Origin of the sequence: Streptomyces sp. enrichment culture, assembly GCF_964272855.1 — a bacterium.
Lineage (GTDB): Bacteria > Actinomycetota > Actinomycetes > Streptomycetales > Streptomycetaceae > Streptomyces.
This window is the reverse complement of record NZ_OZ186847.1, coordinates 7,220,072-7,275,226: the sequence shown is the minus strand read 5'-3', so window position 1 is coordinate 7,275,226 and position 55,155 is coordinate 7,220,072. Positions and strand designations below refer to the sequence as shown.

Here is a 55,155-nt window from a genome sequence, read left to right as displayed (position 1 = left end):
CCGCCGCCGAACAGGCCAAGTCCGACGTGGAGCAGTTGGGCGGCTTCCTGGACGTCATCAAGTGGGTGATGGTCGGCTTCGCGGGGATCGCCGTGCTCGTCGGCGTGTTCCTGATCGTCAACACGTTCTCCATGCTCATCGCCCAGCGCACCCGCGAGCTGGGGCTGCTGCGCGCGCTCGGCGCCGACCGGCGGCAGGTGCGCCGATCGGTGCTGACCGAGGCGCTGCTGCTCGGGCTGGTCGGCGCCACCCTGGGGCTGGTCACGGGCATCGCCCTGGCCGCCGGGCTGATCGAGCTGATGGGCCTGCTCGGCATGAACATCAAGGCCACCGAGATGGTGATCGGCTGGGTGACCCCGGTGACGGCGTACGTCGTCGGCCTCGGCGTCACCTTCGTCGCGGCCTACCTGCCGGCCCGGCGGGCGGCGGCCGTGTCGCCGATGGCGGCCCTGTCGGACGCGGAGGTCGCCGGGGTGGGGCGGCCGCTGCGGACGCGGGCGGTGGTCGGCGCGGTCGTGGGCGCGGCCGGGGCGGCGGCGCTCGTGGGGTGCGTGGTGTCGTCCGAGACCGGGTCGGCGGCCTCGCTGCTGGGTCTCGGGGTGGTCCTGACCCTGATCGCGACCGTGATCGCCGGTCCGCTGCTGGTGCGGCCGGTGATCCGGGTGCTCGGCGCGGCCTTCCCGGCGCTGTTCGGCCCGGTGGGGCGGATGAGCCAGCGCAACGCCCTGCGCAATCCGCGCCGGACGGGGGCCACGGCGGCGGCCCTGATGGTGGGTCTGGCGCTGGTCGGCGGGATCTCGGTGTCCAGCGCCTCCATGACCGAGTCGTTCGACGGGCAGATCGACAAGACGCTGGGCGCCGACTTCGTCGTGCAGAACACCAACTTCTCGCCGTTCCCCCGGGAGATCACCGACGCGGTGCGCGGCACCGAGGGCGTCGGGCTGGTGGTGCGCTCCAAGCTGACCCCGCTGGCGGTGCGGCTGCCGGACGGCGACCGGGTGGAGACGACCGCCGCGGCCTTCGATCCGGGGCTCGACGAGGTCGCCAACATCACCTACGCGCGGGGCGGCACCGCGGCCGCGCTCGCCGACGGCGGGATCGCCATGGACGTGGACTTCGCGCGCGACCACGGGGTGCGGGTCGGCAGTGTGCTGCCGGCCGAGTTCCAGGGCGGGCGGACGACCGAGCTGACGGTGCGGGCGCTGACCGACCAGGACGCCGCCGAGGGGTTCGGCACCACGGGCGGGATGTACTTCGGCATGGGCACGGCCGGGCGGTACGCGCCGGGCGGCCAGGACTCCGCGGTCTACGTGAACGCCGCCGCGGGCACCGACGCCGGCGACCTGCGGGCGGCGCTGGAGCGGACCCTGGAGCCGTACCCGCAGGTCCAGGTGCGGGACGTGGCGGACTACAAGCAGCTGGTCCGGGACCAGATCGCCGTGCTGCTGTACCTCGTCTACGCCCTGCTCGGGCTCGCCATCGTCATCGCGGTGCTCGGCGTGGTCAACACCCTCGCCCTGTCGGTGGTGGAGCGGACCCGGGAGATCGGGCTGCTGCGCGCGATCGGGCTGGGGCGGCGGCAGCTGCGCCGGATGATCCGGCTGGAGTCGGTGGTGATCGCGGTGTTCGGGGCCGTTCTCGGGCTCGCACTGGGGCTGGTGTGGGGCCTGTGCATGCAGCAGGTGCTGGCGTTGCAGGGCATGACCGCGCTGGCGATCCCCTGGGGCACGATCGTCGCCGTCGTGATCGGCTCGGCGGTGGTGGGGGTCGTGGCGGCGCTGCTGCCGGCGTTGCGTGCCTCACGTATGAACGTACTGGCGGCCATCGCGCACGAGTGATGGAATCGTGGCCCTTGCACTCAAGTCGCCGTCCACCGAGGAGAGTTCATGCCGCACCCGTTCCGTTTCGGCGTCAACCTGCTGACCGCGGCGCCCGCCGCCGAGTGGCGGGCCAAGTGCCGCCGGGCCGAGGAACTGGGCTACGACGTGCTGCTCGTCCCCGACCATCTGGGGATGCCCGCGCCCTTCCCCGCCCTGGTCGCGGCGGCCGAGGCGACCGAGCGGCCGCGTGTGGGCACGTTCGTGCTCAACGCGGGTTTCTGGAACCCGGCGCTGCTCGCCCGCGAGGTGGCCACGACGGACGCGCTGACCGGCGGCCGCCTCGAACTGGGTCTCGGCACCGGCTATGTCCGCGCGGAGCACGAGACGGCCGGGCTGCCGTGGGGCTCGCCCGGCGAGCGGGTGGACCATCTGCGGCGCACGGTCGAGGAGCTGGACCGGCTGCTCGGCTCGGAGGAGTACCAGCCGCGGCCGGTGCAGCGGCCCCGCGTGCCGCTGCTGATCGGGGCGGGCGGCGACCGGATGCTGCGGCTGGCAGCCCGGCACGCGGACATCGCGGCGTTCACCGGGGCGCGCGCGGTGCCCGGGAGCACGTCCGGGGAACTGCTGCCGGTGACGGCGGACGAGCTGGACGAGCGGGTGGGCCTGTACAGGCGGCTCGCCGAGGGCCGGAAGGAGCCCGCCGAGCTGAACCTGCTGATCCAGCTGGTCGCCGTCACCGAGGACCGGGAGGCGGCGCTGAAGCCCTTCCTGCCGTACGTGCCGCATCTGAGCGCCGAGCAGGCGCTGGAGCTGCCCGTCGTGCTGGCGGGGAGCGTGGAGCACATCGTGGAGCAGGCGCTGGAGCGGCGCGAGCGGTACGGGTTCTCGTATCTGACGGTCCTGGAGCCGTCCATGGAGGCGTTCGCCCCGGTGATGGCGGCGCTGCGCGGCCGCTGACCGTCCGCATCCCGGAATCCGCCGTGCCGTGCGCCGGACCGTGGTGGGATCACGGCATGACCGACCTGCGGATTCGGGCCGCGACGCCCGACGATCTCGACACCGTCCTCGGCTTCTGGAAGACCGCCGCCGAGGGCACCAGCATCAGCGACGACCGGCAGGGGGTGGAGCGGTTGGTCGCCCGGGACCCGGAGGCGCTGCTGCTGGCCGAGCGGGCCGGGGAGCTGGTCGGCACGGTGATCGCCGGGTTCGACGGCTGGCGGTGCCATCTGTACCGGCTGGCGGTGCACCCCGAGCGGCGCCGGCAGGGCATCGGCTCGGCGCTGCTCGCCGCGGCGGAGGAGCGGTTCGTACGGCTCGGGGGGCGCCGCGGGGACGCGATGGTGCTGACCCGCAACGAGACCGCGCACCACGCCTGGCGGGCGGCGGGGTACGGACCCGAGGAGCAGTGGCGGCGCTGGACGAAGCCGCTGAGCGGGGACTGAGCGACCACCGACCCATTTTGCCCACCCTTTACCCTTGGAGGGTTACTCGGTCCTCGAAACCGCCGGATCCCCACCGGATCCCGCCGGGGCCGAACCTCCAAGGAAAGGTGTGAACGTCCGCCCATGGGCGAGCCTCCCAGTGCCCGACACCGCGCGATCCTCCCGGCCCTGCCCGACCATGGGACGGAGGTGAACCGATGATCGAAGTGCTCCTCCTGCTGGTGGCCGTCGTGCTGTCACTGATCTGCGGCGCCTTCGTCGCCGCGGAGTTCTCGCTGACCACGGTCGAGCGCGGCGAACTGGAGAGCGCCGTCGAGCGCGGCGAGCGCGGCGCGGCCGGCGCCCTGAAAGCCGTCCGCAACCTGACGTTCCAGCTCTCCGGCGCGCAGCTCGGCATCACCGTCACCAACCTGGTGGTCGGCATGCTCGCCGAGCCGTCGATCGCCCGGCTGATCGCGGGTCCGCTGCGGGCCCTCGGCGTCTCCGCGTCCGCGGCCTCCTCGATCGCCCTGGTGATCGGCACGGCGCTGTCGACGGTGTTCCTGATGGTCGTGGGCGAGCTGGTGCCGAAGAACTGGGCGATCTCCTCGCCGCTGGCCGTCGCCAAACGGGTGGGCAACGCGCAGCGCTGGTTCAGCGCGCTGTTCCGGCCGTTCATCACCCACCTCAACAACACCGCCAACCGCGTGGTGCGCCGCTTCGGCATCGAGCCCGCCGAGGAACTGGCCTCCGCGCGCGGTCCGCAGGAGCTGGCCGCGCTCGCCCGGCACTCCGCCCGCGAGGGCGCGCTGGAGCCGGACACCGCCGAGCTGTTCGTGCGGACCCTGAACCTGGCCGACCTCACCGCGGAGAACGTCATGACACCCCGCGTCCAGGTCATCGCCCTCGACGCCCAGGCGACCTGTGAGGACGTGGCCAACGTGACCCGGGCGACCGGTCTGTCCCGGTTCCCGGTCTTCCGCGGCAGCCTCGACTCCGTCGTGGGCACCGCGCACGTCAAGGACATCCTCGCCGTCCCCGCCGCGCGACGGCCCCGTGTGCCCGTCTCCGAGCTGATGCGCGAGCCGCTGCTGGTGCCGACGACGCTGACCGTGGACCGGCTGCTGGACCGGCTGTCCGGGCGGCGGACGATGGCCGTGGTCATCGACGAGTACGGCGGTACGGCGGGCGTCGCCACCCTGGAGGACATCGTCGAGGAGGTCGTCGGCGAGGTGCGGGACGAGCACGACCCGCACGAGACCCCGGACCTCGCCCCCGCCGGCACCGACGAGGACGGCCACGCGCTGTACTCGGCCGACGGGGCCGCCCGCACGGACCAGCTGGTGCGCGTGGGCCTGCGGACGCCGGAGGGACCGTACGAGACGCTGGCCGGGCTGGTCGCCACCGAGCTCGGCCGCATTCCCGCCGTGGGGGACACGCTGGAGGTCGCCGGCTGGCGGCTGGAGGTCGTGGACGCCTCCGGGCGCAGGGCCGCCCGGGTGCTGCTGCACGCGCCGCTCGACGACCAGGGGGCCCGGACATGACCGCCGTACAGCTGCTGATCGGTCTGGCGACGCTCGTCGTCAACGCGTTCTTCGTCGGCGCCGAGTTCGCGCTGATCTCCGTGCGCCGCTCGCAGATCGAACCGTACGCCGAACAGGGCGACCGGCGCGCCAAGGTCGTGCTGTGGGGGCTGCGGCACGTGTCCGCGCTGATGGCGGCCGCGCAGCTCGGGATCACCCTGTGCACGCTGGTGCTCGGTGTGGTCGCCGAGCCGGCGATCGCGCATCTGCTGGAACCCGTCTTCCACGCGATGGGCGTGCCGAGCGGGGCCGGGCACGCGGTGTCCTTCGTGATCGCGCTGACCCTGGCGACGTATCTGCACATGCTGCTCGGCGAGATGGTGCCGAAGAACATCGCGCTCGCGGAGCCGGTGCGCAGCGCGCTGCTGCTCGGGCCGCCGCTGGTCACGCTGTCGCGGACGCTGCGGCCGGTGATCTTCACGGTCAACGCCTTCGCGAACGCGCTGCTGAAGATGCTGCGCATCGAGACCCGGGACGAGGTGACGGCGACCTTCTCCGACGCCGAGCTGGCCCGGCTGGTCAAGGACTCCGGCGCGGCCGGCCTCATCGACGACCGGGCGCAGGAGCGGCTGCATGACGCCCTGGAGCTGGGCCGCCGCCCGGTGCGCGACGTCGTCCTGCCGCTGGAACGCGTGGTCTACGCGCGCGTGGGCGTCACCCCCGAGGAACTGGAGGGTCTCTCCGCCGAGTCCGGCTTCTCCCGCTTCCCCGTGGTCGACGAGGGCCGCCGGATCGTCGGCTACCTGCACGTGAAGGACGCCCTGGACGCCGCCTCGCGCGACCAGCCGTTCCGGCTGCGCGACATGCGCCGCATCGCCCGCGTCCGCGAGACGACCCCCCTCGACGACGTCCTCACCGCCATGCGCGGCAGCCGGACCCACCTGGCGGCCGTCCTGGGCTCCGACGGCCGCCTGGCCGGGCTGGTGACGATGGAGGACGTGCTGCGGGAGCTGTTCGGGCAGCGGGCGTGACAGGCGGCCGATCCGGGGGGACCGACCGACGGGTATGTGCTTCGGGATACCATCTGTGGCGTCATGCAGAAGAATGCCTCTCCCACGCACGCCAGCCTGGCCGCCGTCGGTGATTCCTTCACCGAGGGCATGTCGGATCTGCTGCCCGACGGTTCCTACCGGGGCTGGGCCGATGTGCTCGCGGCGCGGATGGCCGCGCGTACGCCCGGCTTCCGGTACGCCAACCTCGCCGTGCGCGGCAAGCTGATCGGGCAGATCGTCGACGAGCAGGTGGACGTGGCCGCCGCGATGGGCGCCGACGTCATCACCCTGGTCGGCGGCCTCAACGACACCCTGCGTCCCAAGTGCGACATGGGCCGGGTGCGGGGGCTGCTGGAGGAGGCCGTGGAGCGGCTGGCGCCGGCGTGCCGGCAACTGGTGCTGATGCGCAGCCCCGGCCGCCAGGGGCCCGTCCTGGAGCGGTTCCGGCCGCGCATGGAGGAGCTGTTCGCCTGCGTCGACGAGCTGGCCGCCCGGCACGGCGCGCTCGTCGTCGACCTGTACGGCGCGCCCTCCCTGGCCGACCCCCGGCTGTGGGACGTGGACCGGCTGCACCTGACGGCCGAGGGCCACCGCCGGGTCGCCGAGGCCGTCTGGCAGACCCTCGGCTACGAGCCCGAGGACCCGGACTGGCACGTCCCGCCGCCCCCCACCGCACCGCCCGGGTGGGTCGGCCGCCGCGTCGCCGACATCCGCTTCACCCGGCAGCATCTGCTGCCGTGGATCGGACGGCGGCTCACCGGGCGCTCCTCGGGGGACGGCCGCCCGGCGAAGCGGCCCGAGCTGCTGCCGTACGAGGCGGTCGCCGACGCCGGCGCGTGACGCCCGTCTCGTAGCTTCCGCCGAACGGTCCCGTGGCGCTGGCCTGCACGAACCGCCAGTAGAATCTGGACACGTGACTTCTGCGCCCGCCAAGCCCCGCATCCCCAACGTCCTCGCCGGACGCTACGCCTCCACCGAGCTCGCCACGCTCTGGTCGCCCGAGCAGAAGGTGAAGCTGGAGCGTCAGCTCTGGCTCGCCGTGCTGCGGGCCCAGAAGGACCTCGGCATCGAGGTGCCGGACGAGGCGATCGCCGACTACGAGCGTGTCCTCGACACCGTCGACCTGGCCTCCATCGCCGAGCGCGAGAAGGTCACCCGGCACGACGTGAAGGCACGGATCGAGGAGTTCAACGACCTCGCCGGGCACGAGCACGTGCACAAGGGCATGACCTCCCGCGACCTCACCGAGAACGTCGAGCAGCTGCAGATCCGGCTCTCGCTGGAGCTGATGCGCGACCGCACGGTCGCCGTGCTGGCCCGCCTCGGCAAGCTGTCCGCCGAGTACGGCGAGCTGGTCATGGCCGGCCGCTCCCACAACGTCGCCGCCCAGGCCACCACCCTCGGCAAGCGTTTCGCGACCGCCGCCGACGAGCTGCTGGTCGCCCACGCCCGCGTCGAGGAGCTGCTGGGCCGCTACCCGCTGCGCGGCATCAAGGGCCCGGTCGGCACCGCTCAGGACATGCTGGACCTGCTCGGCGGCGACGCCTCCAAGCTCGCCGACCTGGAGGGCCGGATCGCCGCCCACCTGGGCTTCTCGCAGGCCTTCACCTCGGTCGGCCAGGTCTACCCGCGCTCCCTCGACTACGAGGTCGTCACCGCGCTGGTGCAGCTCGCCGCCGCGCCGTCCTCGCTCGCCAAGACGATCCGGCTGATGGCCGGGCACGAGCTGGTCACCGAGGGCTTCAAGCCGGGCCAGGTCGGCTCGTCCGCGATGCCGCACAAGATGAACACCCGCTCCTGCGAGCGCGTCAACGGCCTCATGGTCATCCTGCGCGGCTACGCCTCGATGACCGGCGAGCTGGCCGGCGACCAGTGGAACGAGGGCGACGTGTCCTGCTCGGTGGTGCGCCGCGTCGCGCTGCCGGACGCGTTCTTCGCGCTGGACGGCCTGCTTGAGACGTTCCTGACCGTGCTGGACGAGTTCGGCGCCTTCCCGGCGGTCGTCGCCCGGGAGCTGGACCGCTACCTGCCGTTCCTCGCCACCACCAAGGTGCTGATGGGCGCGGTGCGCGCGGGCGTCGGCCGTGAGGTCGCCCACGAGGCCATCAAGGAGAACGCCGTCGCCTCCGCGCTCGCGATGCGCGAGCAGGGCGCCGAGCGCAACGAGCTCCTCGACAAGCTCGCCCTCGACGAGCGCATCCCGCTGGGCCGCGCCGAGCTGGACGCGCTGATGGCCGACAAGCTGTCCTTCACGGGCGCCGCCGCCGACCAGGTCGGTGTCGTGGTCGGCCGGATCGAGGAGATCGTGAAGCAGCGCCCGGAGGCCGCGGGCTACACGCCCGGGGCCATCCTCTGACGCCCGTCACGGGATGACCCGCTTCACCCCGGCGGAGCTGGAGGCCGCCCGCGACCGTCTGGTACCGGACGTCGTCGCGGACGGCCTCCACGTGCTGTTCTGCGGAATCAACCCGGGACTGACGACCGCCGCGACCGGCCACCACTTCGCCCGCCCCGGCAACCGGTTCTGGCCGGTGCTGCACCTGTCCGGTTTCACGCCCCGGCTGCTGAAGCCTGCCGAGCAGCGGGAGCTGCTGTCGTACGGGCTCGGCATCACCAACGTGGTGGCGCGGGCGACGGCCCGGGCGGACGAGCTGAGCGCGGAGGAGTACCGCGCGGGCGGGCGGCAGCTGGCGGTCAAGGTCGCGCGGCTGCGGCCGCGGTGGCTCGCCGTGGTCGGCGTGACCGCCTACCGGGCCGCGTTCGACGACCGGAAGGCCCAGGTGGGGCCGCAGGAGCGGACCATCGGGGACACGCGTGTGTGGGTGCTGCCCAATCCGAGCGGGCTGAACGCGCACTGGACCGCGCAGACGATGGCGGAGGAGTTCGCCCGGCTGCGGGCGGCCGCCGCCGAGGGCTGACCGGCGCCGGGTCAGGGCGGGTCCGTCTCGGTGACCACCGCCAGCAGCCGTATCGCGTCGGACGGGTCCCGGTCGGCCACGCCGAGGGCGACCCAGCGGCCGGTCCCGTCCGCCTCCCAGACGTACGCCTCGTCCACCAGGTGACTGAGGCTCCCCCACGGCTCGGGTATCTCCTCGCCGCGCAGGCCGCGCACCCGTAACGTCAGCGTGCCCCAGGGCCGCACCGGTCCCCACCGCCGGTGCAGCACCTGGGCCACGGCCTCCTTGTGCGCGTCCACGTCCTCGGCCGCCTGCTCCCGTGCCGCCGGCTCCCCCTCCCCCGCGAGCAGTTCCGCCATGAAGTAGCCCGGGCCCGCCCGGCCCACGTCCGACCAGCCGTGCTCCACGGGGAAGGGGCGCAGGCACAGCCGGTCGATCGTCTCCAGGCACCGTGCGATGTTCATGCCGCCCAGTAAACCCGCCCCCACTGACAATTGGCGTGGCGTCAGGCGTCCCGGCGCCGCACGCTCCACGCGCCCGCCGCCACGACGGCCGCCGTCCACAGCGCGGTCACGGCGAGCCCTGTCCACGGGCCGAGGGAGCCGTCCGGGTCGGCGTGGAAGACGACTTGGCCGGCGCGGTCCGGCAGGTACTCGGGCAGGCCGCCGGTGGCGGTCCCGATGACGAACGACACCACCAGCAGGAAGGGGACGAGGATGCTGAGCGCGCCGACGGCGCTGCGCAGCAGGGCCGTGAGTCCGGCCCCGAACAGGGCCATCAGCGCGAGGTAGACGCCGCAGCCGACGACGCCGCGTGCCTGGAGGCCCGCCGTGAGCCCGTCCACCGCGTCGCCCATGCCCGCGCGGGCGACGGCGAGCGAGGCTGCGCCGGTCACCAGTCCGACGAGGAACACCGGTACGGCGACGGCGGTCAGCTTGGCCGCGAACCAGCGTCCGCGCCGCGGCACCGCGGTGAACGCGAGGCGCAGTCCGCCGCCCTGGAACTCGGAGGAGACGGCGAGGGCGCCGAAGGCGATGGCCGCGATCTGGCCGGGCGCGGTGCCGAGGAACGCCGTGAACAGCGGGTCGAATCCGGGGTCCGTGGTGCTGCCGGTGGCGGCGATCGCGGAGAACGCGGTCGTCACGGCGAAGAGGGCGGCCAGTGCGCCGTACAGGGAGCGCAGGGTGCGGATCTTCAGCCACTCGGCGTGCAGGACGGGGGTGAACGCCACGGTCAGGCCTCCTGGGGCTGGGCGGTGAACTCGGTCTCGGCGGCGGTCAGGTCGAGGTAGGCCTGCTCCAAGGTGCCCTCCTGGGCGGCGAGTTCGAGGACGGGCAGCCGCGCCTCGGAGGCGAGGCGGCCGATGTCCTCCACGCGCGCGTGGTCCACGATCCAGCCGCCCGGCTCGCCCGGGGCGGCCTCGTAGCCGTGGCGGGCGAGCAGGTCCCGCAGCGCGTTGTCGTCGGTGGTGCGCACGCGGACGCGTGGCCGCACGCGCGCGTCGATGAAGTCGCGCATCGGCATGTCGGTGAGGAGCCGTCCCCGGCCGAGGACGACCAGGTGGTCGGCGAAGGACGCGGTCTCGTTCATCAGATGGCTGGAGACCAGGACCGTGCGGCCCTCGTCGGCGAGCCGGCGCAGCAGCCGGCGGATCCAGACGATGCCCTCCGGGTCCAGGCCGTTGGACGGCTCGTCCAGCATGATCACGGGCGGGTCGCCGAGCAGGGCCGCCGCGATGCCGAGGCGCTGGCGCATTCCGAGGGAGTACGTCCTCACCAGGCGGCGGGCGGCGCCGGCCAGGCCGGTCTCCGCCAGCACCGCGTCCACCCGCGACACCGGGATGCGGTTGCTCGCGGCGAGGGTGCGCAGATGGTCGCGTCCGGTGCGGGAGCCGTGCGCGGCCTGGGCGTCGAGCAGGGCGCCGACCTCGCGCAGCGGCTCGTGCAGCGTGGCGTAGGCGCGGCCGCCGACGGTCGCGGTGCCCGAGGCCGGCCGGTCGAGGCCGAGCACGAGCCGCATGGTGGTGGACTTCCCGGCGCCGTTGGGGCCTAGGAAGCCGGTGACCCGGCCGGGCTCGACGGTGAAGGTGAGGTGGTCGACGGCGCGCCTGCCGCCGTACTCCTTGGTGAGGTCTCGGACGTCGATGCTGGTCATGGCCCCAGACTGGCCGTCGTCCCGGCGGGTGCGCCTCCCCTGTGCGTGGAGGCCGTCTCCCCCGCTCGGGGGAGGCCGGTCGCCGGTGGCGGCTGGCACGATGAGGCGATGATCCGCTTGCTGCGCCCGCTGCTGCGCGGGACGACGTACACGCGCCTGCTGCATCTGTGGGTTCCGATGCTGCTGGTCGCCGTGTGGTTCTTCGTCGACATGGAGCGGTGGTGGATCCCCGCCCTGGCGCTGGTCCCGGTCGCGATGATTCCCGCCGTGCGGCGCGGCGAGGGACTCCAGGCGCGGTTCATGCTGCTGCAGGACGCGTCGGACTCGGGCATCTCCACCGCGCCGTCGGCGACTTGGGGCGACCGGTGGCGCACGGTGCTGTGGCTGCAGGCCCGGATCGTCCTGGGGTCGGCGACCGCGTTCACGACCGTCTGGATGCCGGTCTGCGCCATCGACCTGATCGAGGCGTCGCTCGGCCGGGAGCAGCACGACACCCCGGTCCTGCAGATCGACGAACCCCACTGGGCTTACGCCTTCCTGGCGCCCCTCCCCCTGATCGTCATGGCCGCGGTGGTGGTGGCACTCGGCGAGCTGATCACCGTGCTCGCGCGCGGGCTCCTCGGGCCGTCGGCGGCGGAGCGGCTGGCCGCGCTGGAGGAACGCACCGAGCAGCTGCTGGAACGCAACCGGATCGCGCGGGAGTTGCACGACACGATCGGGCACGCGCTGACGGTGGCGGTGGTGCAGGCGGGTGCCGCGCGGGCGGCGGGCGATCCGGCGTTCACGGACCGGGCGCTCGCCGCGATCGAGGACACCGGGAGGGCCGCGCTGGAGGACCTGGACCGGGTGCTGGGCATCCTGCGCGAGGCGGAGCGTCCGGTGAGCGGGCGTCCGACGCTCACGCAGGCGGACCGGCTGCTGGAGTCCGCGCGCGCCTCCGGGACGAAGGTCGACGCCGAGTTCGCGGGGCCGCTGGCGACGGTGCCCGGCCCGGTCTCGCGGGAGGGCTACCGCATGCTCCAGGAGGCGCTGACCAATGTGCTGCGGCACGGGGACGGGGCCACGGCACGCGTGCGGGTCGCGGTCGCGGACGGCCGGCTCGACCTGGAGGTCCGCAATCCGCTGCCGGCGTCGATAGCCGGGCCCGGCCGGGGCAGCGGGCTGCGCGGGATCCGGGAGCGGGCGGCGCTGCTCGGCGGCCGGGCGCACACGGGCCCCGACGACGGCGACTGGCAGGTGCGCGTCGAACTGCCGCTCGACTGATCTACGCTGGGCGGGTGCCGCCGATCACCGTTCTCCTCGTCGACGACGAACCCCTTGTCCGCGCGGGGCTGCGCGCGGTGCTGGAGGCGCAGCCCGACCTGGAGGTGGTCGGGGAGGCCGCCGACGGGGCCGCGGTGATCCCGCTGGTGCGGCGACTGCGGCCGGACGTGGTCGCCATGGACGTGCGGATGCCGCTGCTGGACGGGATCGAGGCCACCCGCGCGGTGCTGCGGACCGTGCCGGACCCGCCGAAGATCCTGGTGGTGACGACGTTCGAGAACGACGAGTACGTCTACGAGGCGCTGCGGGCGGGCGCCGACGGGTTCCTGCTGAAGCGGGCCCGGCCGGTGGAGATCGTGCACGCGGTGCGGCTGGTCGCCGAGGGCGAGTCGCTGCTGTTCCCGGCGTCGGTGCGGCAGTTGGCCGCCGAGTACGGCGGCGACGGCGGCGGGAACCCGGCGGCGCGGACGGTGATGGACCGGGCGCAGCTGACCGAGCGGGAGGCGGAGGTGCTGCGGCTGATGGCGCGGGGGCTGTCGAACGCGGAGATCGCCGGACAGCTGGTGGTCGGCACGGAGACGGTGAAGTCGCACGTCAGCGCGGTGCTGGCGAAGCTGGGCGCGCGGGACCGCACCCAGGCGGTGATCGCGGCGTACGAGTCGGGGTTCGTCTCCCCCGGCTGACCGGAAGCCGGGGGCGGCCGTCGGGGGCGGGCGCGCTCGCCGGGGTCGGCGGCGCCGAGTACGATCCGGCCAACACGCGCACGAGCTGGGAGGACGGGACGTTGGCGGGGCTGACCGGCGGGGATCCCTCGCTGCTGCGAAGGATCAATTCCGCGGTGGTGCTGCACGCGCTGCGTGCCACGGACTGCGCGACGCTGACCGAGATCACCCGGGTCACCGGACTGTCCCGGCCCACGGTCGAGGGCGTCGTGGAAGGGCTCATCGAGGCCGGGCTGGTCGTCGAGAAGGCCGCCGAGGAGGGCGCCGCCCGGCGTCAGGGGCGGCCCGCGCGACGGTTCCGGTTCCGCGCGGAGGCCGGTCATCTGCTGGGCCTGGAGATCGGCCCGCACCGGGTCGCCGCGCTCCTCGCCGACCTGGACGGCCGGGTGCTGGGCGCCCAGGCCAAGGACGTCTCCGAGACCGCGCCGGCGGACGAGCGCCTGGAGCGGCTGCGCACGGCGGTAGCCGAGCTGCTGCGCCGGGCCGGGGTCGCCCGGGGCTCGCTGCGCGCGGTGGGGGTGGCCACGCCGGGCATCGTCGAGGCGGACGGCACGGTACGGCTGGGCACGGCGCTGCCCGGGTGGACGGGGCTGCGGCTGGGCGAGCGGCTCGGCCGGTCCTTCAAGTGCCCGGTGCTGGTGGAGAACGACGCGAACGCGGCGGTCGTCGCCGAGCACTGGAAGGGCTCGGCGACCGAGTCCGACGACGTGGTGTTCGTGCTGGCCGGGCTGAGTCCGGGTGCCGGCGCGCTGATCGGCGGGCGACTGCACCGGGGGTACGGCGGGGCGGCCGGGGAGATCGGCGCGCTGCATCTGCTGGGCCGGGAGGCGAAGCCGGAGACGCTGCTGTCCACCACGGACGAGCCGCTGCACCCGCTGGACGAGCGGCAGGTCGCGGAGGTGTTCGCGCGGGCCCGCGAGGGCGACCGGCGGGCCCGCGCGGCCGTCGACCGGTTCATTCAGCGGCTGGTGCACGACGTGGCGGCGCTGGTGCTGGCGCTCGATCCCGAGCTGGTGGTGATCGGCGGCTGGGCTGCGGGCCTGGACGGGGTGCTGGAGCCGCTGCGCCGGGAACTGGCGCGCTACTGCCTGCGCCCGCCGAGGGTGGCTCTCTCCCTGCTCGGGGAGGCCGCCGTGGCGACGGGCGCGCTGCGGCTCGCCCTCGACCATGTGGAGGAGCAGCTCTTCGCGGTCGAGGGGACGGTGACGGCACGGCGCTGACGGCGACCCGCCGTCGGCGACCGTGCCGTCGTGTGCCGTGCCTTCGCTGACCGCGCCTCAGCGCCGCGGAACGGTGCGGCGGGCTCAGGAGGCGCGGCGCTCCGGGTCCTCGTGGATCTCGACGGCGCCGAAGTCCCCGAAGGTCAGCCGGCAGGTGTCCGCGCGGTAGGTGGCGACGGAGAGCGCGGCGGTGCGGCCCTCGGCGAAGAAGCGGGTGGTGACGACGAGGACGGGCGCGCCCGGCAGCCGGTCCAGTTCCTTGGCGTCGTCCGCGCGGGCCGAGCCCAGCTCGACCGCGCTGTCCCGCCCCTCCAGTTCCAGCCGCTGCAGCTCGCGCAGCACCGCACGCGCGCGTGCCGCTCCGGACGGGGCGTCGATGGCGGTCAGGTCGGGCACCGAGGACGCGGGGACGTAGAGCAGTTCCGCGGCGACCGGCTGGCCGTGGGTCATCCGGGTGCGGCGGACGGTGTGCACGGGTTCGTCACGGCCGGTCTCCAGAGCGGCGGCGACGGCGGCCGGCGGGGCGGCGGTGGTGCAGTCGGCGGCCTGCCAGGCGTCGTCGCCCGCGCCGGGCCAGGAGTGCCGCTCGGTGCCGACGGCCACTCCCACGCGGGGCGGCGCCACGGTCGTGCCGACGCCGCGGCGGCGCTGGAGCCTGCCTTCCAGTTCGAGCTGCTCCAGGGCCTGGCGCAGGGTCGCGCGGGCGACGCCGAAGCGGGCGGCGAGCTCGCGCTCGTTGGGCAGGATCTCGCCGACGGAGAACTCCGAGTCCAGTGCCTCGGTGAGCACGGTCTTGAGATGCCAGTACTTAGGTTCCGGCACCGATTCCAGCTGCGTGGTCCCCACCCTGTCCTCCGCAATCGCCGGTGATCCCGCGGCGTTTTAGCGCCCTTGTTTATTAAAGGTTGTTGCACTTGTCTGCGACCATAGGGCGGCCCTCACCCTTGGTCAAGACCAATCCTCGATCCCCGGCACGGCGTGCGGGAGCGCCGCGGTGGAGCGTTCATGAAGCGTTCGTATGGGCGCGTGTCCGTGACATGACGGCAAAGCCCCCGTCGCGGGACGGGGGCTTCGGCGGTGGTGCGGGAGCGGTCAGCCGGCGGCCACCGACCGGAGCTTGTCCGGGTTGCGGATGATGTAGACGGCCTGGACGCGTCCGTCGAGGACGTCGAGCTGGAGCACCGAGTCGGGTCGGCCGTCGTCCGTCACGAGGACCGCGGGGCCGCCGTTGACCTCCAGGAAGCGGAAGGACACGGAGCCGCGCTGCGCCGCCGCGCCGATGAGGAAGCGGCCCACCTTGTCGGCGGTCTCCAGCTCCCGCAGGGGCGCCCGGGACTTGCCGCCGCTGTCGCCGACGAGCCGGACGTCGGGGGCGAGCAGCGCCATCAGGCCCTCCAGGTCGCCCTCCGCGGCGGCGTTGAGGAACCGTTCGGTGAGGTCGCGGCGCTGGGCTGGGTCGACGTCGTAGCGCGGCCGGCGTTCGTCGACGTGCTTGCGGGCCCGGCCGGCCATCTGCCGTACGGCCGGTTCCCCGCGGTCGAGCAGGGCGGCGATCTCGGCGTAGGGGTAGCCGAAGGCCTCCCGGAGCACGAAGACCGCGCGTTCCAGCGGCGACAGCGACTCCAGGACGACGAGGACGGCGAGGGAGACGGAGTCGGCGAGCACGGCGCGTTCGGCGGTGTCCGGAACGGCTTCCTCGTGGGCGGTGATGTACGGCTCGGGCAGCCAGGGGCCGACGTAGGTCTCCCCGCGCGCCTTGATCTGGCGGAGGCGGTCGATGGCGAGGCGGGTGGTGATGCGCACCAGGTAGGCGCGGGCTTCGCGCACCTCGCTCCGGTCGGCGCCGGCCCAGCGCAGCCAGGCGTCCTGGACCACGTCCTCGGCGTCGGCCACGCGGCCGAGCATGCGGTAGGCGACTCCCAGGAGGAGCGGGCGGTGCTCTTCGAAGACGTCCGTGGCGGTGTCGGTGGTCACGGGCCCATCCCAGCCGACGCGCGCGGTGGTGTCCAGGCGAAATCCGGTGCGGACACGCGCCGTGCGCGCGGGGGCGCGCGATCGGGGGCATTCGGGGGCTACCCGTCGGTAGCAATTGCTGACAGGGTGTCTACGCAAAGTCCCCGGCGCAACCACGAGGAGCAGCATGTCCGCCTCCGTCTCCTTCACGGTCCCCACCCCCACCGGGTCGCGGCAGTTGACCGTCTCCTACGCGCGCGAGGGCGACGGCGAGCCGTTGCTCCTGCTGCACGGCATAGGCCACCACCGGCAGGCCTGGGACCCGGTGATACCCGTGCTGGCCAAGGAGCGTGACGTGATCGCCGTGGACCTGCCCGGGTTCGGCGAGTCGCCGGCGCTCCCGGACGGGCTGCCGCACGACCTGCCGACGATGACCACCGTGCTCACCGCGCTGTGCGAGGCGCTGGGCGTCGAACGGCCCCACGTGGCGGGCAACTCGCTGGGTGGGCTGCTGGCGCTGGAACTCGGCCGCGCGGGCCGGGTCCGCTCGGTCACGGCGCTGTCCCCGGCGGGCTTCTGGTCCGAGGCCGAGCGGCGCTACGCGTTCGGGGTGCTGCTGACGATGCGGCACATCGCCCGCCGCACCCCCTCGTCGGTGGTGGAGCGGCTGGCGCCGTCGGCGGTCGGCCGGACGCTGCTGACGAGCACCATCTACGCCCGCCCGGCCCGGCGCGCGCCGGAGGCCGTGATCGCCGAGACCCGGGCGCTCGCGCACGCCGAGGGGTTCTCCGAGACGCTGCGCTCGGGCCGGGGCGTGCGGTTCAGCGAGGACGTGCCCGGGCTGCCGGTCACCGTCGCCTGGGGCAGCCGGGACCGGCTGCTCGTGCCCCGGCAGGGCGTCCGCGCCAAGACCGTCATCCCGCGGGCCCGGCTGGTCCGGCTGCCCGGCTGCGGGCACGTCCCGATGAACGACGACCCGGCACTGGTCGCGCGCGTGCTGCTGGACGGCAGCCGGTAGCGGGCCCTAGGCGGTGTCTCGTCGATCAGGCCGGATCAGGGAGCGGCGCCTGGTGCCGTGCATCGCAAGGCGGAGAAGGGAGCCGATGCGATGGGGGGTCCCCCTGCTCGAGCGGAGCCGAGAGCTTGGGGGAATCGGGGACCGACGACAACGCGGCGAGGCGCGGTCCCAGGCGCCGCGAACCCGGCATGATCGGCGAGACAACCCCCCAGCGGCTCAGTCCGCCAGTGCCGTCAGCATCAGGTTCAGCACGGTGGGGTTGTACGGCATGCTCGCGTGCGGGGTGTGGTCCTCGGGGTCGAAGTCCTGGAGGACCAGGTTCCGCACGTAGTGCCCCGGTGTCTCCTTCAGGGCGCACGACTCGTACGGGGTGACGACGTCGTCGTACCGGGTGGCGATGACGGTGTAGCGGACGCTTTCGCTGGTCTCGCCGAGTTCGCCGAGTTCGCGGATGAACTCGCTGTCGGACTGGAGCTGCGGCCAGGCCGGCACGGTCAGGTGGACGGGGCCCTGCTCGACCAGTTCCCCGGCGCCGGGGATCTGGCGGGCCAGCCGCATCAGGCCCTGCGCGGTGACGCCGCGGGTGCCGGGCGCGATACCGACGAGGTGGTGCACCTTCGGGGCGCCGCCCAGGGCCTGGATGTAGTAGCGGGGCATCATCCCGCCCTGCGAGAAGCCGACCATGTCCACCTGCGCGGCGCCGGTGCGCCGCAGCACCTCGTCGACGAACTCGCTGAGCTGCTGGGCGGACTGCCTGATGTCGCCGAGTCCGAACAGCACGGGGTTGAGGTGCTGTCCGTAGTCGATGCGGAAGATCCGGTAGCCGTGCTGCCGCAGCAGCGGGGCGGCCTTGGTCCAGGTGTAGCCGCGGTTGCCGAAGGTGCCGTGCACGAGCACGACCGGACGCGGGTGCTCCGGCAGCAGTGGCAGGTCCCAGTCGTCCAGTCCGGCCTGCACGTCGACCGTGGCGATGATCCCGGCGGTGCCGGCCTGGCCCAGGGCGGACAGCCGCTCGGGCGTCTCGGTGATGTCCGTGAAGACGTTCTCCGAGTTCAGGCCGGGGATCCTGGGCAGCTCGGGGTTGGGGAACATGCTCATGGCGGTTCTCCTCTCAGACGGCCGGCCGGGGTACCAGCCGGGCGCTCGCGGTGCGCAGCAGTCGTACGTACGGCCCCCAGCGCACGGGACGCGCCACCCGCCCGGTCAGGGCGTGTTCGGCGCGGTCGAGGGTTCCTCGGAACGCGGCGTCGTGCAGCGGGCGGAAGAACAGCAGCCAGCCCAGCCAGCGCACTCCGCGCGGGCGCAGCACGAGGGTGCTGCGCAGCACGGTGCGGTGGTCGTCGAGGCGTTCGACGCTGAACTCGTGGAAGCCTTCGAAGCCCTTCGGACCCGTGAAGCGGAAGCGCACCCACTGCCCCGGAACGTAGTGGCTCACCACGTACCGCACGGGGCCGTGTCCGCCGGACACACCGACGGCGAGCGGCCCTTCGAACCGCACGGGCGGCCACTCCGGCGGCCACAGCCGGTCCTTTTCGCCGCCGAGGGAGTCGATCAGCGCGCCGACGGCCTCGGGCGGGGCGGGGAGCGGGCGTTCGTGGACGTTCAGGACAGTGAGCATGACTTCGTGCCTCGATGGTGCGGGGTCGGGGAGCGCGTGTGGCGCTGTCCCGAGGCTGCCAGCCTCCCTGGCGCCGGGGCACTCCCCCGATCGAAGCCTCTCGGAGCACTCGGATGTGCGCGGGACGGGTGGCGTGCCGCGCGTGCTCCGCGCGTTCGCGACAACGCGCTTGCGGGAAAGCGGAGTCGGTCGCGTATCGGCGGCCCGATGGCCTCCAACGGCCGGTAATGCTCACTCTTTTGTGGTCTGGGTGGGTGAATTCCCCTGGTTGCAGGGCGAGTTTGCGACCTGTTCGAAGACGAAGACCGGCCAAGGTGCGAACCCACCGCGGGACACGGGAGGGGAAGCGGAATCCGGAGCGTAAAGAGAGATGAGACAGGCGCAACCAGTACGCCGCATATGCGAGGGGGTGGGGTATGTCCACGTGGCTGCCCGACGCGGATGAGCCCGGGCCCGGTCAGGGCGACCGGTGCGACGATCCGGCCGGGCCGCTGCCGGACGCCTGGCGTCCGCTGATGGCCGAGCCGGGCCTGGCGGAGCTGTGGGGGGACCCGCTGGCGGACGCGACGCTGCGGGAGCTGCCCCGGCTGGTGCCGCCGCGCGGCGCGCTGCACTCGCTGCGGACGTTCCTGCTGGCCGACGCGTGGGCCCGGGCCCGCGGGACCGGCTACGACCAGGCCGGGCTGCTGGCCGCCGCGGCGTTCCACGACACCGGGCTGACCGACGGCGCACCCCGGGTGCGGGGCGGGTTCCCGTGCCGTTCGGCGGCCTCGCTGGACCGGTTCCTCGCCGGGCACGGGGTGGCCGAGGCGCGGCGTGCGGCGCTGACCCGCGCGGTGCGCGAGCACATGCGGCCGTTCCCGGCCCGGGACGCCGGTGCCGAGGCGCGGCTGCTGCACTTCGGCGCGTGGCTGGACGTCACCGGGCGCGGCTTCCGCCGGCTGCCCGGGGAGCGGGGCCGGCTGGCCGCGCTGGCGCCGACCCCCTGGTTCGCCGTCTCGTTCTCCGCCCGGGTGGCCGTCTGCGGGCTGCGCCGGGTCCTGCCGGACTCCTCGGCCCGTCGCGGGCTGAACTCCGGCTCGGCCACTCGCTCTTCCGTCGCGAAAGGACCGTAGACATGACCGTAGACACGACCGCCGGCATGACCGACGACAGGCAGGACGACCAGCGCGTGTTCGACGTCGCCATCATCGGGGGCGGCATCGGCGGGACCATGCTCGGGGCGATCCTCGCGCGCCACGGCGTGCGGGTGCTGCTGCTGGAGGGCAGTGGTCATCCCCGGTTCGCCATCGGGGAGTCCACCGTTCCGGAGACCACCTTCGGCCTGCGGGTACTGGCCCGCCGCTACGACGTCCCGGAGATCGAGCACCTGGCGACCAACGGGGCGCTGCGCCGCCATGTTTCGTCGAACTGCGGGGTGAAGCGGAACTTCGGCTTCGTCTACCACCGGGAGGGCGAGCCGACCCGGGCGAAGGAGTGCACCCAGTACCCGACGTGGGGGCCGCCGCTCGGTCCCGACTCGCACTACTTCCGGCAGGACGTGGACGCGTACATGTTCCACGTGGCCGTCTCCTACGGCGCGACCGCGTACACCCACACCCTCGTCGACGACGTGAAGTTCGAGGAGGACGGGGCGACCATCGTCACCCGGGAGAAGGGCACCTTCCAGGCCTCGTACGTGGTGGACGCCGGCGGGATGCGGGCGATCCTGCCCGAGCGGCTGGGGCTGCGGCAGGAGCCGCCGTACCGCACTCGGTCGCGCACGATCTTCACGCACATGGTGAACGTGCGCCCTTTCGACACCGTCGCGCCCCCGCGCGAGGAGCACAGGATGCCGAGCCCGTTCAGCCAGGGCACACTGCATCACCTCTTCGAGGGCGGCTGGTTCTGGGTCATCCCGTTCGACAACCACGCGAACGGGACCAGCGAGCTGTGCAGTGTCGGCGTCAACCTGGACCTGGAGCGGTACCCGCGGCCGGACGGGATGTCCGCGGAGGAGGAGTTCTGGAGCCACGTCCGGCGATTCCCCAGTGTGGCCCGGCAGTTCGAGCACGCGCGGTCGGTACGGCCGTACGTCTCCACCGACCGCACCCAGTTCTCCTCGCAGACGGTGGTCGGCGACCGGTGGTGCCTGCTGCCGCACGCCAGCGACTTCATCGATCCGCTGTTCTCCAGCGGCCTCGCGGTGACCGTCATGTCGCTCAACGCGCTCGGCCACCGGCTGATCGACGCGGTGCGGCAGGACGACTTCGCCACCGAGCGGTTCGCGTACCTGGAGACGTGGATCAAGCGGATGTTCCGGTTCTACGACGACCTGGTGTCGTGCAGCTACATCTCCTTCGACGACTTCGAGCTGTGGAACGCCTGGAACCGGGTGTGGACCATCACCACGCTGTACGGGACGAACGCGCAGAACCAGGTCGCGGTGAAGTTCGAGAAGACCCATGACCGGGCGGTGTTCGACGCCTTGGAGCAGCCTCCCTACCGGGGTCTGCAGGGCATCGACAACCCGTGGGTCGAGCGGCTCTTCAACCAGTCGCGGGACGCCGTACTCGCCTACCGTGACGGTCAGTTGACGAAGGATCAGACCGTCGCGCGGATCTTCGAACTGCTCCGCGAGAGCGAGTTGTGCCCGGACGTGTGGGGCACCCTCGACCCCGAGGACCGCTGCCCGGCGGGCGTGTTCACGCTCTGGCCGCTGATGCGGATCCTGCTGTGGGGCAAGTTCCGTTCCCCACGGCACGTGCGGGGCGCCTACTTCACCGGCGGGGCCCGGATGATCGGCCGGGAGGCCGTCGAGGCCGGCGCCACGGACCTGCGGCGCGGCACGTCGCTCGTGCAGCAGACGGTGCGGGACATGTGGGTCAACTGGAACCGGGACTGGACCCGGCGGCCGGCTCCGCGCACGGTGGAGCCCGAAGGGCGGCAAAGCAAATGAAAAATCATTCCTGCTGATTCGGAAACGCACCGTTCCGGTTTGCCGCCCCGGAGCCTCGGGTAGGAAAACCATACGGCCGAGAGAAAATGGAATCCGGCTGCCATTCCCCCTGCCTGATCGAGAGACAACGGGCTGCAATTCCCATGGTGCTACATTCCACCTGCCAATCGCCCGCAGCTTGCTCCTGGGAAGATATCTTCCAGCATCAGGACCGCCTCATGCGGCTGGTTCGACGCAGACTTCCGAGTTATCAGGACGCTGAGGACTGCGTTCAGGAAACGATGGCCCGGGCCGCGGCGCACACCGCCCTGGACCGTAATCGTCTGGGCCCCTTCCTGACCTCCGTGGCCCTCCGCCTCTGCATCGACTTCTACCGTGACATGGAGCGACGCAGGCGCCTGCTGCAGCGTACGGCCTTTCTGGACGATCCCGGCACGACCGAGGAAGACGTCTGCGACGAGGATTTCGGCCGGTGGTTACTGACCCAGGTCCACCAGCTGCGCGGCCGCGAACAGGAAGTGATACTCGCCCGCGCGGCGGGAATTTCGACCGCTGAATTCGCGCGGATGAACAACATCTCCGTAAAAGCCGCCGAATCCGCATTCACCCGAGGTCGGGCGCGATTGAAAATGGCCTGCGTAAAGGCCTTGGACGATCGCGTCGGATAGGACCGGCAGCGCCTGCTGCCGCATCGCACAGACAGCGAAAGGAAATCCTTCCATGGGCAGCAACAAGAACATCCAGGACATCATGAAGGACTTCGTCGGGTCGGTGACCGACGCCTGGAAAGACATGATCGACGACCTCATCAACAGGCCGGACAGTTCCACCTCGACCGCGGCCTTCAACCCGGTCCAGGCGCTGACCGGCCTGCCCGTGAACGCGCTGGGCACGCTCTCCCAGGCCCTCAACCCGGCCGCCGCGGCCCAGCTCCTGGGCGGCGTGGGCAATCCGCTCGCCGCCCTGGGCGCGCTCGGCGGGGGCGGTGCCGCCGCCAACCCGCTGGCCGTGCTCAACGCGCTCACCGGCGGTGCCGCCGCCTCCAACCCGCTCGCCGCCCTCCAGATGCTGGGCGGCGCGGCGGGCGGGCTCGGCGGTCTCGGCCAACTGGCGGGCGGCATGGGCCAGCTGGCCGGCGGCGTCGGACACGCGGCGGGCGGCATGGGCAACGTGCTCAACACGGCCGCCGCGCTGCCGGGTCAGCTCGGCCAACTGGCCGGGCTCCCGGCCCAGCTCGCCCACGCCGTCCCCGGCGTCGGCCAGGCGGCCTCCGGGCTCGCGGGGGCCGTCCCCGGCGTCGGCCAGGCGGTGTCCGGGATCGCGGGCGCCGTCCCCGGCGTCGGCGGGCTGCTCGGTGGCGGGGCCCCCGGCGGGGGCGGACCGGCCGAGCGGGGCGGGGAACCCCACAAGCCCTGACCGCACTTGGCCGGTCGTCCCGCTCGGAGCGGCCCCGGCGCCTGCCGCTCAGAGCCCACCCGATCCGTTCCGCTCCGAGCGCACCGGGCGTCCGCCGCTACGAGCCCGTCGGATCCGTTCCGCTCCGAGCGCGCCGGGCGCCCGCCGCTCGGAGCCTCCCGATCCGTTCCGCTCTGAGCGCGCCGGGCGCCCACCGCCTCCGAGCACACCCCAACCCGTCATGCTCTGAGCACACCCGGCGCCCACCGCTCCGAGCCCACCCGATCCGTTCCGCTCCGAGCGCGCCAGGCGTCCGCCGCTCGGAGCCCACCCCCACCCGTCACGCTCTGAGCACACCCGGCACCTGCCGCTCCGAGCACAGCCGTCCAGCACGCTCTGAGCACAGCCGGCGCCCGTCGCTCCGAGTTCACCCGATCCGTCCCGCTCCCCGGTCGCGGCCGCCCCTGGCGCCGACGGCGGTGGCCCGCGGTTTCCGACCGACCGTAAAGGATCCCTCGCGATGGCGTCTGTCGTAGGTGACCGCCTGCGTCTCGTGGTCAAGGTGCTGGGCAGTCTCGTCGCCGACGAGGTCGGTCAGGCCACCCGGTTGCGCAGGAGCACGAAGCGGGACGACTGGTCTCCGGCGGAGGCGGCCGACGCCTCCGCCGGGGCCGAACAGCGCCGCGCCAAGGCGGTGCGGCACGCGCTGGAGAGCCTCGGCCCCTTCTATGTGAAGCTCGGCCAGATGCTCTCGACCCGGCCCGACATGGTGCCCCAGTCGATCCGGGACGAGCTGCAGAACCTGCACGACGAGGTCGACGTCCAGCCGTTCTCGGCGTTCGAGCCGGTGCTGGCCCGCGATCTCGGACCCGACTGGAAGCTGCGCTTCGACGACATCGAGACCGTCGCCCCGCTCGGCGCGGCCTCCCTGGCCCAGGTGTACCGGGTGACCCTGCCCGGCGGGCGCCCGGCCGTGGTCAAGATCCAGCGGCCCGGCATCCGCGAGGGCGTGCTCGCCGACATGGCCCTGATGCGCCGGGCGTCGAAGATCGTGGCGAAGGTCGCGCCCCGGTTCAACGAGGTCATCGACATCGAGGCGATGCTGGGGTCGGTCTTCGACGCGATGGAGCCGGAGCTGGACTTCACCGGCGAGGCCCGCAACATGGACGAGGCCCGGGAGAACATCCGGTCCTTCCGCAGCCTCCAGGTGCCGCGGGTGCTGCACGCCAGCCCCCGGGTGCTGGTGCAGTCGATGGCCCCGGGCACCTCGGTGCGGCACATCGACCGGCGGCACTTCACCGACGACGAGCGCATGGAGGTCGGCCGGGACCTGCTGCGCTTCATGTACCACGGGTACTTCGTCCACCGGGTCTTCCACGCCGACCCCCACGCGGGCAACGTCTTCGCCGCCCCCGGCGGCCCCGCCACCCTCATCGACTGGGGCATGGTGGGCCGCCTGGACCGGCGCACCAGCCTGCAACTGCTGCCGCTGTTCATGACGTTGGCGCAGAACGACGGTACGGGGCTGGCGCATCACTGGGCCGAGATGGGCCGGCTGACGCCGTGGGCCAACATGCCGGCGTTCGCCGCCGACATGGCGGCGTTCGTACCGAAGGTCTCCCATCTGTCACTGGAGGACCTGAACTTCGGCGTCTCCCTCACCACCGTGCTGGCGAAGGCGACCAAGCGGGGCATCGGCTCCCCGCCGGCCGTCTCGCTGCTCGGCAAGTCGTTCGCCAACCTGGACGGCTCGGTGCGCTGCCTCGCCCCGGAGATCACCCTGCCCGAGGTCTTCCAGGGCGAGGTGCCGAAGATCCTCCTCGCCCTCGGCCGCGAGTACCTGGGCCGCAACCAGTTCGCCCGCAACTCCATGGAACTGCTGCTCGCCGCGGTCACCAGCCCCGAACAGATGCGCGGGGTGCTAGCCGATCTCGCCAACCGCCGCTTCGCCCTGCATCTGCACGAGCCCCGCACCCCCGCCGCGATGGGCGGGCAGCGCCCCACCCGCCCGTCCGGCGGTCTGCTGGCCCTGGGCGCGCTGGCCTATCTGCTGGGCCGCCGCCGCTGACCCCTGCCGTCCCGGATCAACGCGCTACGGAGGTTTCCATGCCGGACACCGCTCCACCCGACTCACCCGCCGCCCCGGCGCACGGCGTCTCACCCGCCGCCCCGGCGCACGGCATCTCGCCCGTCGCCCCGGCGCACGGCATCTCGCCCGTCGCCCTGTGGACGGCCGCCGCGCACGCCGCCGAGCAGAGCCGGCCCGTGCCCTACGTCCGCGATCCCTGGGCCGCCGACTTCCTGCACACCGCCGGGTTCCGTGGTGGTCCGCCCGGTGACGGCCCGCTGCAGCGGCTGCTGCCGGACTGGGCGGTGGTGCGCTCCCGGTTCTTCGACGAGCAGCTGCTGGGCGCCGCCCGGTCGGGCTGCCGCCAGGTGGTGCTGCTGGGCGCCGGGCTCGACACCCGCGCCTACCGGCTGGACTGGCCGACGGGGGTGCGGGTCCTCGAGGTCGAGGAGCCCGCCGTCCTGCGGTTCAAGGACCGGGTGCTGGACGGCTCGCGGCCCGCCTGCGGCCGCCGTACCCCGGTCGCCGCGGACCCGGCCGGAGCCGGCCTGCGGGATGCCCTGCTCGCCGCGGGCCTCGACCCCCGGCGGCCCACCGCCTGGCTCGCCGAGACGCTGCTGTACCACCTCCAGCCGGCGGCCGTGCTGGCGCTCGTCGGCACGATGACGGAGCTGTCGGCGCCCGGCAGCTTCCTCGCCGCGGAGTGCGTGAGCGCGCGGGAGGCGGCGTCGGCCTTCGTGGCGCCCTTCCTGGACGCCCTGTCGGCCACCGGCATCCACTGGCACTGGCAGCTCGCCGAACCGGAGGAGTGGTGGGCGGGGCAGGGCTGGGACGCACACGTCGCGGACCTGTTCACACTGCCGTACGTGATCGAGCGGCTCTCCCCCTATCTGCCGCTGCTCACCGAGGCGGCCGCCAAGTGCGTGTTCCTGACGACCGGGACGCTGCGCGGCTGACCGCGCGGCCCACGCGCGCGTGGAGCCCCGGACCGCGCGGTCCGGGGCTCCGGCACACGGGCGGGTGCCCGCGTTACCCCCGCTCCAGCTCCAGCAGCACGTCGAGCCACAGGTCGGGGAGTTCGTCGGCGGTGGCCAGCGCCTCGTCGTGGACGACGGTCAGACAGGTGGTCCCCTGCTGGCTGGTCAGCGTGATCAGGCAGCGGATGCCGGAGGCGAGCCCGGAGAAGACGACGGCGCGGCGCGAGGCGGTCCCCTGGTGGACGAGCGGGTCGCCGAAGTTGACGCTGCTCACCGGTCCGGCGACTGTCGCCCCGTTGACCAGCCGTGTGCCGACCCGGGCGCCCAGCTCGCGCGGGCCGGCGGCCAGCAGCAGCCGGAAGGCGTCGCGCTGCCGGCCGTCGCGCAGCCGCGCGGTGCGGTCCATGACCCGCGCGAGGGCGCGCTGGGGTGACGGCTCGTCACAGGGCAGGAGCACGCGTGCGACGACCATGTGGTTGCCGGGAGCGCACTCCTGTCCGGCGCCGCGCAGCGACATCGGCACCGCGACCGGCAGCGGCGGGTGGACGTCGCCGGTGGCCTTCAGATGCCAGCGGTGGACGGCGTGGGCGTACGAGGCGAGGAAGATGTCGTTGACCGTCCCGCCGTACGTCCGGCCGAGCGCCCGCAGGCGGACCAGCGGGACCTCCGCGTGACACACGCCCAGCCGTCCGCTGAGCGGTCCGTCGAACGCGGGCTTGGGCGTCGGGCGCAGGGAGGCCGCCACGTCGCCGAGGGCGCCGGTCAGGCCGCGCGGGGCCGGCCAGGCGGGGCGGTGCGGTGGCGGGCCGCCGACGGGGTGGTCGTCGAGCAGGGCGCGGGCGGTGTGCGCGGCGCCGACGCCGTCCTGGATGGTGTGGTCGTTGCGGTAGCAGAGGTGGTAGCGCCCCTCGGGGCCGTGGATCAGCCACACGTCCCAGGGCGGCCGGTCCCCGTCGGTCAGCGGCCGGTTCGCCATCAGCCGCCCGGCGCCGGTGCCGTCGTCGTCCGCGGGCAGCCGGGCCTCGTGCACATGCTGGTCCACCGCCATCCGGTCGACGCGCCGGAACACCTTGCGGTCGCGGACGATCCCGTAGCGCAGCACCGGGATGCGGTGGGCCCGTTCGGCCACACGCGCGCGGACCGCCTCCAGGGACGGCGCGCGGCCCGTGAAGTCGAACAGGAAGGCGGCCGTCAGCGGTCTGCCGCCCATGACCCGGTGGTAGGCGGCGTCCGCGGCGCCCATGGCGACGGTGGCGGGCAGCCCGTCGGAGCCGAGGTGGGGTAGCAGCATGGATTCTCCCTGTGACGTGTGACGAGAGGCCGGGCTCAGCAGGCGCGCCGGGTGACCCGGCCGAGCGTGTCCAGGTAGGCCCGCAGCAGCGGGCGGGCGGGTCCGCGGACGGGCAGCGGCGGGGCGGCCGAGCGGTGCCAGGGCAGCGGGTCGTCCTGGTGGCCGAGCAGGGCGCCGGCCACATGGGCGCCGTGGGCCACGGACAGCGCGAGGCCGTGCCCGCAGCAGCCTCCGATGTACCAGACGTCGGGGAGGCCGCGGACCGGGCCGACCACGGGCAGGCCGTCGCCGGTCATGCCGATGCGGCCGGACCAGCGGTGGGTGACCGGCACGTCGGACAGCTCCGGGTGCAGCCGGCGCAGCCACCGGCCCAGCCAGTCCCAGGCCCGCCCGCGCAGCGCCTGGAGCCGGGGCGCGGGGAGTCCGGCGGGGAGGGTGACGGTGCCGCCGCCCGCGACGAGGCTGCGGTCCGGGAGCAGCCGGAAGTACGGCGCCATCGGCAGCGCGTCCACCACGGCCCGCCCCTCGGGCCCGCCCAGCGCCCGGTAGGCCGCGAGGCTCAGCGGCGCGGTGGCGACGGCGTACACCTCCAGCGGCAGCACCGTGCCGACGGGCAGGTCCAGGTCCCGGGCGGCGGAGTTGACGGCGAGGACCGCCTGCCCGGCGTAGAGCCGGCCGTGCGGGAAGACGAGTTCCGGACCGATGAGGTCCCCGGGCCGTACCGCGCGCAGCGGGCTGTCGCCGTAGAACCGGACGCCCTTGGCGGCGCAGGCGCGGGCCAGGGCGCAGGTCAGCGCGGCGGGGTCGAGGGTGGCGGCGGTGCGGTACAGCAGGCCCCCGGTGTACGTCACCCCGACCCGGTCGCGGATGTCCGTCTCGGACAGCACCGGTACGTCCAGGCCGAGCGCGCGGTAGGCGCGGGCCTGCCGGGCGAGGGAGGACAGGCCGGCGGGGGCGCGGGTCGCCATGATCTGCTCGCCGCGCCGCAGTCCGACGGACGTGTCCAGCCGCCCGCACAGGTCGAGCACCGTGTCCACCGCCCGTACGCTCGCCAGGTGCATACGGCGGGCCTCACGCGGCCCGAACCGCCGGACCGCGCGGTCGACGGCCGGGCCGGCCCGCGGTCCGAGCAGGCCGGTGCCGCGGCCGCTGGCCCCGGCGGCGGGGTACCCGGCGTCGACGACGGCGATGTCGAGGCCGGGCACGTGTTCCGCGAGGTGGTAGGCGCAGGACAGGCCGGCGAGTCCGGCGCCGACCACGGCGACGTCCGCGGTGACCACGCCGTGCAGCTGGGGCTGCGGCGGCAGCTCCGCCGGCTCCCATGCGGGGCTGCCGGCCGCCGGCTGGGTCCTCATCCCGTGCCGTCCAGGGCGAGTTCGGTGAGGGAGCGGAACCGGCGGTCGTGCCACAGCAGGGGCCGCCCGCCGCCCACGTGCACGGCCGCGAGCTGGCCGACGACCAGCTGGTGGTCGCCGTACCGGCGGACGTCGGTGAGCAGGCACACCGACCAGGCGAGCGCGCCGGCGAGCACGGGGACGCCGAGGACCTGCCGGGTGCCGGTGCCCGCGAACCGCTGGCCGGCGGTGGTGGTGGGCCCGGCGAACCGGGTGGCCAGCTCGTGCTGGTCCTCGCGCAGCAGGTGGACCGCGAACGCCCCGTGGGCGCGGATCGCGGCCAGGGTGCGGGAGCCGTCGCGCAGGCAGGCGAGCAGCAGCGGCGGGCGGGCCGACAGGGAGGTGACGGCGGAGACGGTCATGCCGAGCGGGCCGTCCGCGCCGCGTGCGGTCACCACGCTGACCCCGGCGGCCAGCTTGGCGTACAGGCCCAGGCAACGGGCGGTGTCGGGGCCGGGTTCCGCGGACAGCGGGTCCGGGGCGGGCGTGTCCGTGCCGGGCCGGTCAGCCGCGAGCGGGGGCGACGGCGCGTTCATCGGTCACCTCCGTGCCGCGCGTACCGGATCCGTTCAGGGGCGCCGGAGGGGCGTCGACGACCTTGGCGTCGACCAGGCCGGCCAGGATCTGGGCGATGTTGGTGCGCAGGGTGGACTCGGCGACCGGGTCGAGGATGTCGGCGAGGGTGGGGATGCCGAGGTCGAAGGCGGCGGTGAAGGTGACGAGGGTGCCCTCGTCGTGCGGGGCGCAGCGCCAGCTGCCCTCGAAGGTCTGGAAGTCGCCGCTGAGCTGTTCGAAGGTGAGCGAGTCGGTCGCGGGCGACAGGGTGTCGCGTTCCCGCCAGCGCATCAGCCCGCCGCGGAACAGCACGGTCCAGTCCGACACCACCGAGCCGTCGGGCAGGGTCTCGACCTGCACGTCCTGGACGGTCCCGGTGAGTTCGGGATATCTGCGGAAGTCGCTGATGCGCTGGTAGACGGCGTGGGGGGTCATGCCCTGGGCGAGGGCGTGCAGGACTACGTGGCGCATGGTCGGTTCGGTTCCTTCCGTCTTGTGGCCAACGGTTCCGGGCGGTCGGGGGTCATCCGGCCATAGGGGTCACCCGGCCATCCGGGCCGTCACGGTGTTCAGCGCCTCGGCGAAGGTCGTGAGGAACCTCTCCAGCACGGCGTCGTCGACGACGGCGGGCGGGGTCAGGCGCAGCACCCGGGTGGAGTTCAGGGAGTGGTTGACGAGCACGTCGCGGGCGATGAGCTCCAGCAGCAGCTCGCCGACCGCCTGTTCGGCGGTGAACTCGATGCCGATCAGCAGCCCCCGGCCGCGCACCTCGTGGACGAGGCCGCCCGGGTGGGGCGCGCAGACGGCCCGGACTCCGGCGAGGATGCGCGGTCCGAGGGCGGCGGCCCGCGCCACGGTGTCCTCGCGCTCCATCGTCTCGACGGTGGCGAGGGCGGCGGCACAGGCGATCGGGGAGGCTCCGAAGGTGGAGGTGTGCAGGTAGGGGTCGCTGCTGAAGGGGGCGTACGCCTCCTTGGTGGCGGCGATCGCGGCGATCGGTACGACGCCGCCGCTGAGCCCCTTGCCGATGAGCATGATGTCGGGGCGCACGCCCTCCGCGTCCACGCCCCACCAGGTGCCCAGCCGGCCCATGCCGGTCTGGATCTCGTCGACGACGAGGAGGGCGCCGTACTCCCGGCACAGGGCGGCGACCCGGCCGAGGTAGCCCGGTTCCGGGATGCGCACCCCGGCCTCGCCCTGCACCGGCTCCAGGATGACGCAGGCCCGGTCCCGGCGGTCCGCGAGGACGCGTTCGAGGTCGTCCGCGTCGCCGTACTCGACCTGCGCGACGTCCGGGACGAGCGGCTCGAACGGGGCCTGGTAGAGGGGGTTGGCGGTGACGCTGAGGGCGCCGAGGGTCTTGCCGTGGAAGCCCTTGCGGGTGGTGACGACGGCGTTGCGGCCGTGGGCGCGGGCCAGCTTCAGGGCGGCTTCGGTGGCCTCGGCGCCGGAGTTGACGAAGTGGACGTAGTCGATGCCCGGCGGGGTGTGCCGGGCCACCGCCTGGGCGGCGCGCGCGGCGACCGGTTCCAGGAAGACGCGGCTGGCCAGCGGGTGGGTGTCGACCTGCCGGTGCACCGCCTCGACGACGGCCGGGTGGCGGTGGCCGAGCAGGAAGACGCCGTAGCCACCGAAGTCCAGGAAGCGGCGGCCGTCGTCGGTGTGGATCCAGGGGCCCTCGGAGAAGACCTCGGCCATGCCGCCCATGACCCGGCCCATGACGGCGCGGCCGGTGCCGATGTGGCGCTGGTAGAGGTCGACGACGTCGGTGCCGGGGTCGGTGGGCAGGGGCGGGGACATGGTCATGACGCGGCCTCCGTGGGCATCGTGGTGATCGGCCGCCTGCGGAGCCGGTTCAGCGTGCCGGCCTGGCCCTCGGCCCAGCTCTCCAGGTTGCGGACGAGGGCCGCGCGGATGTCGTCGTGGCTCGGCCGGACGCCGCAGTGCGGTTCGCCGAGGGAGGAGTCGAAGGGCAGCTCGCTCTGGAAGACCAGCAGCAGTTCGGCGTAGTAGCGCAGGCGCCGGCGCATCGAGCCGGGCAGAGCGGTGCCCTCCAGCATCGGCAGCAGCAGCCGGTGCACCGCCTCGACCGGGATCAGCCGGGGCCGGTCCGGTTCGGGCAGGCCGTGGCGCACGGCGAACTCGGCGCAGACGTCGGCGACCTCCCGCAGCAGGATGGCCTCCTTGCCGGCGGTGAGCCAGTACTCGCCGTTGCCGACGCCGCCGCGGATCAGGTCGCCGATGGCCTGGGTGACGTAGTCCTGCGGGACCATGTCGACGCGGGCGTCGGGGGCGCCGGGCAGCACGGGGACCTGGCCCAGCACCATGGAGCCGATCGCCTTGGTGAGGCCCTGCTCGTCGGCGATCCGTCCGGTGGCGGAGTCGCCCATCACCACGGAGGGCCGGACGAGGGCGCCGGGCAGGTCGGCGTCGCGCCACAGCTGCTCCGCCGCGGCCTTGGAGACCAGGTAGGCGGCGGCGCCCGGGAAGCGCTCCTCGTCCTCCGTGGTCGGGGTGTTCACCACGAACGCGGTGCTCACCAGGTACATCGGGGCGTCCGCGCGGGCGGCGAGGTCGAGCATGGTCTCGGTGCCGAGGGTGTTGGTGCGCACGATGTCCTCGGGCCGGGTGCGCCAGTTGGTCTCGGCGGCGGAGTGCAGCACCACGTCCACCTCCAGGGCGAGCTGGTGCCACTCCAGGTCGCTCAGCCCGAGGCGCGGCGCGAGCAGGTCGCCCTTCAGCTCCCGCACCCTGGGGTCCCGCAGCGGCCGGTTGCGGCGCAGGCAGAGCAGGTCGAAGTCGGGGTGCAGCTCGTCGATGAGGGCCCGGCCGAGGACTCCGGAGCCGCCGGTGAGCAGCACGGTGGGCCGGTCGCGCGGGGCGGGCGCGGGCGTCGGCGCCAGGACGGTCGATCGCAGGGTGTTGCGTGACATGGGTTGTTCCCCCAACGGGTGTCGACTGCCGTACGCGGTGGGCGCCCAGGGCAGGAACGTACGGCAGTGCGGGTCGGCAGGCGCCGGTGTTTCGGCGACGTACGGCGGATGAAGGTGCCGCGGGCCCGGACGTACGGCCGTGAAGAAGGCCGGCAGGCGCCGGTGGTCCGGCGGCGGTCGGCGGCGTACGGCGAGGTCAGGCGATCATGAGCGGCTGGTCGGCCAGGTACGCGGCGAGCGGGCCGGTCATCCGGGAGCGGGACGGCGGGTGCAGGGCGAGGCCGTTGGCGCAGGCGGCGAGGTGGCCGACCTCGTCGGACGTCATGAAGTTCAGCCCGCCGAGCAGTTCCACCGCGCGGGGCACGATCCGGGCGAGGGCGTCCTGGACGCCGTAGCGCACGTACAGCGACTGGGCGAGGGTGGACTCGTCGAGGTCGCCGTCGTCGACCCGGCGGGCGACGCCCTCCGCGGTGGCCATCGCGGCCTCGGTCTCCACGTGCAGCCGGACCCGCTCGTGCTCGGGGATGCGGTCGTTGAGCAGCACCCGCTCCACCAGGGCGCTCGCCGCGCCGAGGTAGCTGCCGGTCATCAGCACCTGGAACCAGATCAGCCCGGCGGTCTGGAGTTCGTCCAGCTGCTGTCCGGTGGGCGTCGCGGTGCGCAGCAGCAGCTCGGGCGGGACGAGGACGTCGGTGAGGGTGACCTGTTCGCTCTCCGCGCCGGCCAGGAAGGTGCTGGACCAGAAGCCGCTGACGCTGAGTCCCTCGCTCTCGGCGGGCACCAGCGCCACCGCCAGTTCCTCGCCCTGGCCGTCCTCGCGGGGCACCAGGACGCTGGCGGTGAGCAGGTCCATGGAGCGGGCGAGGCTGCATGGGCGCTTGACACCGTTGACGCGTACCCCGTCCTCGGTGACCGTGGCCGTCATCGACGGTTCCAGGATGCCCGCGCCGCTGCGGCCCTCGGCGAACCCGGAGGCGATGATGCGGTTGGCGGCGGCCACGCCCTCGATGAGCATCCACTCCAGTCCGTCCCCGAGGGCGCCGAGGCCGACCAGGGTGGCCATCGAGAAGTGGTGCATGGTCGTCGCCACGGCGAGGGACGGCGAGCGGCTGCCGATGGCCCGCTGCACCCGCAGCGCGTCCAGCGCGCCGGCCCCGCGGCCCTGGTGGGACTCGGGCACGAGCAGGCCGGGGCCCCCGCAGTCCCGGAAGAGGCGGATGCCGGGGCTGCCCGGCCGCTCCAGGTCCATCAGCGGGATCTCCCGCAGGGCGGGGTCCAGGTCGGGCAGCAGCTTGGCCAGCGTGGCGCGTTCACGCTCGAGGAATCTCATGGGCGTCCAGTCCTCCAGGAGTCGGGTCGGTCAGACGGAGTTGGTGGCGCGCAGCAGCTGCCAGACGGCACCGAGGCGCGGCCTGCCCTTGAAGGCGATGTACTCGGGGAGGACCGCGTGGGGGGCCCACTTCTCCTTGTATTCGAGCTGGGAGGCGGCGGGGTAGATCGCCTGGCCGTGGGTGGCGAGCAGCCGGGCGAATCGGGCGAAGGAGCGGCTGGCGCCGGGCACTTCGTGTTCCTCGGCGAGCGAGGTGAACGGGGTGAAGCCGAAGTGCAGCCACTGCGCGCCCTCGCCGGTGAGGCGTTCGATGACGGTGGCGTTGAGCGCCTCCATGACGCCCGGCGGCGCGTCGGGGCGGCGCCTGCTGAGGTCGTGCAGCCAGCCGGGGCGGCTGCCGTAGACCGGTGAGTAGTTGATGTAGCAGACGATCTCGCCCTCGATCCGCCCGACGAAGAGCCGGCGATGGGACTGCAGCGGTCCGGTGCGCTGTCCGACGAGGAACCTCAGTTCCTTGACGTGCCGGCCCTTGTCCCGCAGCCAGTCCTGGTCGAGCCGGTCCAGCGCGGCGCAGTCGGCGCCGGGTTCCGACTCGGTGATCTCCAGGCCGGCCCGCCGGGCCCGCGAGATCTTGTTGCGCAGCCGTACGAACCGGGAGCCGCGCAGGGTGAACCGGGCCAGGTCGATGGCGTACGAGGCGCCGAGCTGGTTCACGGTGAAGCCGTGCCGCGCGTACAACTCGGCGTCCTCGCGCTGGAGCTGGACGGCGACCAGGCGCCGCCCGGCGTGCTCGGCGAAGGCGTCGAGCAGTTGCTCGCGGTGGTCCGGCGCGGCGAACGGGCCGCCGAACTGGAGGGTGTAGCGGCCCGACCGGCGATAGGCGCAGGCGCCCGCGAACCGGTCGTCCCGGAAGAATTCGTTGCCGCTGTTGAGTGCGAGAAACGAGCTGGGGTTGTCACTGTATTCGGCGAGTGTGTCAAGCGCCGACTGCATGTGCGCCCTCCCTCGGCGTCCGGGAACCGCCCGCGGCCGTGGCCTCGTACTGCTTCTGGAACTCCCGGTAGGCCGGATCGGTCTCCGGCTCGAAGGCGACACCGAAGGGCTTCAGCGAGTTCCCGAAGAGCGCCCGGTCGCCCATGAGGTGGATGGGCAGCGCGAGCAGGGCCCACTCCGGTTCCACGAACCAGGCCCACGCTCCGGCCAGCACGAGGGCCGTGACGAGGCTGTGCATCACGTTGTAGGCCACGTAGTAGCCGCGCGCGACGCGCCGTTCGGGACTGCGCCGGAACGCGATCGCCCCAGGGACGTATCCGATGAGGTCGATCACCACGAAGAAGGCCGCGAACACGCCCCAGCGGATGTCGGAGAGGTGCTGGTAGGCGAGTACGAGTGAAATGACCAGAAAGGCCAGCCATTCGAGTCGGGAGAACGCGAAGGTGGTCTTGGTCTCGAACCGGTTCTTGGCATCCACGGTCGGCCTGCCCCCTCACTGTGGTCTGTCACTCCTGATTACGCGCGAGCGGGCGCGACCCCTCGTAAACAGGAAGCGACTGCCGCCGCGAGGCCCGCTTCAGTGCTCCGGAGCCCAGGGCGACTCCGGCGCCGACCAAGGCGCTGCCGACGGCCTGGGCGGGACCGTAGGAGCCGGTCCCGACGAGGGGGGCGGTGCAGGCGGCGGCGACGGGGATGAGCCCGGAGAAGAGGGTGGCGCGTTCGGCGCCGATCCGCTGCATGCCGATGTACCAGCAGACGAAGCCGACGACGGTGACGATCGCCGCCTGCCACAGCAGGGCCAGGGTCTCCGTGGTGTCGGGCCGGCGCAGCCAGGCGGTGCCGTCGAGGAGCAGACCGGCCGCCGCGGACTCCAGGGCGGCGACGCCGCACACGGTGGCGGACAGCAGCCGCGGGCCGAGCGGGAGCAGCACGGGTACGGCGAGGACCGCGAAGCCGACCTCACCGGCGAGCGCGCACACCGACCAGGCGAGACCGGCGCCGTCGGTGCGGCCCCAGCCCTGGACGGCGAAGGCGCCGACGGCGACGAGTGAGGCGCCGTACAGCACGGTGCGCCGGGGGCGCCTGCCCTCCAGCAGCGGGACGACGACGGCCACCACGACGGGCGCGCAGCCCACGAAGACGCCGGGCACGGCGGGTTCGGCGGTGCGTTCGGCGGCCAGGATCGCCAGGTTGAAGCCGACCATGCCCACGGCGGCGAGCAGCGCCAGCCGCGCCCACTGCCGGGCGTTGAGGCCGCGCAGCCGGGCGGCGGCTCCGGGTCCGGCCAGGGGTACGAGCAGCAGGCAGGCGAGGGCGTAGCGCAGGAACTGACCGCCCGCGTACGGGTAGTCGCCGAGGACGCTGTTGGCGGTGAAGGATCCTCCGACGAGGACGCAGGCGAGCGCGGCGAGCAGGGAGCCGCGGGTGGTGGTGGCGTTCATGGGAGTGACGCTAGGAACGGCGGCGGCCCGGATTAAGGTCCACTTCCATGACGGTGTCCCGGACCAATTCGACTTTTCCGCATGGCACGGACGGCGCAGACGGCACGCGCGGCATGGACAGCACGGGCGGCACGGACGACGGGGACGGCAAGGCCGGCTCGGTCGCCTGGGAGGTGCTGCTCCCGGCCGCGTCGGCGCCGGCCCGGTCGCGCGGCAGAGCGTTGCAGGCGGCGCTCAGGGAGGCGGTGCGGGCGGGGCGGCTGGTGCCGGGGACCCGGCTGCCGTCGAGCCGGGACCTCGCCGCCGACCTCGGGGTGTCGCGCGGGCTGGTCACGGAGGCGTACGAGCAGCTGACGGCGGAGGGCTATCTGCGCAGCGGACGTGGGGCGGGCACCTGGGTGGGCGACGCCGTACGGGCCGCCCCTCCCCGTGTGCACGACCGCGCCCCGCGCTCGCCCGGCGCGCGGGCCGACTTCGTGCCCGGCACCCCGGACCTGTCGCTGTTCCCGCGCGCGGCGTGGGCGGCGGCGCAGCGGCACGTGCTGGCGGAGCTGCCGCACCACGGGCTCGGCTATCCCGATCCGCGCGGCCTGCCCCGGCTGCGGACCGCGCTGGCCGAACTGCTGGCCCGCCGCCGGGGCGTGGTCGCGGACCCGGAGCGGATCGTGGTCGTCTCGGGGGTGACGCAGGCGACCGCCCTGCTCGGTTTCGCACTGCACGCGCGCGGGATACGCGAGGTCGGTGTCGAGGACCCGGGCAGCCCGCAGCACGATGACGTGTACGCCTCGGCCGGGGTGACCACGGTGCCGCTGCCGCTGGACGCCGACGGCCTCGCCCTCGGTCCGCTGCGGGCGTCGGGTGTGCGGGCGGTCGTGACGACCCCGGCCCACCAGTACCCCACCGGCATCGCGTACTCCGCGCGGCGCCGCGCCGGACTCCTCGACTGGGCGAGGTCGGTGGACGGCATCGTCCTGGAGGACGACTACGACGGCGACTTCCGCTACGACCGCGCGCCCGTCGGTGCCCTCCAGGGCCTGGACCCCGAACGGGTCGCCTACACCGGCTCGGTGAGCAAGGCCCTGGCGCCCGGGCTGCGGCTGGGCTGGCTGCTGGTCCCCGAGTGGCTGGCGGAGGAGGTCGTCACCCGCAAGCGGACCATGGACCTCGGCCATCCCACCGTCGACCAGGCGCTGTTCGCCCGCTTCCTGGAGCACGGCGACTACGACCGTCAGCTGCGCCGCTGCCAGCGCGCCTACCGGGAGCGGCGCGACGCGCTCGTCACCGCTCTGGCGGAGCACTTCCCCGGCGCCGAGGTGTCCGGCATCGCGGCGGGCCTGCACGTCATCGCCACCCTGCCGGCCCGCTACGGCCCCCAGGCGGGCTTCCTCACGCGGATGGCCGCGGCCGGTGTGGCGGTACGCCCGCTGTCGGACTGCACGCACACGCCCGCCGGCGCAGAGGAGGAGAAGGCGGTGCGGCTGGTGCTGGGCTACGCGCATCTGTCGCCGGGGCGGATCAGGGAGGGCGTCCGGTCGATGGCGGAGGCGGCGGCCGCGGGAGACCACGCTCGCCCCGCCTCGTCGTCGATGTGACCGGCACGGCGGTTCCCGCCGCGTGCGGTCAGTTGTTCACTTGTGGTTTCCGTGTGCGCTGCGACGCACCAGTAGTTGTGGCTTCACACACCGGCCGGATTCCGTCCAGGAGGCCCCTTCATGTCACACCGCCCGCTTCCCGACCGCCGTACCGTGCTGCGCGGCTCGCTCGCCGCGTCCGCGGCCCTGACCCTGCCCGTCGGTCTCGGCGCGGCCCCCGCCCTCGCCCTGTCGGGGCGCCCGCGGGCGGGCTGGGGCGTGCAGACGGGCGACGTGACGACGGACTCCGGGCTGGTGTGGGTGCGCTCCGACCGGCCCGCCCGGATGATCGTGGAGACGTCCGCGACCGAGTCCTTCCGCAATCCGCGCCGGTGGCACGGCCCGCTGCTGGGCGCGGACAGCGACTTCACCGGCACCACCCGGCTGCGCGGGCTGCCCCCGGGCGAGCAGATCCACTACCGGGTGCTGCTCGCCGACCCGGACGACCCGCGCCGCACCGGCGAGCCGGTCACCGGCACGTTCCGCACCGCGTCCGTGCGGCGGCGTGACGGTGTGCGGTTCGTCTGGTCCGGCGACCTGGCCGGGCAGGGCTGGGGCATCAACCCGGAGATCGGCGGCTACCGCATCTACGACGCGATGGCCGCCCTGGACCCGGACTTCTTCATCTGCTCCGGCGACAACGTCTACGCCGACGGCCCGATCACCGGGTCCGTGGCCCTGCCCGACGGGCGGATCTGGCGGAACGTCACCACCGAGGAGAAGTCCAAGGTGGCCGAGACGCTGGCCGAGTTCCGCGGGAACTTCCGCTACAACCTGCTCGACGAGAACCTGCGCGCGTTCAACGCCCGGGTGCCCTCCGTCATCCAGTGGGACGACCACGAGGTCACCAACAACTGGTACCCGGGCGAGATCCTGGCCGACAGCCGGTACACGGAGAAGAACGTCGACGTGCTCGCCGCCCGCGCCCGGCAGGCGTTCTCCGAGTACTTCCCGATCTCGACGCTGCGCCGCCCCGACGGCCGGGTCTACCGGGTGCAGCACCACGGTCCGCTGCTGGACGTCTTCGTGCTGGACATGCGCACCCATCGCAACGCGAACTCGGCCGACGACCAGACCCGCGACCCGCAGGGCATCCTCGGCCGCGAGCAGCTGGAGTGGCTGAAGAAGGAGCTGTCGCGGTCCCGCGCGGTGTGGAAGGTGATCGCCTCCGACATGCCGCTCGGCCTGGTCGTGCCGGACACCGGGGACGGCAAGCCGAACATCGAGGCCGTCGCCCAGGGCGACCCGGGCGCCCCGCTCGGCCGTGAGCTGCAGATCGCGGAGCTGCTGCGGTTCGTCAAGCACCGGCGGATCACCGGCACGGTCTGGCTGACGGCCGACGTGCACTACACCTCGGCCCAGCACTACCAGCCGTCGCGGGCCGCGTTCACCGACTTCGAGCCGTTCTGGGAGTTCGTCTCGGGTCCGCTCAACGCCGGGGCGTTCCCCGCGAACACGCTGGACGGCACGTTCGGCCCGGAGCGGGTGTTCCTCAAGGCGCCGGCCCGGGCGAACGTCTCCCCCGCCGAGGGCTACCAGTTCTTCGGCGAGGTCGACATCGACGGCGACACCGCGGAACTGACGGTCCGGCTGCGCGAGCAGGACGGCACAGTGCTGTTCACGAAGGTGCTCCAGCCGGGGCTGGTCGGGCAGTAGATCCCGTACCCTCGTTGCCGTGTCGCGCACCGCCGTCATCCCGCGGTGCGCGGCATGACCCGCGACGGCGGAGCATGACGTTCGACGACGGCCGTCCGACGGTCACATCGAACAGTCACATTGAACGGCCAATTGAACCGTAAATGGGGCAGAAGGCCACTTTACCCATCAGTCACACACCGTTTGTGATCACGCAACACCGTTCCTTCACAGTGGGTGCATGAAGCGGAAAATGACTGATGTGACGCGCGCGAAGCACGGGCGTCCCGTCCACCACTGGCGACGGGACGTCGTCGAACTCGCCGCGCTCTTCACCGCCGTCGCGGTGGCCGACGCCGTGGCCAACCTGATCGGGCACGGACCCGACGGCCCCGCACTGCTGGTGATCTCCGCGATCGCGCTGCTCGCGACCGCGGCCTTCCACACCTGGTGGGCACGCCGCCACGGCCACGCCCCGCCGGTCTCCGATACCGGCGCCCGGCCGAGCTCCACCGAGCGCCAGGCCGGGCCGTCCGAGACGGCGGAGCGGAACCCGGAGGCCGCCTCCGGGGGAAGCGTGCTGTGGCGGCTGCGGACGACGGTACGGGACGAGCCGGGATCGCTGGCGGCGCTGTGCACCGCCCTCGCCGGCCACCGGGTCGACATCCTCAGCCTGCAGACGCACCCGCTGGGCCACGGCACGGTGGACGAGTTCCTGCTGCGCGCCCCCGGGACCCTCGCGGCCGGTGAACTGACCCGGGTGGTGTCGCTGGCCGGCGGCACCGGCACCTGGATCGAGCGGGCCGACGCCCACGACCTGGTGGACGCCCCGACCCGGATCCTCGGCCTCGCCACCCGCACCGCCCTCGACGCCGCCGAACTCCCGCTCGCCCTGAGGCAGCTGCTGGGCCGCTGCACCATCCGCCAGCTGCCCGCCGCCCCGGCCGGCCCCTCGGGTGGCGGTGACGCCGTACCGGCGGAGGGCGTCCTGGAGGACACCGTGATGCGGCTGCGGGCCCCGGAGGGCGGCGTGATCACCGTCGAGCGGCCGTATCTGCCGTTCACCCCGACGGAGTTCGCGCGGGCCCGGGCCCTGGTGGAGCTGGACACCCGGCTCGGTCCCCGCGTCCCGCGCAGCCAGGACGTGCTGACCCTGCCGGAGGGCAAATCCATCACCGTGCACCGGGCGGACACCGGCGACCTGGAGGCGGCGAAGGAGATGCACGAGCGCTGCTCGAAGCGCACCCTCGCCCAGCGCTACCACGGCCCGGTCGCCGACGCGGACCGCTATCTCAACCACCTGCTCTCCCCGCGCTTCGGCCGCACGCTCGCCGTGCGGACCGCCTCGGGGCGGATCGTCGGACTCGGCCATCTGCTGTGGGACGGCGACGAGACCGAGGTCGCCCTGCTCGTCGAGGACACCTGGCAGCGGCGCGGCATCGGCGCCGAGCTGCTGCGGCGGCTGGTGGCGATGGCCGCCGAGGCGGGCTGCGAGAGCGTGTACGCCGTCACCCAGGCCTCGAACACCGGCATGGTCGCCGCGATGCGCGGGCTGGGCCTGCCCCTCGACTACCAGATCGAGGAGGGCACCCTGGTGATCACCGCCCGGCTGGCGGCGGCCCCGGTGGCCGGCCGGCTGCCCGTCCGCGACTGACCCGCGACTCCCTCGATGAACGGCCCGGCGGCGCCGGGCCGTTCGCGTGTCTCATCCCAGGGCGCGGTCCAGGTCGGCCCACAGGTCGTCGACGTCCTCCAGGCCCACCGACAGCCGCAGCAGGCGGTCGCTGACGCCGGCGCCCCGGCGGTCGTCGGCGGCCACGATGCGATGGCTGATGGACGCCGGGTGCTGGATGAGGGTGTCGACGCTGCCGAGGCTGACGGCCGGGGTGACCAGCCGGACGCCGCCGATCACCGCGTGCGGGTCGCCGTACACCTCGAAGGCGATCATCGCACCGCCGATGCGCGGGTAGTGCACCCGGGCGACCCGCGGATCGGCGGCGAGCCGGCGGGCGAGTTCGGCGGCGTTCTCCGACGCGGCCCGCACCCGCACCGGCAGGGTGGCGAGGCCGCGCAGCAGCAGATAGCCGGCCAGCGGGTGCAGGACGCCGCCGGTGGCGAACCTGACCTGCCGCAGCCGCCCCGCGAACTCCTCGTCGCAGGCGACCACTCCGGCCAGCACGTCGCCGTGGCCGCCGAGGTACTTGGTGGCGCTGTGCAGCACCAGCCGCGCCCCGTGTTCGACGGGGCGTTGCAGCACGGGGGTGGCGAAGGTGTTGTCCGCGAGCAGCGGCACCGAGCCGCAGGCGTGGGCGACCGCCGCCAGGTCCAGCTCGGCGAGGGTCGGGTTGGCCGGGGACTCGACGACGACCAGCCCGGTGTCCGGGCGCAGCGCGTCCGCGATCCCGGCCGGGTCGGTCCAGGTGACCTCGGAGCCGAGCAGCCCGGCGGTGAGCAGATGGTCGCTGCAGCCGTACAGCGGGCGCACGGCGACGACGTGGCGCAGTCCGAGGGAGGCCCGGACGAGGAGGACCGCGGTGAGGGCGGCCATGCCGCTGGCGAAGGCGACGGCGGCCTCGGTGCCCTCCAGCCGGGCGAGGGCGGTCTCGAAACGGGCGACGGTCGGGTTGCCGAGGCGGGCGTAGACGGGCGGGCCGTCCGGTTCGGCGCCGGTGGTGGCGAAGGCGTCGATACGGGCGGCCTCGCCCCGGCTGTCGGCTGAGGGGTAGGTGGTCGACAGGTCGATCGGCGGGACGTGCAGGCCCTGCTCGGCGAGGTCGTCGCGGCCGGCGTGCACGGCCTCGGTGGCCAGTGCTCTGGGACGGGTGGGTATCTGTGTGGGCGCTGACTCCATGGCGGAGAGGGTGAACACCGGCCGGGGCCGGATGCGGAAACCCCGTGTTACGTTCGGCCAGTGGCCGAATCTGTCGTACTGGATCCGGTGGACCTCCATTTGCTGCGGCTGTTGCAGAACGACGCCCGGACGACGTACCGGGACCTCGCCGCGCAGGTCGGGGTGGCACCGTCCACCTGCCTGGACCGGGTGACCCGGTTGCGCCGTGCCGGCGTGATCCTCGGGCATCAGCTGCGGCTGGATCCCGCCAAGCTGGGGCGCGGCCTGGAAGCGCTGCTGTCCGTGCAGGTCAGGCCGCACCGGCGAGAACTGGTCGGCCCGTTCGTGGAGCGGATCCGGGCGCTGCCGGAGTCCCGGACCGTCTTCCACCTCACCGGGCCGGACGACTACCTCGTCCACGTCGCGGTCGCCGACATGGCCGACCTGCAGCGCCTGGTCCTGGACGAGTTCACCGCCCGCCGCGAGGTGGCCCGCGTCGAGACCCGGCTGATCTTCCAGCAGTGGGACTGCGGTCCCCTGCTGCCTCCTTCGCCCTCGGCGCAATACGGGTGACGGCCCGCGGGCCGTCGTACGAGGATGGGCCGCATGTCAGAGACCAAGAGCCAGCTGCCTCGCGAAGTCGCCGACGCCTATGTCGACGAGCTCGTCGCCCTCGACCCGGTGACCGGTACCTACCTAGGTGTGAAGGAGAGTTCGAGCCGGCTGCCCGACACCTCGCCCGCGGGTCAGGAGGCGCTGGCGGAGCTGGCGCGCCGGACGCTGGCACGGCTCGACGAGGCCGAGCGCCGGCCGGGCGCGGACAGCGACATCGAGCGCCGCTGCGCCCGGCTGCTGCGGGAGCGGCTGACCGCCGAACTCGCCGTGCACGAGGCCGACGAGGGGCTGCGCGCGGTAGGCAACATGGGCACCGCCGCCCACCATGTGCGCGAGGTGTTCACCGTGACCCCGGCGGACACCGAGGAGGACTGGGCGGCGATCGCCGAGCGGCTGCGCGCGGTGCCGGCCGCGCTCGGGGGCTACCGGGAGTCCCTGGCCCTCGGCCTGGAGCGCAAGCTGTACGCGGGCCCGCGCCCGACCGCCGTCTTCATCGAGCAGCTCGGCGAATGGGCGGACACCGACGGCTCCGGCCGGGGCTGGTTCGAGGACTTCGCCGCCGCCGGCCCGGACGCCCTGCGCGCCGAACTGGACGAGGCCGCCCGGGCGGCGACGACGGCCGTCGCCGAGCTGCGGGACTGGGTGCGCGAGGTGTACGCGCCGGCCGTCGAGGGTGCCCCGGACACGGTGGGCCGCGAGCGCTACGCCCGCTGGTCGCGCTACTACAACGGCACCGACCTCGACCTGGACGAGGCGTACGCCTACGGCTGGTCGGAGTTCCACCGCCTTCTCGGCGAGATGCGGAAGGAGGCGGAGAAGATCCTGCCGGGCGCCGGGACGCCGTGGGTGGCGCTCGCGCACCTCGACGAGCACGGCCGGCACATCGAGGGCGTCGACGAGGTCCGGGACTGGCTGCAGGGCCTGATGGACCAGGCGATCGACGCGCTCGACGGCACCCACTTCGAACTCGCCGAGCGGGTGCGGAAGGTGGAGTCGCGGATCGCCCCGCCCGGCAGCGCGGCCGCGCCGTACTACACGGCTCCGTCGGAGGACTTCTCCCGTCCGGGCCGCACCTGGCTGCCGACCATGGGCCTGACCCGGTTCCCGGTCTACGACCTGGTCTCCACCTGGTACCACGAGGGCGTGCCCGGCCATCACCTCCAGCTGGCGCAGTGGGCGCACGTCGCGGAGAACCTGTCCCGCTACCAGGCCTCCGTCGGCATGGTCAGCGCCAACGCCGAGGGCTGGGCGCTGTACGCGGAGCGGCTGATGGACGAGCTGGGCTTCCTCACCGACGCGGAGGTGCGGCTCGGGTACCTCGACGCGCAGATGATGCGCGCCGCCCGGGTCATCGTCGACATCGGCATGCACCTGGAACTGGAGATCCCGGCGGACTCTCCGTTCCACCCGGGCGAGCGGTGGACGCTGGAGCTGGCCGAGGAGTTCTTCGGCGCGCACAGCAGCCGTCCGGCCGACTTCGTCTCCAGCGAGCTGACCCGCTATCTGACCATCCCCGGCCAGGCGATCGGCTACAAGCTGGGCGAGCGGGCCTGGCTGCTCGGCCGGGAGAAGGCGCGCGAGCGGCACGGCGACGCCTTCGACCTCAAGACCTGGCACATGGCCGCCCTGTCCCAGGGGTCGCTGGGCCTGGACGACCTGGTGGACGAGCTGGCCCGGCTCTGACCGTGCCTCAGCGCCGGAAGCCGCCCTCGGAGTCGATCACCTGACCGGTCACCCAGTCCGCCTCGTCCGTCGCCAGCCAGGCGATGAGGCGGGCCGGGTCGTCCGGCATGCCCCAGCGTCCGGCGGGGAAGCGCGCGGTGATCCGGTCGTAGGCGTCGCCCGTCAGGTAGCCGGTGTCGACGGGCCCCGGGTTGACGGTGTTCACGGTGACCGCCTGCTCGGCGAGGGTGGTGGCGAGGGAGCGGGTGATGGAGGCGAGGGCGCCCTTCTGGAGGGCGTACGCGATCTCGCCGGGCATACCGCCCGCGATGTCCTGGCCGGAGGTCATCATCACCACCCGTCCGCCCGGGGTACGCGGCGGCAGTCCGGCGCGCAGCCCGGCGTACGCCTGCGTCAGCAGCAGCACCGAGCGGGTGTCGACCGCCCAGTGCGCGTCGAGCATCGCGGCGTCGATGGTGTCGAGGGTGCCGTCGGAGCCGCTGAGGGCGTGGTTGGCGACGAGGATGTCCAGCCGCCCGCCGAGCGCGTCGGCGGCGCCGGCGATCAGCTTGGCGGGGGCCGCCGGGTCGGCCAGGTCGCCGGGGCCGTGCACGACGCGCGCCCCGGGGTCGCCCAGGGCCTCCCGGACGGAGGCGGCCACCTCCGCCGGCTGGTCGGCGCCCCACGGCTGGGCGGCGTCGTGCGGCACGTGATGGTGCAGGCAGACGCTCGCCCCGTAGGCCGCGAGACGCCGGGCGACGGCGTGCCCGATCCCACCACGCCTGCTGGCCCCGGTGACGAGCGCGGTCCGACCGCGCAGGGGCAGGGGGCCACGACGCAGTTCTTCGGGAGCGGGCTGCGGAAGTCGGGCCATACAGATCATGATGCGCGGCACACCAGGACCACGTCATCCCGGGCCTCCTGAACAACGGGGGCGCAGCGCAACCCCCCAAGGGGCGCGGGGAACTACGCGCCCGGCCCCCACGACCCGCACTCGCCGAACGACAGAACGACGCACCCCCGATGGCGGTCTTCCCCGACCATCCGCCGGAGGCCTCAGCAGCCGCAGTCCTCCGAGTCCACCGGCGCCGTCAGCGGATCCGCGACGCGCCGCTCACGCCCCTCCCAGGTCTCGAACTCGAACCCCTCACGCACCCAGTACTCGAACCCGCCCAGCATCTCCTTGACCTGGTAGCCGAGTTCGGCGAGCGCGAACGCGGCCCGCGTCGCGCCGTTGCAGCCGGGCCCCCAGCAGTACGTCACGACCGGCACGGACCGGTCGAGCAGCTGCTCGGCCTGCTCGGGGATGAGCGCGGTGGGCAGGTGGATCGCGCCGGGCACGTGTCCCTGGTCCCACGCCGCGGTGGAACGCGAGTCCAGCACCACGAACCCCGGATCACCGCCGGAGGCCAGCGCGGCGGCCACGTCCGAGACGTCGGCGTGGAAGACGAGGCTGGCCCGGAAGTAGGCGGCGGCCTCGGCGGGGGCGGCGGGCGCGACGCGCAGGACGGGGTTGGCGGCGGTGGCGGCGGTGGCGGCGGCGGTCATCGCGAACCTTTCTGGTGGTGTCCGATGACCGGAAATCTACGGTCGTTGATCATCATCCTGAAGGGCCGATCCCCGGCGTGAACCTTGATCGGCCGGGGATTCCCCTGCTATCCCTCGCACATGACCACGTTTTCCCCGGACGCCACCGACTGGCGCATCCTCGACGTCCTCCAGCGGGAGGGCCGGGCCAGCTTCGCCGAGCTCGCGCGGGCCGTCTCCATGTCCCCGAGCGCGGTGACCGAACGGGTCCGCCGTCTGGAGGAGGCGGGCGTCATCCAGGGGTACGCGGCCGTCGTGGACCCGGACCGGCTGGGCCTGCCGATCCTCGCGTTCGTCCGGCTCCGGTACCCGAACGGCAACTACCGGCCCTTCCACGACCTGGTCGCGGTGACCCCGGAGATCCTGGAGGCGCACCACGTCACCGGTGACGACTGCTTCGTCATCAAGGTCGCCGCCCGCTCGATGCGGCATCTGGAGGAGGTCTCGGGGCGGATCGGGGCGCTGGGGTCGGTGACGACGAGCGTGGTCTACTCGTCGCCACTGCCCCGGCGGCCGCTGGCTCAGTGACCCCGTTGCCGCAGGGTCGACCCGGATCTGCCCTTGACGACCTCCAGCTGTGCGTGGATCCGCCGCCGCAGGTCGGCGACGTGGCTGACGATCCCCACGCTGCGGTCGCGTTCGCGCAGTGAGTCCAGCACGTCCAGCACCTCGTCCAGCGTCTGGTCGTCGAGGCTGCCGAAGCCCTCGTCGATGAAGAGGGTGTCCAGGCGCACCCCGCCGGCCTCGTCGGTGACGACGTCGGCGAGGCCGAGGGCGAGCGCGAGGGAGGCGAAGAACGTCTCGCCGCCGGACAGCGTCGCCGTGTCCCGCTCCCGTCCGGTCCAGGCGTCGACGACGTGCAGCCCGAGCCCGCTGCGGCCGCGTCCGGCCCGGTCGTCGGAGTGCACCAGGGTGTAGCGGCCGGACGACATGCGCCGCAGCCGTACGGTCGCGGCGGCGGCGACCTGTTCCAGCCGGGCGGCGAGGACGTACGCCTCCAGGCGCATCCTGCGCTCGTTGTCCGCGGAGGTGCCGGCCGCGAGTCCGGCGAGCCGGGCCACCCGGTCGTACTCCTCGCGCAGTGGCGCCAGCCGGCGTACCCCGGTGGCCGCGCGGGCGGAGAGCCGGTCCAGTTCCGTGCAGCGGCGGGCGGCGGCGTCCCGCGCGGAGGCGGCCTCGCGCACCCGTCGTTCCGCCTCGGCGGCGGTCCGTTCGGCGGCGGCGAGGCCGGCGGGCGGCCGCTGCGCGGCGGCCGCGGTGTCGGCCTCGGCGAGCACCGCGCGGACCGCGGCCTCCTCGTGCTGCCAGGCGTCCAGGCGTCGTTGCAACTCGCGGTGGGCGGTGTCGTCCAGGAGGGCGGCGGCCGCGTCCCGCGGGGTGTCGAAACCGGCCCGGTAGGCGGCGTCGGCGAGCCGGGCGTCGGCCTCCTTCAGGCGCTGGGCGGTGTCCTCGGCGGCGCGCGCGGCGTCGGCCGCCTCGGTGAGCCGGGCGGCCCACCGCTCCAGCTGGGCGGCTCGCGCGGCCACGCTGTCCGCGCCGCCCCGCGCCTGCGCAAGCTCCTCCTCCAGGGTGGCCCGTTCGCTCTCCAGGCGCTCCCGGTGGCCCACGCGGGCGGCGGTGCGGACGGCGGCCTGCTGGCGGGCGGCGGTGCGCCGCTCGTGCTCCCGCTCGGCGTGGCGCAGCTCCTCGTTGGCGGAGTGCAGCGCGGAGGCGGCGTCGCGCGCCTGCTGGTACTGCCGCTCCAGCTCCTCGGCCTCGTGGGCCAGTCGTGCGGTCGGCAGGTCGCCGGCCTCGGCGGTGGCGGCGGCCAGCGCCTCCCGTACGGCGCCCAGGCGGCGCTCGTCCTCGGCACGCTGCTCGTCGGCGCGCTGGTAGGCGGCGAGGGCCCGTTCCTCGGTCTCGCGGCCGACGTGCCCGGCGACCTTGCGGGCGGGGGCGGGGTGGTCGGTGGCCCCGCAGACGGCGCAGGGGGCGCCGTCGACGAGGTTCGCGGCGAGTTCGGCGGCGATGCCGTCGAGGCGCTGTTCCTTGAGGTCCAGCCAGTGGGCGCGGGCGTCCACGGCGGCCGCGGCGGAGGCGAGGGCCTGCCGCTCGGCGTCGTCCGCCTCCCGGGTGAGCCGGTCCCGCTGCCGGGCCGCGTCGAGCCGCCGCCGGGCGGGCTCGCGCTGCGCGGCGAGCTGTTCGGCACGGCCGGCGGCCTCCTGCGCGGACTCGATACGGGCCCGCAGTTCCGCGCGGGTGGTCTCCCAGTCGGCGAGCCAGGACTCCGCCTCGTCGAGGATCTCCTCGTCTGCGCTCTCCTGGCGGTCCAGGTGGGCCCGTTCCGCGACGAGGTCGGCGAGCCGGCGTTCGGCGCGGCGGGCGGACTCCAGGCCGCCCAGCTCCTCGGCGGCCCGGCGGGCGTCGGCCGCGAGCCCGGCGGCACCGGCGTCGGCGTACCGCTCCGGCAGCTGCCCGCGCGCGTGGGTCTCGGCGGCGGCCGCGCGCCGGTGCTCGGCCTCGGCGGAGTCCCGCAGCTCCAGGGCGGGCGCGACGGCCTCGGCCTTGCGGGCCCGCTCCATCCGGGTCTGCGCCTCCCGGTGGGCGTCGGCCCGCTCCTCCAGCAGCACCGCCCGCTGCCGCGCCTCGGCGAACCGCCGCTGCAGCCGGGCCAGTTCCCGTACGTCGTCCAGGGTGCGGTAGGCCGCGGCCCGCGCGGACTCGGCGGCGGCGAGGCGGCACTGGGCGACGGTGAGCTGTTCGCGGGCGGTGCTCCGGGCGACGGCGGCGGCGGTGAGCACGGCGTCGGCCAGGCCGGGGTCGCCGGGGGCCAGCTCGGGCAGCTCCATGGCGCCGCCCGCCGCCTGCTGCATGCGGTGCGCGTCGGCGAGCAGGGCCGCGTCGCCCTCGCGGACGTCGGCCTCGGTGGCGCGGCGGCGCTCGGCGAGCCGCTTCTCGACCTCGGCGAAGCGGTGGGTGTCGAAGAGCCGGCCGAGGAGTCTGCCGCGGGCCTCGGCGTCGGCGCGCAGGAAGCGCGCGAAGTCGCCCTGCGGCAGCAGCACCACCTGGCAGAACTGTTCGCGGCTCATGCCGAGCAGCTGGGTGATCTCCTCGCCGATCTCCTGGTGGGAGCGGCTGCGGTCGGTCCAGGCGCCGGCCGCGGCGTCGTACTCGCGCAGCCAGGTCTGGGCCTTGTCCAGGGTGGTGCCCTTGCCGCGCTTCTTGGGACGCTCCCAGGGCGGCTGGCGGGTGATCTCCAGCCGGCGTCCGGCGACGGTCAGTTCCAGCGTGACCGAGGTGCGGGTGCCGGGCGCGGCGTGGTCGCTGCGCAGGCCGGTGCCCTGGCCGCTCTGCCGGGCGCCCGGCACGGAGCCGTAGAGGGCGTAGCAGACCGCGTCGAGCACGGAGGTCTTGCCGGCGCCGGTCGGTCCGTGCAGCAGGAACAGCCCGGCGGCGGACAGCGCGTCGAAGTCGACGCTCTGGGAGCCGCCGAAGGGACCGAAGGCGGTGATGTCGAGCCGGTGCAGCCTCATCGGGCGACCTCCGTGAAGTGGGCGCGCGCCGTCACCGGGCCACCTCGCGCACGGTCTCGTCCGCGCGGACCGCGTCGAACGCGTCCCGCAGCACGGCCCGCTCCCGTTCGTCGGGGCCGGCGCCGCGGACGTGGGCCACGAAGTCCTCGGCGATCTGCTGGTCGCTGCGGCCGGCCAGGCGGCGGGCGTAGGACACGTCGGGGTCGTCCTGGGCGCGGTCGGGGTCGAAGACGAGGCTGAGGGTGTGCGGGAAGCGCTCGGTGAGCCGGGCCATGGGCTCGGTGGGGCGGACCGCGTCGGTGAGGGTCGCCTCGACCCAGGCGTCCTCGTGCCGCGCGAGGTCCGGGTCGGCGAGCAGGTCCTCCAGGGTGCCGCGGACGCGGGCGAGCGGCCGGGGCACCGGGCAGTCGACGCGCTCGGCGGTCACCGCGCCGTCGGCGTCGAGGTCGACGAGCCACATGGTCTTGCGGTGCGCGGCCTCCGAGAAGGAGTACGGCAGCGGGGAGCCGGAGTAGCGCACGCGCTCGGTGATGGTCTGGCAGCCGTGCAGATGCCCCAGGGCGGCGTAGTCCACGCCCTCGAAGACGCCGGCCGGGACGGCGGCGACTCCGCCGACGGTGATGTCCCGTTCGCTGTCGCTGGGCTCGCCGCCGGTGACGAAGGCGTGGGCGAGGACGACGGACCGGGTGCCGGGCGGGCGGCCGGCGAGGTCGGCGCGGACCCGGTCCATGGCGGCGGCCAGCACGCTCTCGTGCCCGGGACTGTCCACCCCGAACTCGTCCTTCACCAGGGCGGGTTCGAGGTACGGCAGCCCGTAGAAGGCCACCTCGCCGTGCGCGTCCCGCAGTACGACGGGGGTGCCGCACGCGGCGGGCTCGGTCCGCAGGTGGATGCCCGCCCGCCCGATCAGTCCGGCGCCCACGCCGAGGCGGCGGGCCGAGTCGTGGTTGCCGGAGATCATCACCGTCGGCACACCGGCGTCGGCCAGGCGGTGCAGGGCGTCGTCGAACAGCTCGACCGCGGCGAGCGGCGGCACCGCGCGGTCGTACACGTCCCCCGACACGACCACCGCGTCCACCGCGCGCTCGCGCACGGTGGAGACGAGGTGACCGATGAACTCGGCCTGGGCCCCGAGCATGTTCACCCGGTGGAACGCCCGGCCGAGATGCCAGTCGGAAGTGTGCAGCAGTCGCATGAGCCCCGAGACTAACGGCCGGGTCTGACATCACGGCCGGTTACTCCTGTATCGCCCGTCATGCCCGCACGACTATCTACCGATTACGACCTCTTGGCCTGATTTGTACGCCGCGAATCACACATCTCCGTAGGCCTCTCCGCCCAGTTCGAACCCGGCGGTCCCGGCGGTGGCGTCGGCGAGCCAGGCACGGAAGGCGTCCACGTCGGCGTCGGGCAGGCCGATCTCGATCGTGACCTCCTCGCCGTAGCGCACGTCGCGGACCTCTCGGCCGGTGGCCCGCAGATCGTTCTGCACCTTGCCCGCGCGCTGGTGGTCGACGGTCACGGTGGCCAGCCGGAAACGCCGCCGGGTGATCGTGCCGAGCGCGTCCAGGGCCTCGCCGACCGCTCCGCCGTAGGCCCGGATGAGTCCGCCCGCGCCGAGCTTGACGCCGCCGTAGTAGCGCGTGACGACGGCGACGACATACCGCATGTCGCGGCGCAGCAGCATCTGGAGCATGGGAACGCCCGCGGTGCCGCCGGGCTCGCCGTCGTCGCTCGCTTTCTGGATCGCGGCGTCGGCGCCGATGACGTAGGCCCAGCAGTTGTGGGTGGCGTCGGCGTGTTCCTTGCGCACGGCGGCGAGGAAGTCCTGGGCCTCCTGCTCGGTGGCCGCCGGTGCAAGGGCGCACAGGAAGCGGGAGCGGTTGACCTCGGTTTCGTGCACGCCCGCGCGGGCGACCGTGCGGTACTCGTCCTGCATCCGGCCAGCCTATGCGGCGGCTACTCCTTCTTCCCCCTCGGTACCGTCACCCAGGTCAGCAGCGCCGCGCCCGCGCGGAGCGCCGTCCAGTCGGTGCCGTGCCAGGCGAGGGCGGCCAGCGCCGAGGTCGGGAACTTGGTCCGGACCCGGTCCAGGGTGTCGTCCAGGCCGTCCCCGGCGAGGGCGAGGACCAGCTCCTCCAGGCCCGGGTTGTGCCCGATCAGCAGCAGGGTCCGCACCTCGGCCGGCACCTCGCGCACGACGGCGATCAGCTCGGGCACCCCGGCGGCGTACAGCCGCGGCTCGAAGCGCACCGGCGGCGGGGTGCCCCACTGGGCGGCGGCCAGCTCCCAGGTCTGCCGGGCGCGCAGGGCGGTGGAGCACAGGGCGAGGTCCGGCAGGCAGTCGGCGGCGGCCAGCGCCTGCCCGGCGGCGGGGGCGTCGCGGCGGCCGCGCGGGGCGAGCGGCCGGTCGTGGTCGGGCACGTCGAGCGGCCAGGCGGACTTGGCGTGCCGCAGGACGACCAGGCGGCGCAGCGGGCCGGCCTTCGCGCGCCTGATCATGACGGGGCACCCAGGTCACCGGCGAGGTCGAGGCCGAGGAGCCGGTCCGCGTGGACGTACGTCTCGAAGCGGGCACCGTCGGGCAGCTCCGGCTCGGTCTCCACCCACCGCAGGACGCTCAGCACGCCGGGCACGTCCAGGTCGTCCTCCCACGCGGCGCGCAGCCGTCCGCGCACCTCGTCCGGGATCGGCCGGGACGGCTGCCGCGCCCACCGCGCGACGGTCCGCCGCCAGCCGGCCACCGCCTCCCGTGCCTCGGCCAGGGCGTCGGCGTCCAGCCGCACCGGCTCGCCGCGGCGCCGGGACAGCAGCGCCAGCCGCAGCGCGGCCGGGTCGGTGTCGTCCACGGGGAAGCCGCCGGGCGGCTCGACCGCCGCCACGGCCACCCGCACCCCGCCGTCCGGTTCCGGGGTTCCCTCCGCGGCGACGTGCAGCACCTGCCGCTCGCCCAGCCCCGGCCCGGCCGCCGCGCGGTCCTCCAGCGGCCGGACGCCGAGCGCGGCGGCCGCCGCCCGCAGCTCAGCCTGCTGCCGGCCGGCGCAGAGCAGGCCCCAGACCGGTGTCCCGCCTAGTTCGAGGGCGCGCACGAGGACGTCGGCGACGAGCAGGACCCGCAGGGCGGTGGTGTCGAGGGCCGGCGCGTGCGCCTCCACACGGGTGAGGCCCCGGCGGGCGGGGGCGGCCTCGACGGCTTCGCCGGTTCCGGCGTCGATGATGCGCAGCACGGTGCGAGCGTAGGCCGAGGCGCGCCCGTACGCAGGCCCGCGGCGCGGGAATCTTCGCCCGCCGCCCGCCGTTCTCATGATCGGACGGCAGTGCGAGGCGATCAGGCCCGAGGAGGCCCAGGGTGTACGGCGACGAAGCGACGGTCCGCAAGATCCTCACCGAGAGCGGCGACACCTGGGCGGTGGTGGGCCTGTCGACGAACCAGCGGCGCGCGGCCTACGGCGTGGCCGCGGTGCTGCAGCGCTTCGGCAAGCGGATCGTGCCCGTGCACCCCAAGGCGGAGACGGTGCACGGCGAGCAGGGCTACGCCTCGCTCGCCGACATCCCCTTCGACGTGGACGTCGTCGACGTCTTCGTCAACAGCGACCTGGCCGGGACGGTCGCCGACGAGGCGGTCGCGAAGGGCGCGAAGGCGGTCTGGTTCCAGCTGGACGTCGTCGACGAGGCGGCGTACGAGCGCACCCGCGCGGCCGGTCTCGACATGGTCATGGACCGGTGCCCCGCGATCGAGATACCGCGCCTGGGCTAGGGCCTGTCTGACAATTCCCGTCGTTCGCCCGAAGGGCGGGCCCCGCGGCGTCTGGTGCGTGTGATCGCAAGGCGCCGGAGCGCCCTCGTGGCGGCGCCACGTGGGTGCTCCGGCAACGCGGCGAGCACGCGTGGAGTGCGAGTTCCGCTTCGGCGGGGAGCGGTACCGGCTGCCGTACACCGAGCTGACGGGACATCACCACTTCGTCTATCCGCAGCCGTTGCTCGTGACGGACCTCGTGCGGGAGTACGCCGACGTGCGCGGCGGCGACATCCGGTTCGGGTGCGGGACGTCCGGCTGCACGATCTGGACACGGACCACCCGTCGGTGTCGTACGACTGCCCGGAGAGCGGCCGGCGGGAGGTGATCCGCTGCGACTTCGTCGCGGGCTGCGACGGGGCGCGCGGAGTGACGCGCGCCGCGGTGCCGGACGCCCGGACGGCCGCCACGACTACGGCGTCGGCTGGCTGGCCCTGCTCGCGGAGGCGCCGCCCCTGACGGAGGGGCGGCTGATCGAGAAGCGCGTGCTGGACATGCACAACTACGTCGTGGAGCCCATGACGTACGGGCGGCTGTTCCTGACCGGTGACGCCGCGCACCTCACCGCGCCGACAGCGGCGAAGGGCATGAACCTCGCGCTGCACGACGCGTTCCTGCTCGGCGACGCGCTCGTCGACCACCTCGTCCGGGGCGACCGTACGGGGCTGGACGGATACTCGGCGGCCGGCCTGGGGCGCGTGTGGGACTACCAGGAGTTCTCCCAGTGGCTGTCGGAGGTGTACCACGGGGCGGCCTCGGACGATCCGTACCGCGCGGGCACCACACTCACCCGGCTGCGCCGGCTGTTCGACTCCCCCGGTGCCGCGACGGTGTTCGCGGAGCGGTATCTCGGCAAGACCGCCCTCGCCTCGTGGTGACCGCCGAAACCGGCGCCTGATGCGCGGCTGCGCATCCTGCGCAGGTGATAGGTGCATGCGTGCGCTCTTACGCACATAATGGCGGCGGAGCATCACGCGCCACGCGCCCTCCGGCGCGCGCACCGGAAGGAGACCCCCGTGAGCGACCGGCACGGAAACACCCACCGGCACGGGCCCCGGCCCCGCGATGACCATCACCACGGCCATCACCACGACCACGGGTCCGACCATCACGAGCAGCCCGGTCACCACCAGGACGGTCACCACCACGAGCCCGGCCGCCTCCGCGGAACGCGGCACCGGCTCGCCCACATCCTCACCCCCCACTCCCACGACACCGCCGACAAGGTCGACTCCGCCCTGGAGTCCTCCGCGCGCGGCATGCGGGCCCTGTGGGTCTCGCTCGCGGTGCTCGGGGCGACGGCGATCGCCCAGGCGGTCGTCGTGGTGGCGTCCGGGTCGGTGGCGCTGCTCGGCGACACGGTGCACAACGCCGCGGACGCGCTGACCGCCGTACCGCTCGGCATCGCGTTCCTGCTCGGCCGCCGCGCGGCCACCCGGCGCTTCACCTACGGCTACGGCCGTGCCGAGGACCTCGCGGGGATCGTGATCGTGCTGACCATCGCCGCGTCGGCGGCCTTCGCCGGGTGGACGGCGATCGAGCGGCTGCTCGATCCGCGTCCGGTGGCCCACGTCCCGGCGGTGGCGGTGGCCGCGCTGGTCGGCTTCGCGGGGAACGAGTGGGTGGCCCGGTACCGGATCCGCGTCGGCCGGCAGATCGGCTCGGCGGCGCTGGTCGCCGACGGGCTGCACGCCCGCACCGACGGGTTCACCTCACTGGCGGTGCTGCTGGGCGCGGGCGGCTCCGCGATGGGCTGGCGGCCGGCCGACCCCGTCGTCGGGCTGGCGATCACGGCGGCGATCGTCCTGGTGCTGCGGGACGCGGCGCGCGAGGTGTTCCGGCGGGTGATGGACGCCGTGGACCCCGCGCTGGTGGACCGGGCCGAGCACGCGCTGCGGGCGGTGCCGGGC

The 55,155-nt window shown here is 73.9% G+C and carries 51 protein-coding genes and 1 pseudogene (2 of these 52 only partly in view); 27 read left to right on the top strand and 25 right to left on the bottom strand.

Annotation, left to right across the window (positions count from 1 at the left end; genetic code table 11):
• From ACSU6L_RS32360 to mug, 8 genes are all read left to right on the top strand, one after another.
• Positions 1 to 1,838, top strand: partial view of an ABC transporter permease gene (locus ACSU6L_RS32360; protein WP_437062541.1) — the 3' portion only. Its footprint begins 730 nt before the window's first position; the window shows 1,838 of its 2,568 coding nt (coding positions 731-2,568); its start codon lies off the left edge, out of view; the stop codon is at positions 1,836 to 1,838.
• A 48-nt stretch (positions 1,839 to 1,886) separates the two neighbouring features.
• Positions 1,887 to 2,777, top strand: a complete 891-nt coding sequence (locus ACSU6L_RS32355) for an LLM class F420-dependent oxidoreductase (RefSeq protein ID WP_437062539.1) — start codon at positions 1,887 to 1,889, stop codon at positions 2,775 to 2,777.
• Between the two features lie 56 nt (positions 2,778 to 2,833).
• Positions 2,834 to 3,262 (top strand): GNAT family N-acetyltransferase, encoded by a 429-nt coding sequence (locus tag ACSU6L_RS32350; protein ID WP_073943667.1) that lies wholly within the window; start codon positions 2,834 to 2,836, stop codon positions 3,260 to 3,262.
• A gap of 197 nt (positions 3,263 to 3,459) precedes the next feature.
• Positions 3,460 to 4,785, top strand: coding sequence for a hemolysin family protein (locus ACSU6L_RS32345; protein WP_437062537.1), 1,326 nt, complete (start codon positions 3,460 to 3,462; stop codon positions 4,783 to 4,785).
• Positions 4,782 to 5,795 (top strand): hemolysin family protein, encoded by a 1,014-nt coding sequence (locus ACSU6L_RS32340; RefSeq protein ID WP_437062535.1) that lies wholly within the window; start codon positions 4,782 to 4,784, stop codon positions 5,793 to 5,795. The genes ACSU6L_RS32345 and ACSU6L_RS32340 overlap by 4 nt, the downstream gene beginning before the upstream one ends.
• Before the next feature lie 63 nt (positions 5,796 to 5,858).
• A complete protein-coding gene (locus ACSU6L_RS32335; protein ID WP_437062533.1) occupies positions 5,859 to 6,656 on the top strand; it encodes an SGNH/GDSL hydrolase family protein in 798 nt (265 codons plus the stop codon).
• A gap of 73 nt (positions 6,657 to 6,729) precedes the next feature.
• Positions 6,730 to 8,172, top strand: a complete 1,443-nt coding sequence (purB, locus tag ACSU6L_RS32330; protein ID WP_073943488.1) for an adenylosuccinate lyase — start codon at positions 6,730 to 6,732, stop codon at positions 8,170 to 8,172.
• A gap of 13 nt (positions 8,173 to 8,185) precedes the next feature.
• Positions 8,186 to 8,734 (top strand): G/U mismatch-specific DNA glycosylase, encoded by a 549-nt coding sequence (mug, locus tag ACSU6L_RS32325; protein ID WP_437062531.1) that lies wholly within the window; start codon positions 8,186 to 8,188, stop codon positions 8,732 to 8,734.
• 11 nt (positions 8,735 to 8,745) lie between these two features.
• Here mug and ACSU6L_RS32320 read toward each other — a convergent pair whose 3' ends face one another.
• From ACSU6L_RS32320 to ACSU6L_RS32310, 3 genes are read right to left on the bottom strand one after another with little or no spacing between them, the layout of a single operon-like run.
• Positions 8,746 to 9,177: a hypothetical protein gene (locus ACSU6L_RS32320; RefSeq protein WP_437062529.1), complete on the bottom strand. Its 432-nt coding sequence runs from the start codon at positions 9,175 to 9,177 to the stop codon at positions 8,746 to 8,748.
• 41 nt (positions 9,178 to 9,218) lie between these two features.
• A complete protein-coding gene (locus tag ACSU6L_RS32315; protein WP_437062527.1) occupies positions 9,219 to 9,944 on the bottom strand; it encodes an ABC transporter permease in 726 nt (241 codons plus the stop codon).
• Positions 9,945 to 9,946: 2 nt separating this feature from the next.
• Positions 9,947 to 10,867, bottom strand: a complete 921-nt coding sequence (locus ACSU6L_RS32310; RefSeq protein WP_437062525.1) for an ATP-binding cassette domain-containing protein — start codon at positions 10,865 to 10,867, stop codon at positions 9,947 to 9,949.
• A gap of 108 nt (positions 10,868 to 10,975) precedes the next feature.
• Here ACSU6L_RS32310 and ACSU6L_RS32305 point away from each other — a divergent pair, with 108 nt between their 5' ends.
• The 3 genes from ACSU6L_RS32305 to ACSU6L_RS32295 all read left to right on the top strand — a co-directional run bounded on the left by ACSU6L_RS32305 (position 10,976) and on the right by ACSU6L_RS32295 (position 14,072).
• The gene (locus tag ACSU6L_RS32305; protein WP_437062523.1) at positions 10,976 to 12,130 is read left to right on the top strand and encodes a sensor histidine kinase; all 1,155 of its coding nucleotides are present in this window, start codon (positions 10,976 to 10,978) and stop codon (positions 12,128 to 12,130) included.
• A gap of 14 nt (positions 12,131 to 12,144) precedes the next feature.
• Complete coding sequence (locus tag ACSU6L_RS32300; protein WP_437062521.1) at positions 12,145 to 12,813, top strand: response regulator; 669 nt, start codon at positions 12,145 to 12,147, stop codon at positions 12,811 to 12,813.
• 101 nt (positions 12,814 to 12,914) lie between these two features.
• A complete protein-coding gene (locus ACSU6L_RS32295; protein ID WP_073943481.1) occupies positions 12,915 to 14,072 on the top strand; it encodes an ROK family transcriptional regulator in 1,158 nt (385 codons plus the stop codon).
• An 84-nt stretch (positions 14,073 to 14,156) separates the two neighbouring features.
• Here ACSU6L_RS32295 and ACSU6L_RS32290 read toward each other — a convergent pair whose 3' ends face one another.
• Both ACSU6L_RS32290 and ACSU6L_RS32285 read right to left on the bottom strand, forming a co-directional pair.
• Positions 14,157 to 14,918, bottom strand: a complete 762-nt coding sequence (locus ACSU6L_RS32290; RefSeq protein ID WP_437062518.1) for a GntR family transcriptional regulator — start codon at positions 14,916 to 14,918, stop codon at positions 14,157 to 14,159.
• 246 nt (positions 14,919 to 15,164) lie between these two features.
• A complete protein-coding gene (locus ACSU6L_RS32285) occupies positions 15,165 to 16,046 on the bottom strand; it encodes an RNA polymerase sigma-70 factor (RefSeq protein WP_437062516.1) in 882 nt (293 codons plus the stop codon).
• Between the two features lie 166 nt (positions 16,047 to 16,212).
• Between ACSU6L_RS32285 and ACSU6L_RS32280 the strand changes: the two genes are divergently transcribed.
• Positions 16,213 to 17,043, top strand: a complete 831-nt coding sequence (locus ACSU6L_RS32280) for an alpha/beta fold hydrolase (RefSeq protein ID WP_437062514.1) — start codon at positions 16,213 to 16,215, stop codon at positions 17,041 to 17,043.
• A gap of 216 nt (positions 17,044 to 17,259) precedes the next feature.
• Here the strand turns inward: ACSU6L_RS32280 and ACSU6L_RS32275 are convergent, their stop codons facing one another.
• The gene (locus tag ACSU6L_RS32275) at positions 17,260 to 18,141 is read right to left on the bottom strand and encodes an esterase/lipase family protein (RefSeq protein WP_437062512.1); all 882 of its coding nucleotides are present in this window, start codon (positions 18,139 to 18,141) and stop codon (positions 17,260 to 17,262) included.
• A gap of 13 nt (positions 18,142 to 18,154) precedes the next feature.
• A complete protein-coding gene (locus ACSU6L_RS32270; RefSeq protein WP_437062510.1) occupies positions 18,155 to 18,661 on the bottom strand; it encodes an SRPBCC family protein in 507 nt (168 codons plus the stop codon).
• A gap of 416 nt (positions 18,662 to 19,077) precedes the next feature.
• Here ACSU6L_RS32270 and ACSU6L_RS32265 point away from each other — a divergent pair, with 416 nt between their 5' ends.
• The 6 genes from ACSU6L_RS32265 (at position 19,078) to ACSU6L_RS32240 (ending at position 26,018) form a co-directional block, all read left to right on the top strand.
• Positions 19,078 to 19,776, top strand: a complete 699-nt coding sequence (locus ACSU6L_RS32265) for a hypothetical protein (RefSeq protein ID WP_437062508.1) — start codon at positions 19,078 to 19,080, stop codon at positions 19,774 to 19,776.
• Between the two features lie 2 nt (positions 19,777 to 19,778).
• Positions 19,779 to 21,599: an NAD(P)/FAD-dependent oxidoreductase gene (locus ACSU6L_RS32260; RefSeq protein WP_437062506.1), complete on the top strand. Its 1,821-nt coding sequence runs from the start codon at positions 19,779 to 19,781 to the stop codon at positions 21,597 to 21,599.
• Between the two features lie 218 nt (positions 21,600 to 21,817).
• Positions 21,818 to 22,267, top strand: coding sequence for an RNA polymerase sigma factor (locus ACSU6L_RS32255; protein WP_241842738.1), 450 nt, complete (start codon positions 21,818 to 21,820; stop codon positions 22,265 to 22,267).
• Between the two features lie 52 nt (positions 22,268 to 22,319).
• Positions 22,320 to 23,015, top strand: a complete 696-nt coding sequence (locus ACSU6L_RS32250) for a hypothetical protein (protein WP_437062504.1) — start codon at positions 22,320 to 22,322, stop codon at positions 23,013 to 23,015.
• Positions 23,016 to 23,514: 499 nt separating this feature from the next.
• On the top strand, positions 23,515 to 25,062 hold the full coding sequence (locus ACSU6L_RS32245) for an ABC1 kinase family protein (protein ID WP_437062502.1): 1,548 nt from the start codon (positions 23,515 to 23,517) through the stop codon (positions 25,060 to 25,062).
• A 38-nt stretch (positions 25,063 to 25,100) separates the two neighbouring features.
• Positions 25,101 to 26,018 carry an SAM-dependent methyltransferase gene (locus tag ACSU6L_RS32240; protein ID WP_437062500.1) on the top strand — a complete coding sequence of 306 codons (918 nt, stop codon included), beginning with the start codon at positions 25,101 to 25,103 and terminating at the stop codon, positions 26,016 to 26,018.
• Between the two features lie 73 nt (positions 26,019 to 26,091).
• Here ACSU6L_RS32240 and ACSU6L_RS32235 read toward each other — a convergent pair whose 3' ends face one another.
• From ACSU6L_RS32235 to ACSU6L_RS32190, 10 genes are all read right to left on the bottom strand, one after another.
• Positions 26,092 to 27,330, bottom strand: a complete 1,239-nt coding sequence (locus ACSU6L_RS32235; protein ID WP_437062498.1) for a wax ester/triacylglycerol synthase domain-containing protein — start codon at positions 27,328 to 27,330, stop codon at positions 26,092 to 26,094.
• 35 nt (positions 27,331 to 27,365) lie between these two features.
• Complete coding sequence (locus tag ACSU6L_RS32230) at positions 27,366 to 28,685, bottom strand: NAD(P)/FAD-dependent oxidoreductase (protein WP_437062496.1); 1,320 nt, start codon at positions 28,683 to 28,685, stop codon at positions 27,366 to 27,368.
• A complete protein-coding gene (locus tag ACSU6L_RS32225) occupies positions 28,682 to 29,260 on the bottom strand; it encodes a flavin reductase family protein (RefSeq protein WP_437062494.1) in 579 nt (192 codons plus the stop codon). Before ACSU6L_RS32225 ends, ACSU6L_RS32230 begins: the two co-directional genes overlap by 4 nt.
• Positions 29,229 to 29,750, bottom strand: coding sequence for a type II toxin-antitoxin system RatA family toxin (locus ACSU6L_RS32220; protein WP_365516576.1), 522 nt, complete (start codon positions 29,748 to 29,750; stop codon positions 29,229 to 29,231). The genes ACSU6L_RS32225 and ACSU6L_RS32220 overlap by 32 nt, the downstream gene beginning before the upstream one ends.
• A gap of 69 nt (positions 29,751 to 29,819) precedes the next feature.
• Positions 29,820 to 31,085: an aspartate aminotransferase family protein gene (locus ACSU6L_RS32215; protein WP_437062492.1), complete on the bottom strand. Its 1,266-nt coding sequence runs from the start codon at positions 31,083 to 31,085 to the stop codon at positions 29,820 to 29,822.
• Complete coding sequence (locus tag ACSU6L_RS32210; protein ID WP_437062490.1) at positions 31,082 to 32,212, bottom strand: SDR family oxidoreductase; 1,131 nt, start codon at positions 32,210 to 32,212, stop codon at positions 31,082 to 31,084. The genes ACSU6L_RS32215 and ACSU6L_RS32210 overlap by 4 nt, the downstream gene beginning before the upstream one ends.
• A 196-nt stretch (positions 32,213 to 32,408) precedes the next feature.
• On the bottom strand, positions 32,409 to 33,542 hold the full coding sequence (locus tag ACSU6L_RS32205; RefSeq protein ID WP_437062488.1) for an acyl-CoA dehydrogenase: 1,134 nt from the start codon (positions 33,540 to 33,542) through the stop codon (positions 32,409 to 32,411).
• Between the two features lie 30 nt (positions 33,543 to 33,572).
• Positions 33,573 to 34,535 carry a bifunctional lysylphosphatidylglycerol flippase/synthetase MprF gene (locus tag ACSU6L_RS32200; protein ID WP_437062486.1) on the bottom strand — a complete coding sequence of 321 codons (963 nt, stop codon included), beginning with the start codon at positions 34,533 to 34,535 and terminating at the stop codon, positions 33,573 to 33,575.
• Positions 34,519 to 35,013 (bottom strand): hypothetical protein, encoded by a 495-nt coding sequence (locus ACSU6L_RS32195; protein WP_073943463.1) that lies wholly within the window; start codon positions 35,011 to 35,013, stop codon positions 34,519 to 34,521. Before ACSU6L_RS32195 ends, ACSU6L_RS32200 begins: the two co-directional genes overlap by 17 nt.
• 28 nt (positions 35,014 to 35,041) lie before the next feature.
• Positions 35,042 to 35,977 carry a DMT family transporter gene (locus tag ACSU6L_RS32190; RefSeq protein ID WP_437062484.1) on the bottom strand — a complete coding sequence of 312 codons (936 nt, stop codon included), beginning with the start codon at positions 35,975 to 35,977 and terminating at the stop codon, positions 35,042 to 35,044.
• A gap of 113 nt (positions 35,978 to 36,090) precedes the next feature.
• Here ACSU6L_RS32190 and ACSU6L_RS32185 point away from each other — a divergent pair, with 113 nt between their 5' ends.
• The 3 genes from ACSU6L_RS32185 to ACSU6L_RS32175 all read left to right on the top strand — a co-directional run bounded on the left by ACSU6L_RS32185 (position 36,091) and on the right by ACSU6L_RS32175 (position 40,897).
• A complete protein-coding gene (locus ACSU6L_RS32185) occupies positions 36,091 to 37,569 on the top strand; it encodes a PLP-dependent aminotransferase family protein (protein ID WP_437062482.1) in 1,479 nt (492 codons plus the stop codon).
• A gap of 120 nt (positions 37,570 to 37,689) precedes the next feature.
• The gene (locus ACSU6L_RS32180) at positions 37,690 to 39,264 is read left to right on the top strand and encodes an alkaline phosphatase D family protein (protein WP_437062481.1); all 1,575 of its coding nucleotides are present in this window, start codon (positions 37,690 to 37,692) and stop codon (positions 39,262 to 39,264) included.
• A 232-nt stretch (positions 39,265 to 39,496) separates the two neighbouring features.
• On the top strand, positions 39,497 to 40,897 hold the full coding sequence (locus ACSU6L_RS32175) for a GNAT family N-acetyltransferase (RefSeq protein ID WP_437062479.1): 1,401 nt from the start codon (positions 39,497 to 39,499) through the stop codon (positions 40,895 to 40,897).
• Positions 40,898 to 40,948: 51 nt separating this feature from the next.
• Here ACSU6L_RS32175 and ACSU6L_RS32170 read toward each other — a convergent pair whose 3' ends face one another.
• Positions 40,949 to 42,094: a trans-sulfuration enzyme family protein gene (locus ACSU6L_RS32170; RefSeq protein ID WP_365516598.1), complete on the bottom strand. Its 1,146-nt coding sequence runs from the start codon at positions 42,092 to 42,094 to the stop codon at positions 40,949 to 40,951.
• A 60-nt stretch (positions 42,095 to 42,154) separates the two neighbouring features.
• Between ACSU6L_RS32170 and ACSU6L_RS32165 the strand changes: the two genes are divergently transcribed.
• Both ACSU6L_RS32165 and ACSU6L_RS32160 read left to right on the top strand, forming a co-directional pair.
• A complete protein-coding gene (locus ACSU6L_RS32165) occupies positions 42,155 to 42,646 on the top strand; it encodes an Lrp/AsnC family transcriptional regulator (protein ID WP_073943459.1) in 492 nt (163 codons plus the stop codon).
• Between the two features lie 33 nt (positions 42,647 to 42,679).
• Positions 42,680 to 44,371, top strand: coding sequence for a DUF885 domain-containing protein (locus ACSU6L_RS32160; protein WP_437062476.1), 1,692 nt, complete (start codon positions 42,680 to 42,682; stop codon positions 44,369 to 44,371).
• A gap of 7 nt (positions 44,372 to 44,378) precedes the next feature.
• Here the strand turns inward: ACSU6L_RS32160 and ACSU6L_RS32155 are convergent, their stop codons facing one another.
• Positions 44,379 to 45,224, bottom strand: a complete 846-nt coding sequence (locus tag ACSU6L_RS32155) for an SDR family oxidoreductase (RefSeq protein WP_437062474.1) — start codon at positions 45,222 to 45,224, stop codon at positions 44,379 to 44,381.
• A 182-nt stretch (positions 45,225 to 45,406) separates the two neighbouring features.
• Complete coding sequence (locus ACSU6L_RS32150; protein WP_437062472.1) at positions 45,407 to 45,898, bottom strand: rhodanese-like domain-containing protein; 492 nt, start codon at positions 45,896 to 45,898, stop codon at positions 45,407 to 45,409.
• Positions 45,899 to 46,018: 120 nt separating this feature from the next.
• Here ACSU6L_RS32150 and ACSU6L_RS32145 point away from each other — a divergent pair, with 120 nt between their 5' ends.
• Complete coding sequence (locus tag ACSU6L_RS32145; RefSeq protein ID WP_365516608.1) at positions 46,019 to 46,465, top strand: Lrp/AsnC family transcriptional regulator; 447 nt, start codon at positions 46,019 to 46,021, stop codon at positions 46,463 to 46,465.
• Here the strand turns inward: ACSU6L_RS32145 and ACSU6L_RS32140 are convergent.
• The 5 genes from ACSU6L_RS32140 to ACSU6L_RS32120 form a co-directional block, all read right to left on the bottom strand.
• Positions 46,459 to 49,449 carry an AAA family ATPase gene (locus ACSU6L_RS32140; RefSeq protein WP_437062470.1) on the bottom strand — a complete coding sequence of 997 codons (2,991 nt, stop codon included), beginning with the start codon at positions 49,447 to 49,449 and terminating at the stop codon, positions 46,459 to 46,461. The two genes, ACSU6L_RS32145 and ACSU6L_RS32140, sit on opposite strands and share 7 nt — an antisense overlap.
• Before the next feature lie 31 nt (positions 49,450 to 49,480).
• Entirely contained in the window at positions 49,481 to 50,644 is a 1,164-nt protein-coding gene (locus ACSU6L_RS32135) for an exonuclease SbcCD subunit D (RefSeq protein ID WP_437062468.1), read from the bottom strand.
• A 117-nt stretch (positions 50,645 to 50,761) separates the two neighbouring features.
• Positions 50,762 to 51,388: a YigZ family protein gene (locus tag ACSU6L_RS32130; protein WP_437062466.1), complete on the bottom strand. Its 627-nt coding sequence runs from the start codon at positions 51,386 to 51,388 to the stop codon at positions 50,762 to 50,764.
• 20 nt (positions 51,389 to 51,408) lie between these two features.
• A complete protein-coding gene (locus tag ACSU6L_RS32125; protein ID WP_437062464.1) occupies positions 51,409 to 51,951 on the bottom strand; it encodes a SixA phosphatase family protein in 543 nt (180 codons plus the stop codon).
• Complete coding sequence (locus ACSU6L_RS32120; protein ID WP_437062462.1) at positions 51,948 to 52,676, bottom strand: hypothetical protein; 729 nt, start codon at positions 52,674 to 52,676, stop codon at positions 51,948 to 51,950. The genes ACSU6L_RS32125 and ACSU6L_RS32120 overlap by 4 nt, the downstream gene beginning before the upstream one ends.
• Before the next feature lie 122 nt (positions 52,677 to 52,798).
• On the opposite strand from ACSU6L_RS32120, the gene ACSU6L_RS32115 reads away from it, so the two are divergent.
• The 3 genes and pseudogenes from ACSU6L_RS32115 to ACSU6L_RS32105 form a co-directional block, all read left to right on the top strand.
• Positions 52,799 to 53,206, top strand: a complete 408-nt coding sequence (locus ACSU6L_RS32115) for a CoA-binding protein (RefSeq protein ID WP_437062461.1) — start codon at positions 52,799 to 52,801, stop codon at positions 53,204 to 53,206.
• A gap of 112 nt (positions 53,207 to 53,318) precedes the next feature.
• Positions 53,319 to 54,123, top strand: a pseudogene (locus tag ACSU6L_RS32110) (FAD-dependent monooxygenase); the annotation flags it as partial.
• Between the two features lie 138 nt (positions 54,124 to 54,261).
• Positions 54,262 to 55,155, top strand: the 5' portion of a protein-coding gene (locus ACSU6L_RS32105; protein ID WP_437062459.1) for a cation diffusion facilitator family transporter. 240 nt of this gene lie beyond the right edge of the window; only the first 894 of its 1,134 coding nucleotides appear in the window; it begins with the start codon at positions 54,262 to 54,264; the stop codon falls past the right edge of the window.

What these genes read in the sequence shown, in the direction of transcription:
- ACSU6L_RS32210 (WP_437062490.1), bottom strand. Translation starts at nt 32,212, where the DNA reads ATGTCACGCAACACCCTGCGATCGACCGTCCTGGCGCCGACGCCCGCG.
- ACSU6L_RS32260 (WP_437062506.1), top strand. Translation starts at nt 19,779, where the DNA reads ATGACCGTAGACACGACCGCCGGCATGACCGACGACAGGCAGGACGAC.
- ACSU6L_RS32240 (WP_437062500.1), top strand. Translation starts at nt 25,101, where the DNA reads ATGCCGGACACCGCTCCACCCGACTCACCCGCCGCCCCGGCGCACGGC.
- ACSU6L_RS32270 (WP_437062510.1), bottom strand. Translation starts at nt 18,661, where the DNA reads ATGCTCACTGTCCTGAACGTCCACGAACGCCCGCTCCCCGCCCCGCCC.
- ACSU6L_RS32265 (WP_437062508.1), top strand. Translation starts at nt 19,078, where the DNA reads ATGTCCACGTGGCTGCCCGACGCGGATGAGCCCGGGCCCGGTCAGGGC.
- ACSU6L_RS32230 (WP_437062496.1), bottom strand. Translation starts at nt 28,685, where the DNA reads ATGAGGACCCAGCCGGCGGCCGGCAGCCCCGCATGGGAGCCGGCGGAG.
- ACSU6L_RS32345 (WP_437062537.1), top strand. Translation starts at nt 3,460, where the DNA reads ATGATCGAAGTGCTCCTCCTGCTGGTGGCCGTCGTGCTGTCACTGATC.
- ACSU6L_RS32190 (WP_437062484.1), bottom strand. Translation starts at nt 35,977, where the DNA reads ATGAACGCCACCACCACCCGCGGCTCCCTGCTCGCCGCGCTCGCCTGC.
- ACSU6L_RS32160 (WP_437062476.1), top strand. Translation starts at nt 42,680, where the DNA reads ATGTCAGAGACCAAGAGCCAGCTGCCTCGCGAAGTCGCCGACGCCTAT.
- ACSU6L_RS32340 (WP_437062535.1), top strand. Translation starts at nt 4,782, where the DNA reads ATGACCGCCGTACAGCTGCTGATCGGTCTGGCGACGCTCGTCGTCAAC.
- ACSU6L_RS32245 (WP_437062502.1), top strand. Translation starts at nt 23,515, where the DNA reads ATGGCGTCTGTCGTAGGTGACCGCCTGCGTCTCGTGGTCAAGGTGCTG.
- ACSU6L_RS32275 (WP_437062512.1), bottom strand. Translation starts at nt 18,141, where the DNA reads ATGAGCATGTTCCCCAACCCCGAGCTGCCCAGGATCCCCGGCCTGAAC.
- ACSU6L_RS32155 (WP_437062474.1), bottom strand. Translation starts at nt 45,224, where the DNA reads ATGGCCCGACTTCCGCAGCCCGCTCCCGAAGAACTGCGTCGTGGCCCC.
- ACSU6L_RS32305 (WP_437062523.1), top strand. Translation starts at nt 10,976, where the DNA reads ATGATCCGCTTGCTGCGCCCGCTGCTGCGCGGGACGACGTACACGCGC.
- ACSU6L_RS32150 (WP_437062472.1), bottom strand. Translation starts at nt 45,898, where the DNA reads ATGACCGCCGCCGCCACCGCCGCCACCGCCGCCAACCCCGTCCTGCGC.
- ACSU6L_RS32255 (WP_241842738.1), top strand. Translation starts at nt 21,818, where the DNA reads ATGCGGCTGGTTCGACGCAGACTTCCGAGTTATCAGGACGCTGAGGAC.
- ACSU6L_RS32220 (WP_365516576.1), bottom strand. Translation starts at nt 29,750, where the DNA reads ATGCGCCACGTAGTCCTGCACGCCCTCGCCCAGGGCATGACCCCCCAC.
- ACSU6L_RS32215 (WP_437062492.1), bottom strand. Translation starts at nt 31,085, where the DNA reads ATGACCATGTCCCCGCCCCTGCCCACCGACCCCGGCACCGACGTCGTC.
- ACSU6L_RS32180 (WP_437062481.1), top strand. Translation starts at nt 37,690, where the DNA reads ATGTCACACCGCCCGCTTCCCGACCGCCGTACCGTGCTGCGCGGCTCG.
- ACSU6L_RS32335 (WP_437062533.1), top strand. Translation starts at nt 5,859, where the DNA reads ATGCAGAAGAATGCCTCTCCCACGCACGCCAGCCTGGCCGCCGTCGGT.
- ACSU6L_RS32310 (WP_437062525.1), bottom strand. Translation starts at nt 10,867, where the DNA reads ATGACCAGCATCGACGTCCGAGACCTCACCAAGGAGTACGGCGGCAGG.
- ACSU6L_RS32225 (WP_437062494.1), bottom strand. Translation starts at nt 29,260, where the DNA reads ATGAACGCGCCGTCGCCCCCGCTCGCGGCTGACCGGCCCGGCACGGAC.
- ACSU6L_RS32175 (WP_437062479.1), top strand. Translation starts at nt 39,497, where the DNA reads ATGACTGATGTGACGCGCGCGAAGCACGGGCGTCCCGTCCACCACTGG.
- ACSU6L_RS32235 (WP_437062498.1), bottom strand. Translation starts at nt 27,330, where the DNA reads ATGCTGCTACCCCACCTCGGCTCCGACGGGCTGCCCGCCACCGTCGCC.
- ACSU6L_RS32350 (WP_073943667.1), top strand. Translation starts at nt 2,834, where the DNA reads ATGACCGACCTGCGGATTCGGGCCGCGACGCCCGACGATCTCGACACC.
- ACSU6L_RS32200 (WP_437062486.1), bottom strand. Translation starts at nt 34,535, where the DNA reads ATGCAGTCGGCGCTTGACACACTCGCCGAATACAGTGACAACCCCAGC.
- ACSU6L_RS32355 (WP_437062539.1), top strand. Translation starts at nt 1,887, where the DNA reads ATGCCGCACCCGTTCCGTTTCGGCGTCAACCTGCTGACCGCGGCGCCC.
- ACSU6L_RS32125 (WP_437062464.1), bottom strand. Translation starts at nt 51,951, where the DNA reads ATGATCAGGCGCGCGAAGGCCGGCCCGCTGCGCCGCCTGGTCGTCCTG.
- mug (WP_437062531.1), top strand. Translation starts at nt 8,186, where the DNA reads ATGACCCGCTTCACCCCGGCGGAGCTGGAGGCCGCCCGCGACCGTCTG.
- ACSU6L_RS32250 (WP_437062504.1), top strand. Translation starts at nt 22,320, where the DNA reads ATGGGCAGCAACAAGAACATCCAGGACATCATGAAGGACTTCGTCGGG.
- ACSU6L_RS32185 (WP_437062482.1), top strand. Translation starts at nt 36,091, where the DNA reads ATGGACAGCACGGGCGGCACGGACGACGGGGACGGCAAGGCCGGCTCG.
- ACSU6L_RS32205 (WP_437062488.1), bottom strand. Translation starts at nt 33,542, where the DNA reads ATGAGATTCCTCGAGCGTGAACGCGCCACGCTGGCCAAGCTGCTGCCC.
- ACSU6L_RS32170 (WP_365516598.1), bottom strand. Translation starts at nt 42,094, where the DNA reads ATGGAGTCAGCGCCCACACAGATACCCACCCGTCCCAGAGCACTGGCC.
- ACSU6L_RS32280 (WP_437062514.1), top strand. Translation starts at nt 16,213, where the DNA reads ATGTCCGCCTCCGTCTCCTTCACGGTCCCCACCCCCACCGGGTCGCGG.
- ACSU6L_RS32140 (WP_437062470.1), bottom strand. Translation starts at nt 49,449, where the DNA reads ATGAGGCTGCACCGGCTCGACATCACCGCCTTCGGTCCCTTCGGCGGC.
- ACSU6L_RS32320 (WP_437062529.1), bottom strand. Translation starts at nt 9,177, where the DNA reads ATGAACATCGCACGGTGCCTGGAGACGATCGACCGGCTGTGCCTGCGC.
- ACSU6L_RS32130 (WP_437062466.1), bottom strand. Translation starts at nt 51,388, where the DNA reads ATGCAGGACGAGTACCGCACGGTCGCCCGCGCGGGCGTGCACGAAACC.
- ACSU6L_RS32135 (WP_437062468.1), bottom strand. Translation starts at nt 50,644, where the DNA reads ATGCGACTGCTGCACACTTCCGACTGGCATCTCGGCCGGGCGTTCCAC.
- ACSU6L_RS32145 (WP_365516608.1), top strand. Translation starts at nt 46,019, where the DNA reads ATGACCACGTTTTCCCCGGACGCCACCGACTGGCGCATCCTCGACGTC.